This window comes from Saccharothrix lopnurensis, assembly GCF_042658445.1.
Classification (GTDB): domain Bacteria; phylum Actinomycetota; class Actinomycetes; order Mycobacteriales; family Pseudonocardiaceae; genus Actinosynnema; species Actinosynnema lopnurensis.
This window is the reverse complement of sequence record NZ_JBHSQO010000060.1, coordinates 1-49,148: the sequence shown is the minus strand read 5'-3', so window position 1 is coordinate 49,148 and position 49,148 is coordinate 1. Positions and strand designations below refer to the sequence as shown.

Sequence of the window (49,148 nt, the reverse complement as noted above, 5' to 3'; positions counted from 1 at the left end):
TGTCGTCCACGGGGGCGGTGAACCGGCTGCTGGCCGCGGTGGGGCTGGGCGTGGGCTGGGGCGTGGGCTGGGGCTGAGGCGTGTGGGGCTGGGGCGCGGACGTGGTGCGGGCGGCGTCGACGGGCAGCGCGCGCGTGGCGTCGGCCGGGAGCGCCCGGGTCGCGTCGGCGGGGACGACCTGCGTGGCGTCGGCGGGGCGGTTCTGCTCGGCCTGGCGGTTCTGCTCACCCGACAGGGCGCGCGTCACGTCCACCGCCGGCTGCATCACCTGCGTGGCCTCGACCCCCTGGCCACCGGCCTTGGCGGTGGCCTGACCGTTGGCCGGGCCGTTGGCCTGACCGTTGGCCTTGCCGTTGGGCCGCGGTCCGGCCGGCGCGGCGCCGTTGGCCGGCGGTCCGGGCGGCGTGACGTTCCGGACGGTCGCGTTGGCGTCGGAGCCGGCTCCCGCCTCGGTGTCCGGCTCCTCCTGCGGCCACTCGGCCTGGGGCCACCCGGCCTCCTGGACGGACGACGCGGCGATCTGCGTCGTGCGCTCCGAAGCGGTGCCCGACGGGCGGACCGGCTCCATCGCCTTGGTCCGCTCAGCGTCGTACTCCGGTCGCTGGTTCTCCGGCACCGCTCCCCCTCTTGCCTCTCCGCAAGGTCCTGGGACTGCTTACCCGACCGCCGTCACGCGACGATCACGTTCGGGCAGTTCACAGGTAAAGCCCGGTTCCCTGGTCCGTCCGCTCGGTGGCGGTGGCGTGGACGTCCCGCTCCCTCATCACGAGGTAGGTCTGCCCCTGCACCTCGACCTCGAACTGCTCCTCCGGGTTGAACAGCACGCGGTCGCCGACCTTGACGTGCCGCACGTTGGTGCCGACCCCCATCACATCGCCCCAGGCCAGGCGCTTGGCCATCTGGGCGGTCGCCGGGATCACGATGCCACCGCTGCTGCGGCGTTCGCCGTCCTCCGGCGAGATCCGCACCATCACGCGGTCGTGCAGCATCTGGATCTCGAGCTTGACATCGGCCACCCGCAGAGTCTAGATGGCCTCGTCGAGGCCACCCATCATGAGGGGTAGGCGGTCCGATCCGTCCTTTTCGACCCGGATCGGCACGCCCCAGTCCTGGCGGGCCAGCCTGCACACCGGGTGCTCGACCGCCGGGTCGTCGGTGCAGCTCGCGGCCTGCGCGACGACGTGCAGCACGCCCTCGGTGAAGCCCTCGGCCACGCGCAGCTCGCGCACCAGGTCCGTGCCGACGCCCGCGCCGCCCGCCAGCAGGCCGGGCGGGGAGCTGGTGACCTCCAGGCGGGTGGACGGGCCGTACCGGTCGTCCAGCTTCTGGCCGGTGGGCGGGGTGAACACGACGGCCAGCTCCAGGACCCCGGGACCGACCACGGACGGCGGGCGGCGGACCTCGTGGGCGTCGCCGGTGACGCTGAGCCGGGCGCCGGGGGCGACCGGGCGCTCCAGGCGGTGGGCGGCGGAGGCCACCACGACCAGCTCGCCGTCGACCAGGACCGCGTCGGACGGCTCGGCGATGTCGGTGGCCAGGGTGGACACCTCGCCGGTGGCCGGGTCGTAGCGGCGGAGGGCGCCGTTGTAGGTGTCGGCGACGACGACCTGGCCGTTCGGCAGGGCGGTCACGCCCAGCGGGTGCTGGAGCAGGGCCTGCTCGGCGTCGCCGTCGCGGTGGCCGAAGGCGAACAGGCCCTTGCCCACGGCGGTGTGCACGGTGCGGTCGGCGTCCAGCCAGCGCAGGGCGGAGGTCTCCGAGTCGACCAGCCACAGCCGGTCGCCGGCCGCGGCCAGGCCCGAGGTCTGGGCGAAGAACGCCTCCGCCGCGGGCCCGTCGTGCAGGCCCTCGACGGTGGTGCCGGCGAGGCGTTCGAGGCGGCCCTCCAGCGGCGTGAACAGCCCGAGCGTGTGGTTCCCGGCCAGTGCCACGACCACGCCGCCGGCAGGTTCCCACCAGGCCACGTCCCACGGGCTGGTCAGCGCGATCCCGTCGGCGGGGCCGTCGGTCGCGCCGTCGCGCCACTGCTCGCCCGTGCCGGCGACGGTGGTGACCTCGCCGGTGTCGAGGTCCAGGCCGCGCAGCAGGTGGTTGACCGTGTCCGCGACGACGACGTGGTAGCCGACCCGCTCGGCGACCCCGGCGGGCAGCAGCGCGAGGCCGGCGGGCTCGGAGAAGGTGGGGTCCGGCCCGTCGCGGCGGCCGCGCTCGCCCGTGCCGAAGCGGCGCAGGACGGTCTCGCCGTCGGCGTCCAGCTCGACCAGGCGGTGGTGGGCGGAGTCGCTGACCAGCAGGGTGCCGCGCGGGGTGAGCAGGGCCTTGGCCGGGAAGCGCAGCTCGGTCGCGGCGGGCGGCGGCGCGACGTACGGGCCGCCGCCGCGGTGGAGGGTGCCCCTGGCCTCGTGCTCGGCGACGACCTCGGAGACGACCTGGCGCAGCGCGTCGAGGTGGCCCTCGCCGGCCGCGACGTGGACGACGTAGCCCTCCGGGTCGACCAGGACGAGGGTCGGCCACGCCTTCACCGCGTAGTTCTGCCAGGTGGTGAGCTCGGGGTCGTTGAGCACGGGGTGCTCGACGGCGTACCGCTCGACGGCCGCGGCGACGGCGGCGCGCTCGGCCTCGTGGACGAACTTGGGCGAGTGCACGCCGATCGTCACCAGGACGTCGGGGAACTCGGCCTCCAGCGGGCGCAGCTCGTCCAGCACGTGCAGGCAGTTGATGCAGCAGAAGGTCCAGAAGTCGAGCAGCACGAGCTTGCCGCGCAGGTCGGCGAGCTTGAGTTCGCGGTCACCCGTGTTGAACCACTCGCGCCCGACGAGCTCGGGGGCGCGGACACGGGCACGGCGGCGTGGAGCGGTCGTCACGTCCGGAGTCAACACGACGTCGAGGCCGGTCTGTTCCGGCGTCCACGATGCGGGCAGCGGTTCGAGCGCGGCTCGTTTTTGAGGATCGGGGCGAGGTCCTGCGGCGTCACGGCATCGACGCGAGGCGAGCGGGGGAGCCGGTGGCACGGGAATCCGCCCGCGCGGGGAGCGGAACGCGGGATCACCGGACCGAGCGGGGACCCAGCACCTCCGCGCCCAGCGCCGTCACCCGCTCGCGCAACGCGCGGTCCGCGGTGACGACCGCGCAGGGGCGGTCGGCGCCCTCGGCGCGGACCACCGCCACGATCTCGTCGTCGCCCGACCCGGCGGCGGCGACCACCCGGACCCCGGGGACCGACTCGACGCCGCGGGCCCTGCCCTCGACCACGAGGACGATCTCCAGCGGGCCGGGGAAGGTCGGGAGGCCCGGGTCGACCACGCCCAGGAGGTTGTCCCTCACCCGGGTGGTGGCGCCGGCTCGGTCGCGCCACCAGCCGTCGGGGACGGAGCCGACGACGTTGGCCGCGTCGACGACCAGGAGCGGGAGCCTCACCGGTTCATGCTCTCAGCAAACGCTCAAGAAACTGTCGTACCCCGGTGGCACGATGGAGTTGTCCATGGGGGACAAGCAGAACAACCAGGGGGAAGCAGTGACGATCAGGCGTGCCCGCAGAACGGATGACACCTGGAACGGCTCGGCCACGGCCGAGTAGCCGGGACACGGGAAACCCCGCGGTGCTGCCAGGTCGGGGGTCCGACAGCACCGCGGGGTCATCAGGAACATCGGGACACGATCGTGGACTGTTACATCCGCTATCGGGTGTGACGGAGATCACTTTTCTGATGTGGCGAAGCCCTGCCGCGCGGGAGGTGCGGCAGGGCTTCGTCGTTCCCCCTCCACCGGCGCGCGAGCGGCGGGGCGTGTGCCCGGTGTCGATCGGGCGGCCGTCGCGCGGGCCGGTGGAGGCGTCGGGGCCCGACCTCAGCGGAGGCCGGTCACCTGGGACTGGGCGATCGCCATCAGCTCGTGGCGCATCGACGGGGTCGGCGCCATGTCGATCGCTCGGGCGACAGCCTTGCGGTTGCGAGCCTCGACACGACGAGCGCGGAGCTTCGCAGTGAAGTTCATCGGGGGTTCATCCCTCTCAGACATCTCTTGGTGGTGTGCCTCAAGTATGCACCCTTCAGGGGTGGAAGCGCACCCGATTTTCCGGTGAGGTACCGCACATACCGATGAATCACCGGCCGCAACCGCATAGATGCCGACGATTCGCGCGGAAGACACCTCCTGTACCGGATGCGCCTTCGGCTGCCGGCGGGCGCTCCGACTGCCTGGGACGGGGACGGACGAGGGCGCAGCGGGTCCGCCCCCGCACGCCGTCGGCGCGCCCAGGACAAACCGCTGTGGGCGCGTCCGAAGGCGGAACCGGTCAACAGGTGATCGAGCCGCGCGGCCCCGTCGAACGTCATCGGCGGTAGCGTGGCCCCGTGGCCGAAGTGGTGACCAAGGGCGTCGGCAGGGTCGAGCGGACCGCCGACCGCGCAGAGGTGCAGGTGGGCTTCGAGACGACGGGCTCGACCCGCGACGAGGCGGTGAACGCGCTGACCGCGCGGATCACCGGCGTGGAGGCGGCGCTGACCGGACCGGGCGTCGAGGTCCGCTCGCGGCAGCTCCACGTGCACGACAACTGGGACGGCAAGCGGCGGTCCGGCAGCCGCGCCACGCAGAACTACGTGGTGCGCGTCGACGACCTCGCCCGGCTCGACGACCTGCTGGCCGCGCTGGTGACCGCCGAGCCGAGCTGGCTGGGCGGCCCGAACTGGCAGCTCGCCGACGACTCGGAGGCCGTCCGCGAGGCGCAGCGCGAGGCCGTGGTGGACGCGCGCCGCCGGGCCGAGGGCTACGTCCAGGCCCTGGGCGCGCGGCTGGGTCCGCTGCACCGGCTCGCCGACGGCGACGCCGAGACGTGGGCGGGCGACTCGTCGCGCGTGATGGCCGCCTACGGCGGTGGCTCGCCCGGCGCCGCGCCGGAGGTGGGGCGGCTCAACCTGGAGGCGCAGCAGATCACCGTCACGATCCGCTGCACCGCCACCTGGTCGCTGCTGGACTGACCTCCCGGGCCCGCTAGCTGCTGGAACCCGGCCGCGCCAGCTCCACCACCACGGACCGGTTGCGCGCGGCCGCGTCGGGGACCAGGTCGCCCGAGGAGTCCAGGTCCACGGCCAGCGGCGCGCCGAACCCGGCCCCGACGACCTCGGTCAGCGCCGACCGGCTCACGCCGAGGTCCACCAGCTCCGCCGCCACGCGCTCGCCGCGGCGCCGGGTCAGGTCGAGCGCGGCCTCGGCCGAGTCCGCGGTGGCCGTGCGGACGATGACCCGCCCGGTGGTGCGGCCGTCGAACCTGTCGGCCACCTCCCGCAGCACCTCGCGGGCCCCCGGCGCCAGCTCGACGCCGCCCGCCTCGAACAGCACCGAGCTGGGGATGCTCACCAGCGCGTCCTGGTGCTGCACCTCCCCGATGTCCACGGTCGGCACCTCGACCCGGGTGACCGGCCCGCCCGGCGGCACCGGGTCCGGGTCGTGGGTGCAGCTCGCCGCGCCGAACCGCTCGCAGATGCCCAGCCACAGCCGCACCAGCGCCGCCTGCGCGCCCGGCGGCAGCGGTCGCTGCGCGCCGTTGACCTGGCCGAGGCCGGAGAACACGACCTCCTTGTCCGCGAGGTCGGGCAGCGCGTCGTCCGGCACCGCGTCGACCAGCGCGGTCACGTCGAGGTCCAGGCCGAGCCTGGTCAGGTCGAGCGGGTCGGTGGTCTGGAGCCCGCTGCTGTGCAGCACGAGCAGGGCCGGGCCCTCGGCGGAGGCCATGTCGGCGAGCACGGACAGCGGGTCCAGCGCGGAGCCGGAGCCGTCGATCCGGGCGAGCTGCCCGTTGAGCCGGGCAACCCGGCCGGCCGGGTCGAGTCCGTCGTCCGAGTCGGCCGAGACGACCTCGTCGGAGTGGGCGCCGCCCGCCGCCTCGCCGTCGCGGTAGACGACGAGGCGCGTCCGACCGTCCTCGAACGCCGTGGTCAGCCGCTCGGCCACGGTCCTGGTCAGCTCGACGCGGGGCTCGTTGGCCGAGGCGGTCACCCCGATGCGCACGGTGGTGGTGTCGCCGGAGTCCCCGCCGCAGGCAGCACAGGTCGCCGCCACGAGCACGACCGCGGCGAAGAGCCGTGAGTGGTCCATGACTGTCCAGCGACGGCGGAATGCTCAGTGTTACCTGCATCACTCTATTGGCGTAACGTTCAGGTTAGCGCTCCACGATCGCCGTAACGCCCTGACCACCCGCCGCACAGATCGAGATGAGTCCGCGACCGCTGCCGCGCTCGGCCAGGAGCTTCGCCAGCGTGGCCACGATCCGCCCGCCGGTCGCCGCGAACGGGTGCCCGGCGGCCAGCGACGAGCCGGTGACGTTGAGCTTCGACCGGTCGATCGCGCCCAGCGGCGCGTCCAGGCCCAGTTTCCCCTTGCAGAAGTCCGCGTCCTCCCACGCCTTGAGCGTGGCCAGCACCTGGGACGCGAACGCCTCGTGGACCTCGTAGAAGTCGAAGTCCTGGAGGGTGAGCCCGGCGCGGTCGAGCATCCTCGGCACCGCGTACGCGGGGGCCATGAGCAGGCCCTCGCCGCCGTGCACGTAGTCCACGGCGGCGGTTTCGCTGAACGTCAGGTAGGCGAGCACGGGCAGCCGCCGGGCCTCGGCCCACCCCTCGGAGGCCAGCAGGACCGCGGACGCGCCGTCGGTGAGCGGCGTGGAGTTGCCCGCGGTCATGGTGGCGCCCTCGCCGCGGCCGAACACCGGCTTGAGCCGGGCCAGCTCCTCCGCGCTGGAGCCCGGCCGCAGGTTCTGGTCGCGGGTCAGCCCCTGGAAGGGGGTCACCAGGTCGTCGAAGAAGCCCCGGTCGTAGGCGGCGGCGAGGTTGCGGTGGCTGGCCGCGGCCAGCTCGTCCTGCTCCTCCCGGGTGATCCCCCATTCGCGCGCGGTGACGGCGGCGTGCTCGCCCATGGACAGGCCGGTGCGCGGCTCGCCGTTGCGCGGGACCTCGGGCACGACGTGCCGGGGGCGCAGCTTGAGCGCGGCCCGGAGGCGGGCGCCCGCGGTGCGCGCCCGGTTGAACTCCAGCAGCACGGCGCGCAGGTCCTCGTTCACCGCGATCGGCGCGTCGCTGGTGGTGTCGACGCCGCCGGCGATGCCGACCTCGATCTGCCCCAGGGCGATCTTGTCGGCCACCGCGATCACCGCCTGGAGGCCGGTGCCGCACGCCTGCTGCACGTCGTGCGCGGGCGTCTCGGCGGCCAGCCCGCTGCCCAGCACGGCCTCGCGGACCAGGTTGAAGTCGCGGCTGTGCTTGAGCACCGCGCCCGCGACGACTTCGCCGAGCCGCTCGCCCCGCAGCCCGAAGCGGCTGACCAGGCCGTCGAGCACGGCGGTGAGCATGTCCTGGTTGGACGCCGCGGCGTAGGGGCCGTTGGAGCGGGCGAAGGGGGTGCGGTTGCCGCCGAGGATCGCTACGCGCGCCATGTCGTCCTCCGGGGGTGTGGGCGGGTGCTGCCCGGATCTTACCTACTGATCAGTAGACTTACCAACGAGTAGGGGGTGGAATGTCCGCATGGATCGGTACCAGTCGTTCGCCAACTCCGGGTTCGGGCGGTTCGTCGTGGGCAGGCTGGGCCTGCCCCACCCGCACCCGCTGCGCCGCCACGTCCCCGGCCAACCCCCGCTCGACGGCCCCGTGCTGCTCGGCGGCGGCGGGCGGCTCGTGGAACCCGTCCGCTCGGCGCTGGGGTCGATGGGCGCGCGGGTGGTGGAGGCGGGGCCGGAGGCCGGCTCGGGCTCGGGCGCGGGCCGGTACGCCGCGCTCGTGTTCGACGCGTCCGGCATCGACTCGGTCGAGCGGCTGCGCGAGCTGCACGGGTTCTTCCACCCGGTGATCAGGTCGCTCGGCCCGTCCGGGCGCGTGGTCGTCCTGGGCACGTCGCCCGAGCAGGCGGTGTCGCGGATCGCGCAGCGCGCCCTGGAGGGGTTCACCCGGTCGGTCGGCAAGGAGCTCAAGCGCGGCGGCACGGCGCAGCTGGTGCACGTCGCGCCCGGCGCCGAGGACGCGATCGAGTCGACCCTGCGGTTCCTGCTGTCCGGGCGGTCGGCGTACGTGTCCGGCCAGGTGATCCGGGTCGACCCGGCCGAGGTCGAGGCCCCGGCGGACTGGGACAGGCCGCTGGCGGGCAAGGTCGCGCTGGTCACCGGCGCGGCGCGCGGCATCGGCGCGGCGATCACCGAGGTGCTGGGGCGCGACGGGGCGCACGTGGTGTGCCTGGACGTGCCCGCGCAGGGCGAGGAGCTGTCGGGGGTGGCCAACCGGGTCGGCGGGACGGCGCTCCAGCTCGACGTCACCGCGGCCGACGCGCCGGGGCGGCTGGTCGAGCACCTCGTGCGGCGGCACGGCGGCGTGGACGTCGTGGTGCACAACGCGGGCATCACCCGGGACCGGACGCTCGGCCGGATGGACGCGGACCGGTGGGACGCGGTGGTCGCGGTGAACCTCGCCGCGCCGGTGCGGGTGACCGAGGCGCTGCTGGCCGCGGACGCCCTGCGGGCCAACGGCCGGATCATCGGCGTGTCGTCCATCGCGGGCATCGCGGGCAACGTCGGCCAGACCAACTACGCCACCACCAAGGCGGGTGTGATCGGCCTGGTCGGCGCCCTGTCCGCCGAGGTCGCGGGCCGCGCCACGGTCAACGCGGTGGCACCCGGGTTCATCGAGACGAGGATGACCGCCGCGGTGCCGCTGGTGATCCGCGAGGCCGGGCGGCGCATGAACAGCGTGTCGCAGGGCGGGCTGCCGGTCGACGTGGCCGAGGCGATCGCGTGGTTCGCGCACCCCGCGTCGGCCGGCGTGAACGGCAACGTCCTGCGGGTCTGCGGGCAGAGCCTGCTGGGCGCGTGATGGCGAACCTGACGTGGCTGTACGCGAAGGCGGCGCTGACCGGGTTCACCCGGCGCGGCTCCGAGCTGCCCGGGACCTCGCCGGCCGCCGAGGTGGTCGTGGACCCCGGGCGCCTGGCCCGCTACGGCCGGGTGTGCGGGTTCGGCGTGCGCGACGAGCTGCCGATCACCTACCCGCACGTGCTCGGGTTCCCGCTCCAGGTCGCGCTGATGACCGGGCCCGGGTTCCCGTTCCCGCTGCCCGGCCTGGTGCACGTCGCCAACCGGATCACCCGGACCCGGCCGCTGCTGGTGGGCGAGCCGCTGTCGCTGCGCGTGGAGGCGGTGGACCTGCGGCCGCACGAGCGCGGGCGGCAGTTCGACGTGGTGACCACGGCCGCCGTGGACGGTGAGGAGGTGTGGGTCGACGTGTCGACCTACCTGCGGCGGGACGGGGGCGTCGGCGGCGGGTCCGGGGGTGAGCGAGGCGACGGGCATGGCGACGGCGGGCGAGGCGACGACGAGCGGGGCGGCGGGCGAGGCGACGGCGGGCAGGCCGGCGGCGGCCGGGCCGGCGGCGAGCGGGCCGGGGCGCCGGAGCCCACCGCGGTGTGGCGGGTGCCGGCCGACACCGGGCGGCGCTACGCCGAGGTGTCGGGCGACCGCAACCCCATCCACCTGCACGCGCTCACCGCGAGGGCGTTCGGCTTCCCCCGGGCCATCGCGCACGGGATGTGGTCGAAGGCCCGGTGCGTGGCGGCGTTCGAGGGCCGGCTGCCGGACGCGTGCGAGGTGGACGTGCGGTTCAAGGCCCCGCTCGCCCTGCCCGGCCGGGTGGGCTTCTCGACCACGCCGACCGGGAGCGGTTGGCGGTTCGCGCTGTGGTCGCGCAAGCCGCACCTGGAGGGCCTGATCAGCGGCTGACGTTGGCGACCAGGGTGCGCAGCAGGTCGCGGAGCAGGGCGGTCCGCTCGGGGTCGAGGTCCATGGCCGCGCCCATCGCGGGCGGCACGTCCTTGGCGCGTTCCCGCAGCTCCTCGCCCTGCGCGGTGAGCACGACGCGCACCGAGCGCTCGTCCTCGGCGCGGCGTTCGCGCCGCACCAGGCCGTTGGCCTCCAGCCGCTTGAGCAGGGGCGAGAGCGTGCCGTAGTCGAGCTGGAGCGCGGTCCCGAGGTCCTTGACCGGGGCCGAGCCGCGCTCCCACAGCACCAGCAGCACCAGGTACTGCGGGTAGGTCAGGCCCAGCTCGTCCAGCAGCGGGCGGTACCGCGCGGTGACCGCCCGCGAGGCGGCGTAGAGCGCGAAGCAGAGCTGGTCGTCCAGCTCCAGGCTGAAGTCCCGCACGACGTTCCTCCTCCGGGTGCCCCTTGTGAGGGAGCCCACGGTACACCAGCACCCACTTAGATTGTGCACGATCTAATTGCGAGCTATGGTTTTGACCATCAGCCCGCAACGAGGGAGAAGGAGCCCGAGATGACCTTCCTGGAGCCCGCCGCCGCCGCGTTCGCCGCCGCGACCGCCAACCCGCCGTACCTGTTCGACCTGGGCCCGGTCGACGGCCGCAAGGCCGTGGACGAGGTGCAGTCGGGCGAGGTGGCCAAGCCCGAGGTCGACGAGGAGCGGGTGATCGTCGGCGGGGTACCCGTCCGGATCGTGCGCCCGCTCGGCGCCACCGGCACGCTGCCCGTGGTCCTCTACGTCCACGGCGCCGGCTGGGTGTTCGGCAACGCCCACACCCACGACCGCCTGGTCCGCGAACTGGCCGTCGGCACCGGCGCGGCCGTGGTGTTCCCCGACTACAGCCTCTCCCCGGAGGCCAGGTACCCGACCGCGATCGAGGAGAGCTACGCCGTGGCGCGGTGGATCACCACCGAGGGCGCCGCGAAGGGCCTCGACGCCTCGCGCCTCGCGGTGGCGGGCGACTCGGTCGGCGGGAACATGTCGATCGCGCTGACCCTGCTGGCCAAGGAGCGCGGCGACGTGCGCTTCGTGCGGCAGGTGCTGTTCTACCCGGTGACCGACGCGGCCTTCGACACGCCGTCGTACCACGAGTTCGCCGAGGGCTACTTCCTGCGCCGCGACGCGATGCAGTGGTTCTGGGACCAGTACACGACCTCGGCGGAGGAGCGGGCCGCGATCACCGCCTCGCCGCTGCGGGCGTCCGTGGACCAGCTGCGCGACCTGCCGCCGGCGCTGGTGATCACCGCCGAGGCCGACGTGCTGCGTGACGAGGGCGAGGCGTACGCCGCCAAGCTGCGCGAGGCGGGCGTGCCGGTCACCGCGGTCCGCTACCAGGGCGTGATCCACGACTTCGTGATGCTCAACGCGCTGCGCGAGACCCACGCCGCCGGTGCCGCCATCGCCCAGGCCGTCGCGGTGCTGAAGGACGCCCTGGCCTGACCGGCCCGGTCTGGCCGGCCCGGTCTAGCCGGCCGTCGTCCGCCGCGACGGCGGGTGCCACACGTCGCCCGCCACCAGGTCCCCGAAGCCCATCCAGACCAGGTTCATGAGCCGGGCGGCGACGACGCCGGCCGGCTCCTCGGGGTTGTCGAGCCACCAGTCCGCCAGCGACTCGCCCGCCCCCACCAGTGCCGCGGCCAGCGACTCGGCCTCCTTGTCGCCGGCCCGCGGCACGTTCGCGAAGTCGGCGGAGTGCACCAGCAGCGCGGCCACCAGGCTGATCGCCCGGCCGCGCATGTCGGCCAGCTCCCGGGCGAACGGCCCGCCCTGCGAGGACGCCTGCCGGTGCAGGACCTGCCAGCCGGCCCGGTTCTCGCCGACGAAGCCGAAGAACGCGCGCAGCCCGCTCCACAGCTGCACGTCCGGCGGGGACTCGGCCTCGACGCCGTGGGCGATGGCCTCCATCATGCGGGTGGCCTCGCGGCGGATGCACGTGGCGAACAGCTCTTCCTTCGAGCCCAGGTACGCGTACAGCATGGGCTTGGAGATGCCCGCGACCTCGGAGATCTCGTCCATGGACGCGGCGTGGAAACCCAGGCGCGAGAAGACGTCCACGGCCGCGTCCATGATCTGCCGTTCGCGCACCGCGCGGGGCAGCCTCTTCGCCCGGCCGGCGCGTACCGGTTGCTCAGCGTGCATCACACCCCCTGAAGACTGCGGCAAGGTTACTCCGAAGTGCTTGCCCCCCTACCTACTGGCCAGTAGGCTTACCGCTTAGTAGGTAGCGGAGGTGCCACTCATGACCATCGACCTCTCCACCGAGGCGATCGCCAAGCTCAGCCCGCGGGAGCTGATCTCGACGCTCCAGCAGGTCGACCCGGACGACCCGGCGCTCCGGGACGTCGACATCGACGTCATCGCGCGCGCCATCGACCCCCAGAAGCTCGGCCGCGACGAGTTCGCCGACCTGCTGGACGCGCTCGGCGCGCTGGCCGACGGCGGCGCCGCCCTGGACCTGGCGCGGATGGACCCGCAGAACTTCGCCCGCATCATCTCCCGCGCGTCCAAGGACCAGGTCGAGGCGGTCACGTCCCGTCCCGGCCTGCGCACGCGCGTGCTCGACGAGGTGTTCCGGCGGATGGAGGCCCACTTCCGCGGCGACCGGGCCGGCGCGACGCGGGCCGTGGTGCACTTCCACCTCACCGGCGGGTCGTCCGAGGACCTGTACGAGGTGATCATCGAGAACGCCGCGTGCGTGATCAACAAGTCCGCGACCCGTGACCCCAGGGCCTCGGTGACGTTGGGACCGGTGGAGTTCCTGAAGCTCGCGACCGGCAACGCGTCGGCCCCGGTGCTGTTCATGACCGGCAAGCTGAAGGTCAAGGGCGACCTGGGCTTCGCGGCCGGTTTCATGAGCTTGTTCAACATCCCGAAGGCGTGAGGGGACATGGGCGGTTTTTCGCTTGAGCTGAACGAGGACCAGGTCGACCTGCGCGACTGGGTGCACGGTTTCGCCAAGGACGTGATCCGACCGGCGGCCTCCGAGTGGGACGAGCGCGAGGAGACGCCGTGGCCGGTGATCCAGGAGGCCGCCAAGATCGGCCTGTACGGGTTCGAGTCGCTGGCCACGTGGTTCGCCGACCCGATCGGGCTGTCGCTGCCGATCGCCACCGAGGAGCTGTTCTGGGGTGACGCCGGGATCGCGCTGGCGCTGATGGGCACGGGGCTGGCCGCGGCGGGCATCTTCGCGTCCGGCGAGCCCGAGCAGCTGGCCGAGTGGGTGCCCGAGTGCTTCGGCACGGAGGACGAGCCGAAGCTGGCCGCGTTCTGCGCGTCCGAGCCGCAGGCGGGCTCCGACGTGGCGGGCTACCGGACGCGGGCGGTGTACGACGAGGCTTCCGACGAGTGGGTGCTCAACGGCCAGAAGGCGTGGGCCACCAACGGCGGCATCGCCAACGTCCACGTGGTGACGGCCGTGGTCGACCCGGCGCTGGGCGCGCGGGGGCAGGCCGGTTTCGTCGTCCCGCCCGGCACGCCGGGGCTGTCCTCGCCGGGCAAGATCAAGAAGCACGGGATGCGCGCGTCGCACACGGCGGACGTGTTCCTCGACGACGTGCGCGTGCCGGGTCGCTGCCTGCTGGGCGGCAGGGAGCGGCTGGAGGCGCGGCTGGCCCGGGCCCGCGAGGGTCAGCGGGCCGGTGGCCAGGCGGCGATGGCGACGTTCGAGACCACGCGTCCCACGGTGGGTGCCATGGCGGTGGGCGTGGCGCGGGCGGCCTACGAGTACGCGCTGGAGTACGCGAAGGACCGCGAGGCGTTCGGGCGGAAGATCATCGAGAACCAGTCGATCGCGTTCGACCTGGCGAACATGAGGATGGAGATCGACGCCGCGCGGCTGCTCGTGTGGCGGGCCGCGTGGATGGGCCGCAACAACGTGCCGTTCACGGCGGGTGAGGGGTCGATGTCCAAGCTGAAGGCCGGTGAGGTCTCGGTGTGGGTCACGGAGCGGGCGATCCAGGTGCTGGGTGGGGCCGGGTACACGCGGGAGCACCCGGTGGAGCGGATGCACCGGGACGCGAAGATCTTCACCATCTTCGAGGGGACCAGCGAAATCCAGCGTTTGGTCATTTCACGGGCCATCTCGGGGATGACGATTCGGTAGTCGACCACCCCAGGCCGTGGTCGGGCCGGCTGGGAGCGGGACGGGGTCTTCGGGACGCGGAAGACCCCGTCCACCGCTTTCCGGACGGTTACCGCACCGCCTCCGCCAACCAGGCCCGTTCGGCGGCCGTGTCCGGGACCGCGGGCCAGCCGTTGACCCTGGCGATCAGCGCCCAGTACCGCTCGGCCCTCGGGTCGCCGAACTCCTCCAGCCGCCGCGCCAACTCCGGGCCCACCGGGACGTCCAGGGCGGTCGACCACCTCTCGTCGACCCGCCGCACCACGGCGGCGGCCTCGGGAGAGCCCGGGGAGACACCCGCGGTCATCGCCTCGCGTGCCTGGGACATCGCGTACCGGAACGCCTCCTGCTGCTCCGGCGCCGGGGCGGACAGGTCGGCGCCCTCCGCCCTCAGCTCCTGGTGGCGCACCGACATGCGGCGGATCGACGCCCGGAAGTCCGGGTCGCGCACCAGGTTCGCCAGCTCGATCCACGCCTCCAGCTGCTCGGGCGCGGGGTCGTCGGGCAGCTCGACCCGGACGGACCTCATGCCCTGCTCGAAGCCCGGTTCCAGGTCCAGCCCGCCGAACACCTCCTCGAAGAAGTCGTCCAGGACCGCCTGCCTCTCCTGCTCCGACAGCCGCGCCAACTCGTGCACCATCTCCACCTCCCCGTTCCGCGCCACGACCCGCAGCACGGCCCGGCGCAGCCGGAGCGTGCGCATCTGCGCGTCGATGGCTTCCGCGTGCGTCCGGGCCACCTCGGCCACGGACACCTCGCTCGCCAGCACCCGTCGCGCGGTGGGCAGGTCCACGCCCAGGTCGCGCAGGGTCCTCACGAGCTTGAGCCGCGCCAGCCCGTCGACGTCGTAGGTGCGGAAGCCGCCGACCGTCCGCCCCGCCACGGGGACGAGGCCGGAGTCGGAGTAGAACCGGATCGTCCGCGTGGACAGGCCGGTCATCCGCGCCAGGTCGCCGATCGAGTAGTGCGTCACGGGGACCACCCTGAACTCTCCAGTCGCTGGAACTTCAACCCGATTGACGCGATGGTCCGGCACGATGACGTGTCGTGCCGGCAACCGCGCGGGAACTGTTCGACGCCTACTGGCCTGCCGCGGCGGCTCTCCTCGGTCTGCTCGCCCTGTGGCGGCTCACGAACCGCAGGGAGCCCTCGCACCACCAAGGGCCGGTGTGGCGGTCGGTTGTGGCGTGGTTCGCGATCGCGCTGGTGATCGCGGCCGGCACGGGTGCCGGGTTGCTGTGGGTCTTCGGGTGGCCCGCGCTGCCGAGGGGCGTCTCGTTCACCGCCACCGAGGTGCTGGACCTGCTCAAGATCGCGTTGGCGGTGGTCGCGGGTTTCGGTGGTGTCGTTGCGCTCGCGGTGAACTACCGCAGGCAGCGGGTCACCGAGGCCGCACACGTGTTGACGCTCGACCAGGAGCAGCGCGAGCGCACCAAGCTGTTCAACGAGCGCTTCAGCGCCACCTCGGCGCAGCTCGGGCACGAGCAGGCCGCGGTTCGGGTGGCGGGCGTGTACGCGATGGCGGGCTTGGCCGACGACTGGGTCGCGCAGCGGCAGACCTGCTTGGACGTCCTGTGCTCCTACCTGCGCCTGCCCCGCGACGACGAGGAGCAGGAGGGCGAGGTGCCGCGGGGCAAGGGTGAGCGTGAAGTCGTCGCCGCCATCTTCCGGGTGCTGCGGGCCCGGCTGGGCAACCCGCACACCCCTGGACCGTGGTCGGACCTGGACTTCGACTTCACCGGGATCGAGTTCAGGGAGGCCGACTTCAGCGAGATCACCTTCCAGGGCAGGGTGGTCTTCGACGGCGCGGTGTTCACCGGCCCCCACACGTCCTTCGAGCGCACGGTCTTCCGCAACACCACGCTCAGCTGCCACGGCACCGTCTTCACCTCCGCCGAGGTCAGCTTCCGCGACGTCCTGCTGGACCAGGCCACCGTGGAGTTCGTGGGCGCGGAGTTCACCAAGACCTCGGTCGACTTCACCGGCAGCGAGATCCGGGGCCGGACGGTCTACTTCTTCCGCACCGCGCTGACCGGAGCGAAGATCACCTTCCGCTCCGGTGAGGTGGCGGGCGCCACGGTCCGCTTCGAGCGCAGCATGGTGACCGACAGCGAGCTGGACTTCTCCGACCTCCGCCCGGACATGGCGCGCAAGAGGTCGTTCGGCTTCCTCGTCGTGGACGGCACCGCGGTGACCCGTTCGCGGATCGACCTGCGTGGCATCTTCGTCTACGAGACCAACGCCTGGTTCCTGGACAGCACGTTCACCGAGGTGGTGGTGCTGGCGGACGAGTCCGTGGACCGCCCGTGGCTGAGGGCCAGGCGGGTGAAGTTGGTGGGCACGACGCTGCCGGCCGTCGCCGGAGCCGCCGCGTCGGGCGGCTCCGGCGACGCGCCTCAGTAGGTCAGCGCCACGCCGGGGTCGGCGAGGAGCGCGCCGACGTCCGCGAGGAACCGCGAGCCCTGCTGGCCGTCGACCACGCGGTGGTCGAAGCTGAGCGCCAGCTGGCACACCTTGCGCGGCACGACCTGGCCGTCCACCACCCACGGCATGTCGCGGATGGCGCCGAAGGCCAGGATCGCCACCTCGCCCGGGTTGATGATCGGCGTGCCGGTGTCGACGCCGAAGACGCCGACGTTGGTGATGGTGATGGTGCCGCCCACCATGTCGGCGGGCGTGGTCCTGCCCTCGCGGGCGGTCGTGGCGAGGTCCTCCAGGGACACCGCCAGCTCGCGCAGCGACATGCCGTCGGCGTCGCGGACCTTCGGCACCACCAGGCCGCGCGGGGTGGCGGCGGCGATGCCGAGGTGGACGTAGTCCTTGTAGACGATCTCCTGCGCCGCCCCGTCCCACGTCGCGTTGACGTCGGGGGTGCGGCGCACGGCCAGGACCACGGCTTTCGCCGCGAACGCCAGCGGTGTGAGCTTGACGTCCCGGAACTCCGGCGCGTTCTTCAGGCGCGCCCGCAGCTCCATCATCGGCGTCACGTCGACGGTCAGGAACTCCGTGACGTGCGGTGCGGTGAACGCGCTGTCCACCATCGCCTGGGCCGTGGCCCGGCGGACGCCCTTGATCGGCACGCGGCGTTCCCGCGAGCCGGCGGGGGCGAGGACGGGTACGGCTTCGGGGGTCGGGGCGGTGGCCTGCTCGACGTCCTCCCTGGTGATCACGCCGCCCGGACCCGAGCCCGACAGCGCGTACAGGTCCACGCCCAGGTCCTTCGCCAGCTTCCGCACCGGCGGCTTGGCCAGCGGCACGTAGCCGCCGCGAGCCGGAGCGGAGGAGGGGGTGAGGGCCGGGGCGGGGGCCGGGGAAGGCGCCGGGGCGGGAACGGCCGGGGTCCGGACGACCGGGGCGGGCGCGGCCGGCGGTGCGGCGACCGGCGGCGGCGCGACCGGCGGCGCGACAACCGGCGACGCGGCGACCGGTGCGGGCGGGGCCACGGCGGTGCCGCCCTTGCGCGGGCGGCGCTTGGCCGCCCCCGACTTGGGCCCGTAACCCACCAGGTTGGCGACCCGGCCGTCCGCCGCCTCCTCGCCGATCCTGCCGTTCGACCCGGCCGGTGCGGCGGCGGGCGCGGCGGCGCCCGTCGGGTCCAGGTCGATGGTGATGATCGGTGAGCCGACCTCGACCGTCTGGCCCACCTCGGCCAGCAGCTCGGTCACCACGCCGTCCCACGGGCACGGCAGCTCGACGGCGGCCTTGGCGGTCTCGATCTCGCAGATGACCTGGTTGACCTTGACCGCCTCACCCGGCCGCACGTGCCAGGTGAGGATCTCGGCCTCGGTCAGCCCCTCGGCCGTGTCGGGCAGGGGGAACTGCTTGAACTGCGGCACAGCGATCCCCTTACCAGGCCAGCGAGCGGTCGACGGCGTGCAGGACCCGGTCGAGGTCCGGGAGGAACTCCTCCTCCAGCTTCGACGGCGGGTAGGGGGTGTCGAACCCGGTCACCCGCAGCACGGGGGCCTGGAGCGAGTAGAAGCACTCCTGCTGCACCCTGGCCGCCAGCTCCGAGGACAGGGACGCCTCGCTGGGCGCCTCGGACACCACGACCAGCCGGCCGGTGCGCCGCACCGACTCGTACACCGGCGCCAGGTCCAGCGGGGACAGCGTGCGCAGGTCGACGACCTCCAGCGACCTGCCCTCCTCCGCGGCCGCCGCGGCGGCGTCGAGAGAGGTGCGCACCATCGGGCCGTAGGCCACCAGGGTCACGTCGGTGCCGGTGCGCAGGGTGCGGGAGGTGAACAGCGGGGCGGGCTCGGCGGTGGTGTCGACCTGGCCCTTCTCGTAGTAGCGCCGCTTGGGCTCGAAGAAGATCACCGGGTCGTCGCAGTCGACGGCCTGCTGGATCATCCAGTACGCGTCGGCCGGGTTCGAGCACGCCACGACCTTCAGGCCGGCGGTGTGCGCGAAGTACGACTCGGGCGACTCGGAGTGGTGCTCGACCGCGCCGATGCCGCCGCCGAACGGGATGCGGATGACCATGGGCAGCTTGACGCGGCCCTGGGTGCGGTAGTGCAGCTTGGCGACCTGGCTGACGATCTGGTCGAAGCCGGGGAAGACGAAGCCGTCGAACTGGATCTCGCACACCGGCCGGTAGCCGCGGATGGCCAGGCCGACCGCGGTGCCGATGATGCCCGACTCGGCCAGCGGCGTGTCCAGCACGCGCTGCTCGCCGAAGTCCTTCTGGAGCCCGTCGGTGATGCGGAAGACGCCGCCGAGCTTGCCGACGTCCTCACCCATCACGATGACCTTGGGGTCGGCCTCCATCGACGCGCGCAGGCCGTTGTTCAGGGCCTTGGCGATGGTCAGCGTCTGCACCGCGGCGGGCGCGCCGGTGTCGGCGGCGCGGCGGTCCATGGTCGGAGCGGCCATCAGTGGTCACCTCCCGCGAACCCGGCGTGGTAGGCCAGGAACTCGTCGCGCTGCGCGTCGAGGACGGGGTTGCCCTCGGCGTAGACCTCGCTGAAGATCCGCCCGGCCGGTGGGTCGGGCAGGGAGACGCAGTAGTCGCGCAGTTCGACCGCGACCTCGTCGGCCTCGCGCTCGATCGACTCGAAGAACGCCTGGTCGGCCCACTGCTGCTTGACCAGGTGCACCTTGACCCGCTCGATCGGGTCCTTGAGCTTCCACAGCTCCAGCTCGTCGGACAGCCGGTAGCGGGAGGGGTCGTCGGAGGTGGTGTGGGCGTCCATCCGGTAGGTGAACGCCTCGATCAGCACGGGGCCGTTGCCCTGGCGGCACTCCTCCAGCGCCCAGCGGGTGACCGCGAGGGTGGCCAGCACGTCGTTGCCGTCGACCCGGATGCCGGGGAAGCCGTAGCCGCGGGCCCGCTGGTAGAGCGGGAGGCGGGACTGGCGCTCGGTCGGCTCGGAGATGGCCCACTGGTTGTTCTGGCAGAAGAACACCAGCGGCGCGTCGTAGACCGCGGCCCACACGAAGCCCTCGTGCACGTCGCCCTGGCTGGTGGCGCCGTCGCCGAAGTAGCAGATGGTGGCCTCGCCGTCGGAATCGCCGACGGCGCCGTCGAACTTCTGGCCCATGGCGTAGCCGGCGGCGTTGAGGACCTGGTTGCCGATCACGATGGTGTAAGGGTGGAAGCGGTGCTCCATCGGGTCCCACGTGCCGTGGTCGGTGCCCCGGAAGATGCCGAGCAGGTCGGTCGGCTTGATGCCGCGGCACCAGGCCACGCCGTGCTCGCGGTAGCTGGGGAACGCCATGTCGGACGGGCGCATCGCGCGGCCCGAGCCGATCTGCGCGGCCTCCTGCCCGAGCAGGGGGACCCAGATGCCGAGCTGGCCCTTGCGCTGGAGCGCGTTGGCCTCGCGGTCGACGCGGCGGACCAGCACCATGTCCCGGTACAGGCCGCGCAGCTCCTCGGCCGTCACGTCGATGTCGAAGTCCGGGTGCTCGACCCGCTCGCCCTCCGGCGTGAGCAGCTGCACCAGGTCGGCGCCGCCCTCGTCTGTCGCTCGCAAGCCGGCGATCACCTGTTCCGGGGTCGGTGTCGCACCGGTGGCGGGCGGGACGTCCGGCCCGGGGTGCGTCCATTCTTCGGGGGACGACATGCGCCTTGTCTCCTCGTCTACGAGGCCGCCCGGGTCGCTTGTGGCAACCGTGCGCGGCGGCACCGCCAGTCGCCGTCGCCCCCTGGGTGTCGAGGGTCGGGCAACCGTCGGCGCTGACGGTGTTCTCATCCACATCCTGACATGGCCTCACCCGGGTTGGTGAGCCCCGTCCCAGTTCGTTACGGGATGCCCAAGCTCCTGACGTGCGGTAACGATAGGAAGGCCAATCTTCGGCCGTCCGAGCAGCACGTCCGGTCAACGGACAGCGTTGTCCTGGTTACCGTTCGTTAACCAGGACGGGGCACCACCGCGGGACCGGGTCCGCGCGGGGAACACCCATGTCCGACCCCGATGGACGGGTGGACTACCGACCATCGGGGGCACGGGGTGTTTCCACCAACCGAAACGGCGGTCGGGCGTGACAGGATCGGGTGGTGGACCGTTCAGCGTTGACCCGTACCGTGCGCGAGCTCTGGGAGGGCGACATCCTCCCCAGCCTGTCCGACCTGGTCGCCGTACCCGCGATCTCCCCGGCCTTCGACCCCGCGTGGGAGTCTCACGGCCACCTGGCCGCCGCGATCGAGCACGTGCGCGCCTGGCTCGCCGACCGCGAGCTGCCCGGCGCGACCATCGAGGTCGTCCGGCTGGCCGGGCGCACCCCGCTGCTGCTGGTGGACGTGCCCGGCACCGCCGACCCGGCCGGGATGTCGACCGGCACCGACACCGACACCGTGCTGATGTACGGGCACCTGGACAAGCAGCCGCCGGTGGGCGGCTGGTCCGAGGGGCTCGGGCCGTGGACGCCGGTGGTGCGCGAGGGCCGCCTCTACGGGCGCGGCGCGGCCGACGACGGCTACTCGGGCTACGCCGCCGTCGCGGCGATCGAGGGCGTGCGGCGCTCGGGCGGCTCGCACGCGCGCTGCGTGGTGCTGCTGGAGACCGGCGAGGAGTCCGGCAGCCCGGACCTGCCCGCCTACCTGGACCACCTGCGGCCCCGGCTGGGCCAGGTCTCGCTGGTGGTGTGCCTGGACTCGGGCGGCAACGACTACGACCGCATGTGGCTGACCACCTCGCTGCGCGGGTTGGCGCAGGTCACGATGACCGTGCGGGTGCTGGAGAGCGGCCTGCACTCGGGCATGTCGAGCGGCATCGTGCCGTCGTCGTTCCGCATCGCCCGGCAGCTGCTGGACCGGCTGGAGGACTCCGCCACCGGCGAGGTGCTGGTGCGCGAGACGCACGTGGACGTCCCCGCGAACCGGGTGGCCGAGGTGCGCGAGGCGGTGGCCAGTGCGCCCGGGATGCTGGTGGAGCCGGTGCCGTGGGCGGGCGGGACGCGCCCGGTGACCGATGACGAGGTCGAGCTGGCGCTGAACGCCGGGTGGCGGCCGACGCTGTCGGTGACCGGCGCGGCGGGCCTGCCCCAGCCGGACGACGCGGGCAACGTGCTGCGGCCGTTCACCACGCTGGTGCTGAGCTTCCGCCTGCCGCCGACGGCCGACTCGGGCGCGGCGCTGCGAGCGGTCGAGCGGGCGCTGACCACCGACGTGCCCTACGGGGCGACCGTCGAGCTGTCGCGCGTGGAGCACGCGGACGGCTGGAACGCCCCGGAGCTCGCGCCGTGGCTGCGCGGGACGCTGGACGTGGTCGGCGAGGAGGTGTTCGACGCGCCCTGGCGGACCGTCTCGCTGGGCGGGTCGATCCCGTTCATGGGGCTGCTGCAGGAGGCGTACCCGGAGGCGCAGTTCCTGGTCACGGGCGCGGTGGGGCCGGACTCGAACTGCCACGTGCCCGACGAGTGGCTGCACCTGGCGCACGCGACGCGGATCACCGAGGCCGTGTCGGTGGTGCTGGACGCGCACGCCAAGCGCTAGGGCGTCGGCGCCCCGGAGCCCCCTGGAACGCGGGGGACCTAGAGCTTCTGGAGGCGGTCGAGCTCCGCGGTGAGGTCGCCGCGGAGCTCGTCGTGCCGCGGGCCGAGCGCGGTGGCCGGGTCCGTCCAGACCTCCGGCGGGTAGAGGTGGACGGGGTCGTCCACGCGTTCGGCGGGCTCCCAGCCGTAGCGGGCGCGGACGTGGGCGTGCAGGTGCGGGACGGCGTTGCCGAGGATCTCGACGTCGACCCGGCGGAACCCCGGGTCGCGCCGCCCGCACACCACCTCGACGGCCTCGGCCAGCAGGTCGACGTCCGCGAGGAACCGCAGGCGGCGGGGCCGGGGCAGGTCGGTGAGCCGGCCGACGCGCGGGTCGTCGGCGAGCAGCACGCAGTAACCGGGGAGGAACTGGGCGTCCCCGACCACGGCGAAGCCGGCTTCGAGGCGGGCGAGGACGGTGGGGTTGTCCCCGCGCAGCGCCGAACCGATCCGGTCCCGCCGCCAGGTCGTGCCCTGCTGGGTCATGCGCCCCATCTTCGGGTGGGAGCGGCCACGAGATCGAGACCCGCGGCCGGATTCGCGGCCGGAGCAGCGCCCGACCTGCGGTGGAGCGCGCACTGCGCCCCGGATGGCCCAGCGCCGAGCCGGCCAACACGGAGAGTGATGAAAACGGTGTTCGCAACACCTTTCACGGCAATGACCTAACTCACCGGTAACCGCTTTACTGAACCGATGCCGCACACTGGCCCAGTGAACGAGCTCAACCGGCAGGCGGAGCGGGCACGACTGGCGGGGTCCGACTCCCCCACCGCTCCCTGGCGCTTCTGGGGCCCCTACCTCGCAGGACGTCAGTGGGGCACGGTCCGGGAGGACTACTCGGCGGGCGGTGACGCCTGGCGGTCCTTCCCGTTCGACCACGCCCGCTCCCGCGCCTACCGCTGGGGCGAGGACGGCATCGCGGGCATCTGCGACGTGCACGGGTTCCTCAACCTGGCGGTCGCGCTCTGGAACGGCCGGGACCCGATCCTCAAGGAGCGGTACTTCGGCCTGACCAACAACGAGGGCAACCACGGCGAGGACGCCAAGGAGCACTGGTGGGTGACCGACGGCACGCCCACGCACTCCTGGATGCGGGTCGTCTACCGCTACCCGCAGGGTGAGTTCCCCTACGCCGAGCTGCGCGAGAGCGCCCGGCTGGCCAGCCGCACCGACCGCGAGCCCGAGCTGTCCGACACCGGCGCGCTCGACGAGAACCGGTTCTTCGACGTCGCGGTCACCTACGCGAAGGCGGGCCCGACCGACATCTGCGTCGAGCTGACCGCCACCAACCACGGCCCGGACCCGGCCCCGCTGCACCTGCTGCCGCAGTTCTGGTTCCGCAACACCTGGGCGTGGGGCCGGGACGACCGCAAGCCCTCCCTGGTCGCGCGCACCACCGACGGCTGGCGCCGGATCACCGCCGAGCACGGCGCGCTGGGCCGCTACACGCTGCACGTCGAGGGCACGCCGACGCTGCTGGTCACGGACAACGAGACCAACGAGGTGGAGCTGTTCGGCAAGCAGGCCAACCCCACCCGCTACACCAAGGACGGCATCGACCGGTACGTGGTGGGCCGCGACAGCCGGGCGTGCCAGGTGATCGGCCCGGACGAGGCGGGCGAGCCGGGCACCAAGGTGGCCGCCTGGTACTCGTTCGACCCGGTCGAGCCCGGTGAGTCGGTGACCGTGCGGCTGCGGCTGGTCCAGGACGACGGCCACCTCGACGCGTTCGGCCCGAGCTTCCAGGACACGCTCGACCAGCGCGAGCAGGAGGCCGACGAGTTCCACCGCACCGACCTCGACCCCAAGCGGGCCGCGGTGGTGCGGCGCGCGCTCGCGGGCCTGATGTGGACCAAGCAGCACTACCGCTTCCGCGCCGCCGAGTGGCTGGCCGGCGACCCGGCGCAGCCCGCCGCGCCCCAGTCCCGGCGCAACCCGCACGCCCGCAACGCCCACTGGCGGCACTTCGACGTGGCCGACGTGATCTCCATGCCGGACGAGTGGGAGTACCCCTGGTTCGCGGCCTGGGACCTCGCGTTCCACACCGTGCCGCTGGCCCGGGTCGACCCGGCGTTCGCCAAGGAGCAGCTGCTCCTGCTGTGCCGGGAGTGGCTGATGCACCCGAACGGGCAGCTGCCCGCCTACGAGTGGGAGTTCGGCGACGTCAACCCGCCGGTGCACGCGTGGGCGGCGCTCCAGGTGTACCGGTCCGAGGGGGTCGGGGACCGCAGGTTCCTGGCCAAGGTCTTCCACAAGCTGCTGCTGAACTTCTCCTGGTGGGTCAACCGCAAGGACGCCGACGGCAGCTACCTGTTCGAGGGCGGCTTCCTCGGCATGGACAACATCGGCCCGGTGAACCGGTCGGAGCCGATGCTCGGCCAGTGGCGGCTGGAGCAGTCCGACGCCACGTCGTGGATGGCGGCCTACAGCCTGCACCTGATGCAGATGGCCCTGGAGCTGGCGCGGCACGACGAGTCGTACGAGGACGTGGCCACGAAGTTCGTGGAGCACTTCATGAGCATCGCCGAGGCGTCCACCCAGTTCGGTTCGGGCCGCCGCGGGCTCTGGGACGAGACGGACGGCTTCTGCTACGACGTGGTGTCGCGGCGGCTGCCGGACGGCGCGGTGGAGTCCAAGCCGGTGCGGGTGCGGTCGATGGTGGGGCTGATCCCGGTGCTGGCGTGCGCGGTGCTGGAGCCGTGGGTGTTCGAGGAGCTGCCGGGGTTCGTGCGCCGCCTGGAGCACTGCCTGGCGCGGCGCCCCGAACTCCGCCAGTTCGTCACCCGCCACGACGGCCGGGCGCTGCTGAGCCTGCTGGACGAGCGCAAGCTGCGGCGCGTGCTGACCCGGATGTTCGACGAGGGCGAGTTCCTGTCGCCGCACGGCATCCGCAGCCTGTCCGCGGCGCACCGCGAGGGCCTGGAGGTCCAGGTCGCCGACCAGGACCACCGGATCGGCTACGAGCCGGGCGAGTCGCGCACGCCGATGTTCGGCGGCAACTCGAACTGGCGCGGCCCGGTGTGGTTCCCGACGAACGCGCTGCTCGTGGAGGCCCTGCGCACGGTCGAGGAGTTCCACGGCGGGAGGTTCCACGTGGAACTTCCCACCCGCTCGACCCGCTTCGTCACCGCCGGTCGGGCGGCGGACGAGCTGGTCAGCCGCCTGGTGTCGCTGTTCCTGCCCGACCACGACGGCCGCCGCCCGGCGGACGGCAAGCGGATCGAGTCGACCGACTCACCGCTGTGGCGGGACCACGTCACCTTCAGCGAGTACTTCGACGGCGACACGGGCGAGGGACTGGGCGCGACCCACCAAACGGGGTGGACCGCGCTGGTCGCCTCGCTGCTGACGGACAGTCGCCAAACCGGTGCGGCGGGTGCGCCAATTGTGTGACTTAACCCAAACGGCCGCATATTTTGCGGCCCTTCGCCACCTGTGACACAGGAAAGCCGGTAACCGAAGCTCTGTAACACGTACGTGCTGTCCCCGGTGTCACCCAAGTGGCAGTATGCCGAACACTCTACCGACACAGTTACGAGGAGTGACGCCGTGGCCCGTCGTACCCGGCACGCCGCGCTTGCCCTGTTCCCCGTGCTCGCCCTCGCGGCGACGATGACGGCGTGCGCCACCAGAGTGGACACCGGCTCGCAGGGGGACGGCTCGACCATCGACCTGGTCCAGGACGGCAAGCTGATCACCTGCACCCACCTGTCCTACAAGCCGTTCCAGTACACCGAGGGCGACAAGACCGTCGGCTTCGACGTGGACCTGGTCGACCTGGTGGCCAAGGACCTGGGCGTCACGCAGGAGATCTTCGACACGCCGTTCGACAACATCACCTCGGGCTCGGTGTTCAGCACCAGCGACTGCGACCTCGCCGCCGCCGGCATGACCATCAACGAGGACCGCAAGAAGGCGATCGACTTCTCCGACCCGTACTTCGACGCCAGCCAGGTGCTGCTGGTCAAGAAGGACTCCGGCATCGCGGACCTGGCGGCCCTCAAGGGCAAGCGCCTGGGCGTCCAGCAGGACACCACGGGCGAGGAGTACGGGCGGGCCAACGCCGAGGCCAACGGCTACGAGGTCGTCGAGTACGAGGACCTGCCGCTGCTGACGACCGCGGTGCGGACCGGCGCGGTGGACGCGGCGATCAACGACAACGGCGTGATGCTCGACTACGCCAAGGAGTTCCCGGACACCGAGGTGACCGCCGAGTTCGCCACCGACGAGCAGTACGGCATCGGCATGAAGAAGGGCAACACCGCCCTCCAGACCAAGGTCAACGACGTGCTGAAGAAGGCCGAGGAGAGCGGCGAGTACGACCGCATCTACGAGAAGTGGTTCGGCAAGAAGCCGGAGTCGAAGTAACCGGCTGACCCCGGGGCCGGTGCCGTCGGGCACCGGCCCCTCTCGTTGTCCCCGCTTCCCGGAGGAGATCCCTCATGGCCATGTCCAAGCGGCGGAGGTCGACGCTCTCCCGCCGCGCGCAGTACGTCCTGTTGCTCGTGGTGGCGCTCCTGCTGGCGTTCATCGCCGACTGGGGCGAGCTGCGCCGGTCGTTCTTCGACGTCGACACCGCCCGGGAGATGTTCCCGGGCATCCTGACGGTGGCGTTCAAGAACACGCTGCTCTACACGGCGTTCGGCTTCGCCATCGCCCTGGCGCTGGGCCTGGTGCTGGCCCTGATGAAGCTGTCCTCGGTGGCGCCCTACCGCTGGCTCGCCACCATCTACATCGAGTTCTTCCGCGGGGTGCCCGCGCTGCTGGTGTTCATCGCGATCGACACCGCGGTGCCGCTGGCGTTCGGCATCGCCTTCGACACCGCGTCCAAGGCGGGCGTGGCGCTGGGCCTCGCGGGCGGCGCCTACATCGCCGAGACGATCCGCGCGGGCATCCAGGCCGTGCCCAAGGGGCAGATCGAGGCGGCCAGGTCGCTCGGCATGTCCCCGTTCCGGACCACGGTCACCGTGGTGATCCCGCAGGCGTTCCGCATCGTCCTGCCGCCGCTGACCAACGAGCTGATCCTGCTCACCAAGGACTCCTCGCTGATCAGCGTGGTGGGTCTGACCAGGGCCGAGTACGAGCTGACGAAGTTCGGCCGCGAGACGCTGAGCCAGAACCCGACGCTGACGCCCATCCTGGTCGCGGGCCTGTGCTACCTGATCATCACCCTGCCGCTGGGCCACCTGTCGCGGCGCCTGGAGCGCCGCACGGGCGGCAAGAAGATCAAGACACCCGCATCGACGGAGGTGTGAGGAAGTGAGCTCCGAGATCGCGGTGGAGATCACCGGGCTGAAGAAGTCCTTCGGCCCGCTGGAGGTGCTCAAGGGCATCGACGTGCGGGTCGAGCGCGGTGAGGTGGTGTGCGTCATCGGGCCGTCCGGCTCGGGCAAGTCCACCCTGCTGCGCTGCGTGAACCTGCTGGAGGAGCCCACCGCGGGCAAGATCGTGGTGGACGGGGTCGAGCTGACCGACCCGGACGCGGACATCGACGCCGCCCGCACCCGCATCGGCATGGTGTTCCAGGGCTTCAACCTGTTCTCGCACCTCAGCGTGCTGAACAACCTGACCGTGGCGCAGCGCAAGGTGCTCAAGCGGGACGCCAAGCAGGCCGAGGAGATCGCGCTGCGCAACCTCGCGCGCGTCGGGCTGTCGGAGAAGGTCAACGCCATGCCGGCGCAGCTGTCCGGCGGCCAGCAGCAGCGCGTGGCGATCGCGCGGGCGCTGTCGATGGACCCGGACGTGATGCTGTTCGACGAGCCGACCTCGGCGCTCGACCCCGAACTGGTCGGCGACGTGCTCGGCGTGATGCGGCAGCTCGCGGACGAGGGCATGACCATGCTCGTGGTGACGCACGAGATGCAGTTCGCCCGCGAGGTGGCCGACCGGGTGCTGTTCATGGACGGCGGGTACCTGGTCGAGGAGGGCCCGGCCGAGCAGGTCATCGGGGCGCCGCGGCACGAGCGGACCCAATCGTTCCTGGCCCGCGTGCTCAACCCGACCCACCAGGGACCGACCGCTCCCTGACCTTGCGCGGGCACCCGCGCAACCCCCATTGTCGATCACATGGGCGAGGGGGCGCGGCTGGACGTGTTCGACCCCGACCCGCCGCGCTCCTCCCGCCTGTCGGCGGCCGAGGTGCTGCGCGGGGTCGGGGAGCAGGAGGGTGCGTGGCGGCTGCCGCGCCGGCGGGCGGGGATGCCGCCGGTGGTGCGGGTGGCCGACCGGTACCTGACCGGGCAGCTGGACCTGCGGGCGGTGGAGTTCCCGTACCTGCTGGAGTTCGTGCGGTGCCGGTTCGAGGCCCCGCCGGACCTGCGGCAGGGCAAGCTCGCGGGCATCGGGTTCGAGGGCTGTTGGCTGCCCGGCCTGATGGGGCGCAACCTGTCCTGCGCGAACGAGGTCTCGCTGGCCGGCAGCACCGTCGAGGGCCTGGTGGACCTGGTGGACGCGGACGTCGCCGGGTCGCTGTCGCTGCGGGACGCGGTGCTGCGCGCGGCGGGCGGCGCCGCGCCGGACGGCATCGCGTTCCACGCCGACCGGCTGAAGCTCGCGGGCGGGCTGCTGGCGCAGCGCGTGCGGGTCTCGGGCGAGCTGCGCCTGGCGGGCGGGCGCGTCGGCGGGTACTGCAACCTCAGCGGCGGGGAGCTGGACAACCCGCTGGGGCACTCCGTCAACGGCACCGGGCTGCACGTGGGCGGGAACCTGCTGATGGCCGACTGCCGGTTCCGCGGCACCGTGCTGCTCGCGGGCGCCCGGGTGTCCTCGGCGCTGACGCTGCGCGGGGCGGTGGCGACCGACGGCCGGGCCGACGACGACGCGCTCGACCCGCACTCCGACCCCAACGCCACCCTGGTGTTCGACCGCCTCGCCGTGGACGGTGACGTGCAGCTCGACCGGGGGTTCAGCAGCACGGGGACGGTGCGGATGGTCAACGCCGCGCTCGGCGGCACGCTGTCGCTGTCCGGCGGGGTGTTCGACGCGGGCGGCCCGGAGGCGGACGACCCGACCGGCTACGGGCGGGCGCTGCGGACCGACGTCGCCGAACCCACCGGGTACGGGCGCGCGCTGCACCTGGACGGCGCGCAGGTCGGCGGGGACATCATCGGGCGGCAGGCGCGGGTGCGCGGCCAGCTGCGGATGGTGGACCTCCAGGCCAAGGGCAGCCTGGTCCTGGACGGGTCCACCCTGGACAACCCCCGGGCCGACGCGGTGCTGGGCAACCGGTCGCGCGTCGGCAGCAACCTGAACGCGCGCCAGGTCGAGGTCACCGGCGGGCTGGAGCTGCGCGGCGTCCACGTCGGCGCCAACCTCGACCTGCGCGGCAGCCGCCTCACCCGGCCCGGCCGGTACCGGCACCAGCCCGCCGGGAAGCCGTCCCTGGACGTCGGCGGGGCGGTGATCGGGCGCGACCTGATCTGCGCGCGCGGCGAGAAGGAGTTCGTGGCCCACGGCGGGGTGCGGGCGCGGCGGGCGCAGGTCGGGCGGATGGCGACGTTCGCCGGGGCGGTGCTCGGCGACAAGCTCGACGCGCACGCGCTGAACGTGCTGGGGATGCAGGTGCAGGAGCTGGTGGTCACGCCGATCACCCCGCCGCGCGGCGACGTGACGCTGCGGCAGGTGCGCTGCACGTCGCTGGACGACAACGAGAACTTCTGGGGCGCGACCGGGCGGATCGACCTGGAGGAGTTCCGGTACGACTCGCTGCGGCGCCCCATCGACCTGCGCGACGACCAGGAGGTGGCCCGGCGGCTGCGGTGGCTGAGCCAGGCCATGCGGCGCACGTACCGGCCGGGGCCCTACGACCAGTTCGCGGAGATGCTGAGGGCGAGCGGCAACGACGAGCACGCGTCGGCGGTGCTGGTGGAGAAGCAGCGGCTGAGGTACCGGGCGGTGGCCGAGGGTCGCGGCTGGCGGCGGCCGCTCGTGCTGGTGTGGAGCTGGGCGCAGCGGGCGATGGTGGGGTACGGGTACCGGCCGGCGCGGGCGGTCGGGTGGCTGGTGGTGGCGTGGCTGCTGGGCAGCGCGTGGTTCGCGGCGGGGCCGCCGCTGGACGAGATCAACGAGCAGGACCACCTGCCGTGGAACCCGTGGCTGTTCACCATCGACCTGGTGGTGCCGATCGTGGACTTCGGGAACAAGAACCGGTGGCAGACGCCGGGGGCGTCGCAGTGGATCGCGTCGGGGCTGATCGTGCTCGGGTGGGTGCTGGCGACCACGGTGGCGGCCGGCCTGACGCGGGTGCTGAAGCGGTGAGCCGGGATCGGGTGGGCGTCGGGCGTCCGCCGGGGGCGGGCGCGGCGTGACCTAGGCTGATCCGCGTGACGGACCTGGTGCTGGCCCTGGACGTCGGCGGCACCAAGATCGCCGGCGCGCTCGTCGACCGGAGCGGCGCGGTGCTGCGCGCGGCGCGCGTGGGCACCCCGCGCGCGAGCGCCGAGCGGACGTGGGCCGCCGTGGTGGACGTGGTCGAGCAGGTGCTGCGCGGCGAGGGCGTGGCGGGCGTCGGCATCGCCTGCGCGGGGCCGGTGGACGCGGCGGCCGGGACGGTCGGGCCGATCAACGTCCCGGCGTGGCGCGGCTTCCCGCTGCGCGACCGCGTCGCCGACCTGCTGCCCGGCGTGCCGGTGGAGCTGGCGGGCGACGGGCCGTGCATGGCGCTGGGCGAGCACTGGCTCGGCGCGGGCCGGGGCAGCCGGTTCATGGTCGGGCTGGTGGTGAGCACCGGGGTCGGCGGCGGGCTGGTGCTGGACGGGCGGGTGTTCGGCGGGCGCACCGGGAACGCCGGGCACCTCGGGCACGTGGTGGTCGAGCCGGGCGGCGAGCCCTGCGCGTGCGGTGGGCGCGGGTGCGCGGAGACGGTCGCCGGCGGGCCCCGGGTGGTGGACTGGGCGCGGCGGCAGGGCTGGTTGGCGCCCGACGACGCGGACGCGGCGCTGCTCGCGGCGGCGGCCGGGGCCGGTGAGGAGATCCCCCGGGCCGCGTTCGAGCGGGCCGGGCGGGCGGTGGGGCTGGCGATCGCGGCCACGGCCGCGGTGGTGGACCTCGACCTGGCGGTGGTCGGCGGCGGGGTGGCGCGGGCCGGGGAGCTGCTGCTCGACCCGGTCCGGCGCACCGTCGCCGAGCACTGTGGACTGTCCTACCTGGACGGGTTCCGGGTGGAGCGGGCCGAGCTGGACGAGCGGGCCGGGCTGGTCGGGGCGGCCGCGCTCGTCCTGGGGGCCTGAAAACGCGCCCGACCCCGGCGCGGGAGCGCCGGGGTCGGGAGGCGGGACCGGGGACCGGGGGTCGGGGGTCGGGACCGGGATCGGACCGGGGACCGGACCCGGACCAGGCCGGCGATCGGACCCGGGACCGGGTCAGTGCGCGGCCACGGGCTTCACGCGGTCGCTGTCCTCGTCCACGTGGTAGTCCTCGCCGGCGGTCTCGTCCGTGCCGTTGAACAGCCGGGCCTTCCGCGCGATCAGCGTGACCACGACGGCGACCAGCAGGTTCGCCACGACCGCCACCGCGCCGACGTAGATCTGCACCGTCGACCCGCCGAACGGGTGCCAGCCGAACAGCGACAGCTTGCCCAGCGGCAGCGCCGACCCGGCGAAGTGCGCCTTGCCTACCGCCGGGTTGCCGATGTTGTAGAGCAGCCACATGCCGTAGCCCATGCCGGCGACCCAGCCGGCGATGAGGCCCCACAGGTGGAACCACCGCGTGTACAGCGCGATCGCCACCGCGGGCAGCGTCTGGAGGATCATCACGCCGCCGATGAGCTGGAGGTCGATGGAGAACTGCGGGTCGATGAACACGATGAACGCGACCGCGCCGAACTTCACCACCAGCGACGCCAGCTTGGCCTGCTTGGCCTCCTGCGCGGGCGTCGCGTCCTTCTTCAGGTACTCCTTGTAGATGTTGCGCGTCCACAGGTTCGCCGCCGCGATGGACATGATCGCGGCGGGCACCAGGGCGCCGATGGCGATCGCCGCGAAGGCGACGCCCGCGAACCAGTCCGGGAACTCCATGTCGAACAGCACCGGCACGATGGTGTTCGTGTCGGGGCGGCCGGTGGCCTGGTTGGTGATGGGCTTGACGCCGGCGCTGATCGCGACGAAGCCGAGCAGCGCGAGCAGGCCCAGCAGCAGCGAGTACGCGGGCAGCGCGACCATGTTCCGCTTGATCACGTTGCGCCCGCGCGAGGCCAGGATGCCGGTCAGCGAGTGCGGGTAGAGGAACAGCGCCAGCGCCGAGCCCAGCGCGAGGGTCGCGTACTGGAGCTGGTTGTTGGCGTTGAGCAGGACGCCGTCGCTCGGGTTGGGCGACGCGTCGAACTTGGCCTGCGCGCTGTCGACGATCGCGCCCCACCCGCCGAACTTGCCGGGCAGGTAGATCACCGCGACCAGGATGACGATGTAGATCAGGGTGTCCTTGACGAACGCGATCAGCGCGGGTGCCCGGAGCCCGGACTGGTAGGTGTAGAGCGCGAGGATCACGAACGCGATGAACAGCGGCAGGTGGCCGAGGAGGCCGGAGCCGTTGAGGCCCATCGTGCGCAGCACGGCCTCCAGGCCGACGAGCTGGAGCGCGATGTAGGGCATGGTCGCGACGATGCCGGTGATCGCGATGATCAGCGCCAGCCAGTGCGAGCCGTACCGGCCGCGGACGAAGTCGGCGGGCGTCACGTAGCCGTGCACGCGGGACACCGACCACATGCGCACCAGCGGCAGGAACACGATCGGGTACAGCACGACCGTGTAAGGCAGGGCGAAGAAGCCCGTGGCGCCGGCGCCGAAGACCAGCGCGGGCACGGCCACGAACGTGTAAGCGGTGTAGAGGTCACCGCCCACCAGGAACCAGGTGATCCAGGAACCGAACTTCCGCCCGCCGAGGCCCCACTCGTCGAGGTGGTCCAGCGTGCTGCCGGCCTGCCACCTCGCCGCGACGAAACCGAGCACGGTGACCAACAGGAACAGGGCGGTGAAGACCGCCAACTCGACCCACTGCACCTCTACTTCGCCCCCTCGTCCAGGTCGTCCACGCCGAGCAGGTCGGGCTTGCCCTCGACCACCGGTTCGTCCTTGGTCTTCAGGTAGACCAGGCCGACGCAGAGGACACCGACCGGGACCCAGGCGAACTGGTACCAGTAGAAGAACGGCAACCCCAGCAGCCGCGGCTCGTCGGAGTTGAACCACGGTGTGACGAGCATGAGCAGCGGGATGAGCAGCAGCAGGTTCCAGTTGCTCCAGCGGAGGCTGGATTTTCGAGCAGACGGCATGTGCGCCCTCCGTACGGCCCTGGTGACACGGTGTCGCGCGATGCTAGGCCGGGAGGGGGAGCGCAGTCACCATGTCGAGTGGGTTACCTACGGGTGACGTAGCTGGATCGTGACCATGCCCCCGTCAGCTGTCGCGCAATCCGGTCGCCAGGTGCTCCTCGGCGCGGTCGAGGTAACGGAGCATGGCCCGTTCCGCCTCCGGGACTTGACCGGCGTCGAGGTGCGCCAGCATCTCCTCGTTGAGGGTCAGGTAGTCCTCGTAGAACACGCGCGAGTCGCCCATGACCACGAACGCGAGGCGCAGCTCGGCCAGCAGCCGGCGCATCTCCTCGTCGAGGCGGGAGCTGCCGGCGAGGGCGGTGACGGCCTGGTGGAACCGGACGTTCGCGGTGCCGACGCCGGACCAGTCGTCGCGCTCGCGCCGGCCGACGCCCAGGGCGACGGAGTCGCGGACGGCCTGCCGGGCGGCCTCGGGGGCGCGGTCCCAGTGGCGGACGGCGCCGGTCTCGATGACGCGGCGGGCGGCGTAGAGGTCGCGGATGTCGGCCACCTCGGGGACGCGCACGAACACGCCCCTGCTGTACTCGTGCACGAGCAGGCGCTCGTGGGTGAGCAGGCGGAACGCCTCGCGCAGCGTGTTGCGGGAGACCCGGAGGGCCTCGCCGAGCGCCTTCTCGTTGAGCTGCCTGCCGGGCTTGATGTGGCCGGCGAGGACGCTGTCGCGCAGCTTGTCCGCGACCCGCTCGGCGGTGGTGGACCGGTCGAGGTCGGCGCGTTCCTTGGCCAGGTTGCTGAGCCAGTCGTCGGACTCGACGGTCGTCATGGCGGTCGAGTCTACTCGTTGAACAACTCCCTCCTCGGACGAATCACATGAAGTATTGCGGGATTGTTGAACAATTCTCACCTTGGTGGAGCGACGAGAGCGGTGGGTCTCGCGCGGGCCGTGCGCGAGGCGCCGACCGGGGTCGGGGTGCCGCTGGAGCCGTTCGCGGGCGGGGTGGACCGGGTGAGCGCGTAACCGGTCGGTCGTGACCGGCCGGGCGCCCGAACCCCGGGTGCCGCCGAACCCCGGGTGCCGCCGAACCCGGGGTGCCGCCGAACCCGGGGTGCCCGAATTTCCAGGGCTGATCGGGGGTTCCTCCCCGCGCCGCCGGTCGAGAGCATCGAGGGGGTGATCAGAGAACTCCGCACCGCGCTCCCGCTGGCCCTCGGCCTCTCCCTGCTCGCCGCGGTCCTCGCGCCCACCGCCCACGCGCAGTCCGCCCCGTGCCTCGACCCGAACGCGCCCACCACGGTGGAGGAGCAGCGCCTGGACGACCGGCTCACCCCCGAGGGCCCCGCGGTCGGCCCCGAGCTGACCCGGCTCGGCGGCTTCGACGACGACGTCGCCCTCTTCACCACCCGGCTCTGCGCGACCACCACCCGCGCCGCCGCGCGGCAGCTCGCCGACGGCGCCGGCACGAACCTGTGGCGGGCCGCCGTGCAGCGGGCCCGGACGCCGCAGACCTGGGACGCCTACGACGACCGGCCCCTGTACTGGGCCCGCCTCCAGGCCACCCGGGCGCTCCGGCAGTGGCAGCCGCCCTTCACCCTCACCACCACCGAGCGCGCCGAGCTGGTCGACCGGTTCGACCGGGCGTCGCGCGGCATCACCGACGCCCGGTTCGGCGCCGGGGTCCGGCGGGTCGCGGTGACCGGGTTCGACCCGTTCCAGCTGTTCGGCACGTCCGTGCGGCGCAGCAACCCGTCCGGCGCGGCGGCGCTCCGGCTGGACGGCCTGGTCGTGGACACCCCGCGGGGCCGGGTGGTGCTCCAGGCCGCCGTGCTGCCGGTGCTCTGGGGGTCGTTCGACCAGGGGATCGTGGAGCGGTTCTTCGGCACCGCGGCGGACCAGGCGCCGCACGCGTTCGTGACGGTCAGCCAGGGACGGCCCGGCCGGTTCGACGTGGAGCGGTGGGCCGCCCGCTGGCGCGGCGGGTTCCAGGACAACAACGACGTCGGCGAGTTCGGCCCGGTGCCGGACGCCGCCGGGTGGCCGCAGCCCGCGCACGAGTTCATCGAGACGACGCTGCCGGTCGACCGGCTCGTCAACGCGGGCACCGCGCCGTACCCGGTGCTGTTCAACCGCTCGTTCTGCGAGTGGCGGCCCGGTTCCCCGCCCGGCACGGGTCCGGTGGACTGCCGCGAGGACGAGCCGACGCCGGGCGCGGCGGCGGCGTCGGGCGGTGGCGGCGACTACCTGTCCAACGAGTCGGTGTACCGGGCGAACCGGCTGCGCCTCGGCCTCGGCGCGACCACCGTCGCGGGCGGTCACCTGCACACGCCCGAGCTGGGGCAGCCGGTCGACCCGACCGCGCTGACCGACGCGGCGTTCGAGCGGGAGCGCCGGGCCATCGCCGATCAGGTGGTCGCCCTGGTGTCAGTAACCTGACCGGGTGAGGAGACGGCGGGCGGCGGTCGTGGCGGTGGCCGTGCTGTCGCTCGCCGCCTGCACCGCCCGGGTCGGGGGCACGCCGGACGCCGAGGTGGTCCGCCCCTCGCTCACCCCCTCGCCGCGGGAGCTGCCGCGGGCGGGCGGGTGCACCGACACCGGCGTGGAGGTGCTCGACTGCGCCGCGCCGCACGAGGCCGAGGTCACCGAGGTCGGGCAGCTGCCGGAGCTGGGCACGGCCTACCCGGAGGAGCGCGACCTGCGCCGCGCCGCCGTCCCGGCGTGCCGGACCGCGCTGACGGCCTACGTCGGCAGCGCCGACCACGACGCCACCCGGCTCCAGGCGCGGGCGTTCTGGCCGAGCCGCGACGGCTGGGCGCGCGGCGACCGCTGGCTGGTGTGCGCGGTGGTCGAGGTCGCGCCGGACGGCACGCGGGTGCGGCGCACCGGCACCGTCCGGGGCGTCCTGGCGGCGGCCGGCTTCAGCACCCTCCAGCTGTGCGCGACCGGCTCGCCGGGCGTGGACGAGGACGCCGGGCTCACCGGCTGCGACCAGGCGCACCGCGCCGAGGCCGTGCCCGGGGTGCTGGCCGTCGGCGGCCCCCGGGACCCCGCGCCGTCACTCGACCAGGTCAGGCAGAAGGCGGCCGACCACTGCTCACGGGCCGTGACCGCCTACGTGGGCGCGCCGCGCGACGACGTGTTCGCCTCGTGGCGCTCGTTCGGCAGCCTCGCCTGGTCCGAGGGCTACACCTCGGTCATCTGCTTCGCCGAGGCGACGCGCCCGTTCACCGGTCGCCTGTGGGGCCTCGGGCGCAACCCCCTGCCCACCTGACCGGGCCGGCCGAGTTGTCCACAGGCCGGGTTGTGCACACCACCCACAGGCTGTGCACAGCTCTGTCCACAACCTGTGGACAACTATCGCCGGCGAAACGCGGCCGCGACGAGCAGGACCCCCGCGAAGATCGACGCTCCGCTGTCGAAGACGCCCCTGAGCACCGGCAAAAGGGTGACGAGCCCGAGTTCGTACACCACCGAACAGGTGATTGCGGTGATCCCCGCGGTCAGGGGAGCGGCTGGGGACAGCTTCCCCGCGCACACCAGACCCACCAGCAGACCCGCGAGCCCCAGCGCCACCAGACCGCGCGCCCGCACCTCGTCCAGCTGGTCCATCCCGTAGCCCCACGCGAACGCCGCGAACCCCGCGGCCACCGCCCCGAGCAGAGCCCCACCGAGGTGCCACCCCAGCACTACCCGCTCCCGCCCCGGTTCAACCGGGTAGTAGCGCACGATGCCCGGATCGGGTCCGGGGCGTGCCTCTCGCGGCCCGTCGAAGTGCAGGCCGCCGAGGAAGTCCTCCCGCTGCGTCACCCTTCCTTGGTACGCCAGCGCCTCCCCGAACGAGCCGGAAATCACCCGCGGTGACGAAAAAAGGGACCCGGTGGGCGCCGTTGGCCACCGGGTCCCTTGAACCGCGGGAACGTTCGCCGCGGTGGTTCGGGGGAGGATCAGCCGAGCCGGAGCTTCAGCGCCTCCAGCTCGTCGCGCAGCGAGGTCGGCACCTTCTCACCGATCTTGGCGAACCACTCCTCGATCATCGGGATCTCGGCCCGCCACTCGTCGGCGTCGAACTCCAGCGCCGCCTCGACGTCGCCGGGCGCCGCGTCCAGGCCCGCCAGGTCGAGCGCCTCGGCCGTCGGCACGTGGCCGATCGGCGTCTCCACGGCGGCGGCCCTGCCCTCGATCCGCTCGACGGCCCACTTCAGCACGCGCGAGTTCTCGCCGAAGCCCGGCCACAGGAACCGCTTGTCCTCACCGCGGCGGAACCAGTTGACGTAGAAGATCTTCGGCAGCTTGTCCGCGTCGGCCGACTTGCCGGTGTCGATCCAGTGCTGGAAGTAGTCGCCCGCGTGGTAGCCGATGAACGGCAGCATCGCCATCGGGTCGCGGCGCACCACGCCGACCTTGCCGGCGGCCGCCGCGGTCGTCTCGCTGGACAGCGTGGCGCCCATGAACACGCCGTGCTGCCAGTCGCGGGACTCGGTGATCAGCGGGATCGTGGTGGCGCGCCGGCCGCCGAAGAAGATCGCCGAGATCGGCACGCCCTTCGGGTCGTCCCACTCGGGGGCCTTGATGTCGCACTGCTCGATCGGCGTGCAGTAGCGCGAGTTCGGGTGCGAGGACAGCTCCTCGCCGCCCGGCGTCCAGTCCTGCTTCTTCCACGAGGTCAGGTGCGCGGGCGGCTCGCCCATGCCCTCCCACCACACGTCGCCGTCGTCGGTCAGCGCGACGTTGGTGAACAGCGAGTTCCCCTTCTCGATGGTGCGCATCGCGTTGGGGTTGGTGTGGTAGTCGGTGCCGGGCGCGACGCCGAAGAAGCCGTTCTCCGGGTTCACCGCGTACAGCCGGCCGTCCTCGCCGAACCGCATCCAGGCGATGTCGTCGCCCAGGGTCTCGACCTTCCAGCCGGGGATGGTCGGCTCCAGCATGGCCAGGTTGGTCTTGCCGCAGGCGCTGGGGAACGCGGCCGCGACGTAGTAGGTCTTCCGCTCCGGCGAGGTGAGCTTGAGGATCAGCATGTGCTCGGCCAGCCAGCCCTCGTCGCGCGCCATCACCGAGGCGATGCGCAGCGAGTAGCACTTCTTGCCCAGCAGCGCGTTGCCGCCGTAGCCCGAGCCGTAGGACCAGATCATCCGCTCTTCGGGGAACTGGGTGATGTACTTCGTCTCGTTGCACGGCCACGGCACGTCGTCCTGGCCCGGCTCCAGCGGCGCGCCGATCGAGTGCAGCGCCTGCACGAAGTCGGCGTCGTGGCCAAATCGGTTCAGCGCCTTCGTGCCCATGCGGGTCATGATGTGCATCGAGACGACGACGTACTCGGAGTCGGTGATCTCCACGCCCAGCATCGGCTTCTCCGCGTCGAGCGGGCCCATGCAGAACGGGATCACGTACATCGTGCGACCGCGCATCGAGCCCCGGTAGAGCTCGGTCATGACCCCCTTCATCTCGGCGGGGTCCATCCAGTTGTTCGTCGGGCCCGCGTCCTGCGGGTCCACCGAGCAGATGAACGTGCGCTCCTCGACGCGGGCCACGTCGGTCGGGTCGCTGGCCGCCCAGAAGGAGTTGGGCTTCTTCTTCAGCGGGACGAAGGTGCCCGCGTCCACGAGCTCGGCAGTGAGGCGGTCCCACTCGTCCTGGGAACCGTCCGCCCACACGACCTGGTCGGGGCAGGTGAGCTCGGCGACCTCGTGCACCCAGGACAGCAGGCGCGGGTGGTCGGTGGGTGCCTGGTCGAGACCGGGAATGGTCACTGCCGTCATCTCGTCTCGTCTCCTAGCCGATCGCCAGCCCACGGTGGACGTCGATGTCCGGGTGGGACGTCCTCGGGAATGGCTCCGCCCGCCCGGTGGAGGGCGTGCCGTTTAAGGGATAGACGGAGGTTAGCCGGGTTAATCACCGGTAACGCACATCTGACCTGTCGGCTGGCTCACAAAACCGATCCTGTAATCGATTCAGCACCCGATCACCTTAAAAAGCTCATGTGACCTGGGCTTTAGTTGACGTAATGCAAGGGCGCGGTGGTGCGTCGATCGACACAGGGCCGAGGTGACGACCAGGTTACGCCTGGTACCGCTCCCGGTTCAGGTACGCGAATTTTCCTCGATGTCGACTTGACGAAATGCCCGGATTTCTCGACCGTTCCAGAAATGTGGGCGGGGACGGTTCCGGGGCGGTGCGGCGGGTGTTCGATCAAGTCGGCTCCGACCTGGGGTGACGGGTCGTCGCGCGCACGCCGAGAACCCCCTGCGCGCGGCCGGACGAGGGCTGCGGGCAGGGGGTTCGGTGACGCGCGCTACCGGGCTCGGGGAGTCGGGCTCCGCCGCCGCCGGGCCGTGGTGGGGACCGCGGTGCGGCCGCCGCTCAGTTCGGGCTGATCCACTGCCCGGTCACGGAGTCGATGCGCACCACGCCCGACACCGTCACCCGTCCGTCCCCGCCCCACAACCCGTCGCTGTCGGGCGAGTACTTGCCGTCCTCGCCGATGCGGCCGTGCTCGACCTCGGTCCACTCGTCCTCACCGGTGTGCCGCGTGACGGTGACCTCGCCGTCCCGGGTGATCTCGGTGGCCAGGTCCGCCCGGCCGTCACCGTCGGAGTCGGTGAACAGCCAGGTGTCACCCTCCTCGTCGGTGACCACGGCGGTGTCGGCGCGGCCGTCGCCGTCGGTGTCCTCGGTGGCCGGGCCGATGTCCTGGTCCGCGCCGTCCACCACGTCCACCACGATCGACCGGCCGTCGTTGGTGTTGGTGCGCTGGTCGCGGTCGTCGGCCGGGTCCACGGCCACCCAGTCGCCGGAGTCCTCGTCGAACTCGGCCTGGGCGGTGACCTCGCCCTCGGCGTCGAAGCTGGTCATCAGGTCGGCTTCGCCGTCGCCGTCGGTGTCGGTGAACGCCAGGTGGCCACCCTCGTCGGTCTCGACCACGGCGCTCTCCTCGACCCCGTCCTGGTCGAGGTCGTAGTTGGCCTCGGCGGTGTACTCCTCGTCGCCGACCGTGACCTTCAGCTCGCCGTCGGTCGTGCCCGTCTCGTCGATGTACACCGTGTCCACCCTCCCGTTCGCGTGTGCCCGGTACGACTCACGTTATGCCGGTTCGGTTCCGCCCGGAAGCTCCCGGCGCGCAGCGCGGGCACCCGGTCACGCGCGGTCGCGCACCGCACCGTCACGCGCGGTCGCGCACCGCCCTGATCCGCGCCAGCAGCTCGTCGACCTTGGCGCGCCCCGCGGTCAGCTCGGCCAGCCGCCTGGTCACCGCCTGCAACGCCCGGGTCCGCTCGCCCGCGCTCATCCGCAGCGCCCTGTCGACCTCGCGCAGCTCGGCCTCGATCGCGTCGACCCGCCGGCCCAGCGCGTCGTCCAGCGCCAGCGACAGCTGCTGCTCCGCCTCGATCAGCTGCTCGGCCACCAGCTGGTCCACGGTGGACCGCGCGTCGGCGATGGCGTCGGACAGCCACTGCTTGAGGTGCTGCTTGTCGGCCGAGTGCTTGCGCGTGCGCGCCATCCACCAGCCCGCGCCCAGGCCCAGCACGATCGTCACCGGCAGCACCACCGGGTTCAGCGCCGCCACGCCCAGTCCGGCCAGCGGCAGCGTCGCCAGCCTGCCCGCGCCCAGCCCGCCGGACACGCCCATGAACACCAGCAGCTTGTCCTCGGCGGTCGGCACGCGCTTCTCCGGCGGGCGCAGCACCACGGGCGGGGTCGCGCCGCGCGCGAACTGGCCCCGGATCACGGCCAGCTCCTCGGGCGAGAACAGGTCCGCCAGCGCCGCGTCCGCCACCCGCGCCAGCCGCGCGCCCAGCCCCGCGCTGATCCGCCCGGACACCAGCTGGAGCGCCGCGTCCACCTGCTGCGGCAGCAGCGCCAGCCGCTCCCGCGAGGCCGAGTCGATGGCCGTGCGGAACCACGTCTGCACGTCCCGGACCTGCCGGCTCACCTCGTGCGCGCCCTCCACGCGGGCCCGCTGCACCTCGCCGCGCAACCGCACCTGCCAGCTGCGCGTGGACGAGCGGCGCTGCGAGTTCAGCTCGTCGCGCCGGGCGCGCAGCGCCTCCGCCTCCTCCTCGCCGGAGGACAGGGCCCGCTTGTCGGCCTCGGTGCGGGCGACCAGCTCGTCCAGCACGGTGGCCAGCGCGCGCAGCCCGTTGGCCTCGCCGAGCATCGCCGCCCGCCCGACCACCAGCTCCTGCAACGCCTCCTGCAACGCGCCGACGCCCGAGCGCTCCCGCAGCATCGCCGCCGCGTCCGGGTTCGGCGCGTTCGCGGCCAGCTCGAACACCCGCGAGGACACCGGGTGGAACCGCGCGTCGCGGAACCTCGGGGCGTGCTCGGCCAGCAGCGCCCGGTCCGCCTCCAGCACCTGCTGCCAGCCCCGGTACTGGTCGACCTTGGCCAGCGCGAACACCACGGTCTCCACGCGCTCCCCGAGCGCGCGCAGGAAGTCCAGCTCGCCCCGGGTGAACGGGGCCGAGGCGTCGACCACGAAGAGCAGCGCGGTCGCGTCGGCGGCGGCCTCGGCGGCCAGCTCGCCGTGCGCGGCGTCCAGGCCGCCGACGCCGGGGGTGTCGACCACGGACAGCCGCTCCAGCAGCGGGATCGGGGCCTCCACCTCGACGTACCGGGGCGGCAGCATCCCCTCGGGCAGGTCGTGCGCGGCGGACGCCCAGCGCGGCAGCTCGGCCCGGTCGAACGGCACCGGCGACATCGACCCGGCGTAGCAGGCGCGCGCCGCCCACTCCGGGCCGTGCCGGAACACCAGGTACGCCGCGGTCGCCACCTCCGCGTCGACCGGGGACAGGCCCGGCGTCGCCAGCAGGGCGTTGACCAGGGAGCTCTTGCCGCGGTTGGTCTCGCCGACGACCACCACCGAGGCGGGCCCGCCGCGGCGGGTCTCCACGAACGACGCGGCGGCGGGGTCCAGCGAGCGGACCAGGGTCGTCAGCTTCTCCCTGGTCTGCCGGACGGTCTGCGGGAGGCCGGTCATCGGGTCGTGTACACGGTGACGACGGGCGCGCGCAGCGTGCGACCCCGGTCGACGAAGCCGACCACCTCGGTCTCCGCGACCACGCCGGCCAGCGACGCGTCGTCCGTGGGCAGGGTGCCGCCCGCCTCGTGCCGCGCGGGGTCGAAGCGCTCGCCGTCGGGGCGCAGCGCCGTCACGCCGATCCCGGCCAGGCCCTCCTCGATCCGCTCGACGATGCCGGAGCTGCGGGCCCGGTCCAGCGCGTACAGGCAGAGCTGCACCAACGCGCGCCGCTCGGCCAACGCCTGGTCCAGCAGCTCATCGGCGATGGTGCTGTTCACACCGGCTTCGGACGCCGCCGCCCCCGGTTCCGTTCCGCCGCCCGGTACCGATCCCGTCACCGCCGCCCCCGCAGTTGTTGCCAGATCAGGAAGTACGCCCGGTGCACCACGTGCGCCACGCGGCTCTGCGCGGGCGTGGCGCCGAACGAGGCGAAGGACCGCCACCAGCCGGCCCGCTCCAGCGCGTGCGCGATCAGCTCCCGCGGCGGCCGGCCGGGCAGGCCCAGCTGCTCGGCCACGTCCGGGGAGCTGCCGAACCGCAGCACCTCCTCCAGCAGGTCGTCGGGCATCGCCACGGCGCCGGAGGACACCAGCGTCAACGCCTCCAGCAGCCGCAGCTGGTGCGCCTCGGGCTTGGCCAGCAGCACCTCGATGGCGTTGTGCACGCGCTGCCGCTCGTTCGGGTCGCCGGACGCGGCGGCCAGCGCGGTCACCGACGCCAGCGCGGCGGCGGCCTTGATGCCGTCGGCGCGCGAGCGGAACACCGCGTTCAGCTTGGCGCGCACCCCGTCCAGGCCGGAGGCGTCGAGCAGCCGGCGCCGCAGCGCGCCCGCGGTGATGCCCGGCTCCGCGTCCAGGACCTCCAGGGCCTTGCGGACGCCGTAGAGGTCCAGCTTCTCCAGCAGGCGGGTGCGGACGCCGACCGGGACGGCGCACTCCCAGGAGGTGAACAGGTCCGCCGAGATCAGCATGGTCTCGCGGGTGGCGGCGTCCAGCCCGGCGAGCCCGCGCAGCGCGTCCGCGTCGGCCGAGGTGAAGCCGCCGGTCTCGGTGGACTCGGCGACCAGGCCGATCACCGGCAGCACGTCCGCGACCCGGGGCTTGAGGGTGAGCGCCTGGCGCTCGGCGAGCAGCACGGCCGCCCGCCACGTGTCGCCGGCCGAGCCCGACACGGTCTCCGCGGCGATCGTGTCGGCCTTGTTGAGCACGGCGATCGCGTTCACCGGGCCCGCCTCGCGGCCCGCGGTGGCGGCGGTGAACGCGGCCAGCGCCTGCTGGTCGTCGGCGCGCACGCCCTGCGTGACCACGTACAGCACGGCCTCCGCGCCCGCGACCGCGTTGCGCGACACCGGGTCGAGCTCGCCGCCGAGCAGCGCCTCGGTCCGGGCCACCGAGGCGGCGTCCAGGGAGCCCAGGCCGGGGGTGTCGATCACGGTGAGGTCCCGCAGTACCGCGTTGGTCAGGTACGCCTCCACGTGCGAGACGCGGTCGACGTCCACGCCCAGGTCGCGCGGGATCGACCCGTCCGGCCCGAACGGCAGCACCTGCTTGCGGCCGTCGGTGAACACCACCTCGACGCGGTCCACGGTGCCGTACTGGAAGCGGGTGACCAGGCGCGTGCACTCGCCCACGTCGGTCGGCGCGACCCGGCGGCCGATGAGCGCGTTGACCAGCGTCGACTTGCCCGACTTGATCCGGCCGGCCACCGCGACCTGGAGCGGGGCCGACAGCCGGCGCAGCACCTCGCCGAAGCCGGCGGCCGTGGCCGGTGAGACCTGCGGTCGCAACCCGGCGCACAGGTTCGCCACGGCCGCCGAGAGCGGTCCGGCGAGCGGCTGGGCCTGGGTCGTCACGCCCGAATCGTGCCACGCGCGGGTGAAGTCCAGTTTGTGCGCGGCGGTTCGGGGGTATTTCCGCCAGCGACGAGGGAGGTCACGTCATGGAACAGGGTTACGCTGCGTTCCTGCTGCTCGGCGTGGTGCTGGTGCTCATCGACGGCCAGCTCATCTACCGCAGCGGCAAGGGTTACATGAACCGCGCGTACGGCGACCCGGAGGCGGCCAGGTCGATGACCCGCCTCGCGACCGTGCTCTTTCACCTGGTGGTGCTGGGCCTGCTGGCGCTGGTGTCGATGATCACGGTGAGCACCGGCGACCCGGTCAAGGACGTCGTGGCGAGGCTGGGCATCATGCTGCTGGTGCTCGCGGCGGTGCACGCGGTGACCATGGTCATCCTGGGCCGCATCCGCGACCGGCAGATCCAGCAGCAGCTCGCGGACGAGATGGCCGAGGACCACCGGCAGTTCGAACAGCAGCAGCAGCAGCAGCAGCGCGTGCCGGCGCAGACCCGGGTGGAGCCGCTGGCCCACCCGACCACCACCTCGCCGGCGGCCACCGCGCCGACGGCGCCCCCCGCGGCGCCGCAGCCGCGGGTGGAGCAGCCCTCGCCGACCGCCGAGCAGCAGGTCGACCCGACGCAGGTCAGGACGATCCGCTAGGGGTGGTCGCCACCCGGTCGGGAACTCCGACCGGAGGACTAGTCCGGGTCAACCCGTGGCGCGACGCGCGACGGGGCCCCGGCTGCCTAACCTGGTCGCGTGCGGCGGCTGAGCCTGTGGATGCGAGCGCACCCGGCGTTCGGGGACTCCCTGATCGCCGGGTTGCTGTTCGTCATGGACCTGGGCACCATGGTCGCCGCCTCGGACTTCATGTCGCCGGGCACGATGCTCCTGGTCGGCCTGCTCATGGTGGTGCCGGTCGTGTTCCGCCGGCGGCACCCGCTGGGGTCGGCCTACGTCATCCTGGCCGGCGGCGCGCTCCAGCTGGTCACCCACGGCGACCTGGACACCGGCGTGCCGGTGCGGGCCTCGGACTTCGCGCTGGCCGTGGCGCTCTACACGGTCGTGGCCTACGCGGGGCGGCGGCAGGGCCTGCTGTACGCGGTCTGGTTGGCGCTCGGTTCGCTCATCTGGGCGTTCTGGCGGGTCAACGCGGGCCCCGAGGTCGTGTTCGTGCTGTTCGTCGTCGCGGTCGTGTTCGGGTTCAGCTGGGCGCTGGGCGAGTTCGTCGGCGCGCGGCGGGCCTACCACTCGGAGCTGGAGCAGCGGCTGCGGCTGCTGGAGACCGAACGCGACCAGCAGGCCCGGATCGCGGTCGGCGAGGAGCGGTCCCGGATCGCCCGCGAGCTGCACGACGTGGTGGCGCACGCGGTGAGCGTGATGGTGGTGCAGGCCGACGGCGCGGGCTACGCGATCCGCGGCAACCCCGAGCTGGCCGAGGCGGCGGTGCGGACCATCGCCGACACCGGGCGGCAGGCGCTGACCGAGCTGCGGCGGCTGCTGGGCGTGCTGCGGTCGGAGGACGGGTCGGGCACGCAGTGGGTGCCGCAGCCGGGCGCGAACGACCTGGAGGAGCTGGCCGAGAACTGCCGGGCGGCCGGGCTGCCGGTGCGCCTGGAGGTCGCGGACGACCTGGGCGCGCTGCCCGCGGGCCTCGGGCTGGGCCTGTACCGGATCGTGCAGGAGGCGCTGACCAACACGCTCAAGCACGCCGGGTCCGGCGCGTCGGCGGTGGTCCGCGTGACCCGGACGGGCGACCAGCTGGCCGTGGAGGTGGCCGACGACGGGTTCGGCACGCCCCACGACCTGGTCGCGGTGTCCGGGGGGAACGGTCTGATCGGGATGCGCGAGCGCGCCGGCGTGCTGGGCGGCACGCTGGACGCGGGCCCCAACCCCGGCGGCGGGTGGCGGGTCCGGGCCGTGCTCCCCCTGGCGCCGTCATAGGGTGGTCCGGTGATCCGGGTACTGCTCGTCGACGACCAGGAGCTCATGCGGATGGGCTTCCGGATGGTGCTCGGCGCCCAAGACGACATCGAGGTGGTGGGCGAGGCGGGCGACGGCCTGGACGCCGTGCACCTCGCGGCCTCGCTCCAGCCCGACGTGGTGCTGATGGACGTCCGGATGCCCGTGCTCGACGGGGTCGAGGCGACCAAGCGGATCGTGGAGGCGGGCACCGCGAAGGTGCTCGTGATGACCACGTTCGACCTGGACGAGTACGCGCTGTCGGCGCTGCGCAACGGGGCGTCCGGGTTCCTGCTCAAGGACACCCCGCCGGGTGACCTGCTGTCGGCGCTGCGCGCGGTGGCCAGCGGGGACGCGGTGGTCTCGCCGTCGGTGACCAAGCGGCTGCTGAGCCGGTTCCTCGGCGAGGGCGGTGGCGAGCTGCGGGACGCGTCGGTGCTGGAGGCGCTGACCGAGCGCGAGCGCGAGGTGCTGGTGCTGATCGCCAAGGGCCTGTCGAACACCGAGATCGCGCGGAAGCTGTTCCTGTCCGAGGCGACGGTGAAGACGCACGTGGGGCGCATCCTGGCGAAGCTGGAGCTGCGGGACCGCGTGCAGGCCGTGGTGCTGGCGTACGAGACGGGGCTGGTCCGGCCCGGCGACGTGTGAGGCCGCCGGGCCGGGCACCCGGTCAGCGGTACTTCGCGGCGTCCACCGAGGTCGGGTCGACGCCCGCCTTGAAGACCTCCTCGTACCAGCGGCCCCAGTCCGGCCGCGAGCCGTCCAGGTCGGTGAAGCCGTACTCGCGCATGAGGGTCCACGACGCGAGCGCCCTGCCGTTGTGGCGGTGCCGGTCCGGGTCGGCCGCGAGCGCGGCGATGCCGCGGCCCACGTAGCGCGGCGACTCCGCCATCGCGTAGTGCGGGTCCTGGGCGATCGCGTCGCGCCAGTTCTCCTCGGTGACGCCGAAGTGCTCCAGCATCTGCTCCGACCGCAGGAAGCCCGGCGTGACCGCGACCGACGTGCAGCCGTGCGGCTCCAGCTCCTTGGCCATCACGGTGCCGAAGCGGCGGATCGCCACCTTCACCGAGTCGTAGGCCAGGGACCCCGGGTAGAACTCGTCGCTGTCGCCGTCGGTGACCTCGACCAGCAGGCCGCCCGGCCGGCGGACCAGCAGCGGCAGCAGGCGGTGCAGGGTGACCAGGTGGGCCTGCACGCTGTTGCGCCACAGCCGCAGCTGCTTGTCCAGGTCCTGCTCCCAGAACACGCGGAACTCGGTGTCCGCCTCACCGCCCCACACGTCGTCCACCAGGACGTCCAGCCGCCCGTCGCCCTCGGCCTCGACCCGGGCGCGGAACGCGTCCACGTCCTCGGGCACGGTGAAGTCGCAGCGCACCGCGATGCCGCGCCCGCCGGCCGCCGTGACCAGCTCGGCCGTCTCCTCGATCGTCTCGTCGCGATCGATCGGCGACCTGCGCTCCCGCGTCGACCGGCCGCCGACGAACACCGTCGCGCCCGCCGCGCCCAGCTCGACCGCGATCGCCCGGCCCGCGCCGCGCGTCGCCCCCGTCACCGCGGCGACCTTCCCTTTCAGCTCCACTGCCGTCATCTCCCCTTCCACGCGTCCAGCACCGCGTCCACGTCTTCCCGCAGCCGGTCCGCCAGCGCGCCGCGCGGCCGGACCGACCAGTCCATCGACACCCCGTAGAGCAGGCCCGTGAGCACCCTGGCGGCGCGTTCCGGGGACGGCGCGCGCGGCAGGTCGACCCGGCGGGTCAGCTCCAGCACGGTCCGCCCGGTCGCCTCGTACAGGTCGGCGAGCAGCGCCCGCAGCTCCGGGTCGATCAGGTCCACCCCGAGCTGCGCCAGGTGGTTCTGCGCCTCGTTCGGGTCGCTCATGCCCTCGAACCAGGTCAGCAGCGCGGCGCGCAGGCCCTCGACCGGGTCCGGCACGTCGGCCGCGGCGCGCATCCGGGCCACCTGCTCGGCGCTGGTGCGCCGGGTCAGCGCCTGGAGCAGGCCGCTCTTGGAGCCGAAGCGCTGCGCCACCGTGCCCACCGAGACCTCGGCCGCCGCGGCGACGTCGGCGAGCGTGAAGCCGGGTCCCCGGCGGCCGATGACCTGCGCGGTCGCGGCGAGCAGGCGCTCGTCCGTGATCGTCCTGGGTCGGGGCACGGGGTTATTGAACCATGGTTCAATAATGGCTCGCGCCTAGGGTGTGGCGATGACCTGGAGACCCCGCCTCATCGCCCTGGACATCGACGGCACGATCACCCCGGTGGGGCGCGAGGACGTGGCCCCCGCGGTGCGCGCGGCGATCCGGCGGGCCGTCGACCACGGCGCCCACGTGGTGCTCTCCACCGGCCGCAGCCTCGTCGGCGCCCGGCCCGTGGCCGAGGACCTGGGCCTGGTCGGCACGGCGATCTGCTCGAACGGCGCGGTGTGGTGGGACGCGGCGGCGCGGGCGGTGGTGCGGAAGTTGGCGTTCGACCCGGGGCCGTCGGTGGAGCGGTTGCGGGCGCTGCTGCCGGGCGCGGTGTTCGCGGCCGAGCTCACCGGGGTGGGGAACCTGTCGTTCGGGCGGTTCCCGGACGGCGACCTGTGGGGCGAGGTGCGGGAGGTCCCGTTCGCGGAGCTGGTGGCCGAGCCGACGTCGCGGCTGGTCGTGCGGTGGGTGGGGCGGACGCCGGAGGAGCTGCGGCTGCGGCTGGTGGACGTGGAGCTGCCGGGGGTGACCAGCTCGGTGGACCACACCGAGCCGTGGCTGACGCTGACGCCGCCCGGGGTGACCAAGGGCGCGGCGCTGGAGGAGCTGCGGGCCGCGCTGGGGGTGCCGGCCGCGGACACCCTGGCCATCGGGGACGGCGACAACGACGTGGCGATGCTGCGGTGGGCGGCCCACGGCGTGGCGATGGGGCAGGCGCCGGTGGCCGTGCGGGAGGCGGCGGACGCGGTGACGACGACCGTGCTGGAGGACGGCGCGGCGGCGGTGCTGGACCGGTACTTCGCGGCTTGAGCGGGTCCCGGGGGCGGACCACGGGGGCGAACTACGGGGGCGGACCCTTGCCGAACCCCGGCCGGCCCTACCGACCCCCGGCTGCCCTGCCGACCCCCGGCTGCCCTGCCGACCCCCGGCTGCCCTGCCGACCCCCGCCTGCCCTGCCGACCCCCGCCTGCCCTGCCGACCCCCGCCTGCCCTGCCGACCCCCGCC

General features: G+C 73.1%; 44 protein-coding genes and 1 pseudogene. 20 read left to right on the top strand and 25 right to left on the bottom strand.

Annotated features, from left to right (window positions below; genetic code table 11):
- From ACFP3R_RS34040 to ACFP3R_RS34020, 5 genes and pseudogenes are all read right to left on the bottom strand, one after another.
- Positions 1–616: pseudogene (locus ACFP3R_RS34040) on the bottom strand (hypothetical protein); the annotation flags it as partial.
- Between the two features lie 79 nt (positions 617–695).
- The gene (locus ACFP3R_RS34035) at positions 696–1,016 is read right to left on the bottom strand and encodes a GroES family chaperonin (protein WP_380642446.1); all 321 of its coding nucleotides are present in this window, start codon (positions 1,014–1,016) and stop codon (positions 696–698) included.
- A gap of 9 nt (positions 1,017–1,025) precedes the next feature.
- Positions 1,026–2,864, bottom strand: a complete 1,839-nt coding sequence (locus tag ACFP3R_RS34030) for an NHL domain-containing thioredoxin family protein (protein ID WP_380642444.1) — start codon at positions 2,862–2,864, stop codon at positions 1,026–1,028.
- Positions 2,865–3,045: 181 nt separating this feature from the next.
- Positions 3,046–3,417, bottom strand: coding sequence for a PIN domain-containing protein (locus ACFP3R_RS34025; protein ID WP_380642442.1), 372 nt, complete (start codon positions 3,415–3,417; stop codon positions 3,046–3,048).
- Positions 3,418–3,846: 429 nt separating this feature from the next.
- The gene (locus tag ACFP3R_RS34020; protein WP_380642440.1) at positions 3,847–3,993 is read right to left on the bottom strand and encodes a hypothetical protein; all 147 of its coding nucleotides are present in this window, start codon (positions 3,991–3,993) and stop codon (positions 3,847–3,849) included.
- A 359-nt stretch (positions 3,994–4,352) separates the two neighbouring features.
- Between ACFP3R_RS34020 and ACFP3R_RS34015 the strand changes: the two genes are divergently transcribed.
- Positions 4,353–4,976, top strand: coding sequence for an SIMPL domain-containing protein (locus tag ACFP3R_RS34015; RefSeq protein WP_380642438.1), 624 nt, complete (start codon positions 4,353–4,355; stop codon positions 4,974–4,976).
- A gap of 13 nt (positions 4,977–4,989) precedes the next feature.
- On the opposite strand, the gene ACFP3R_RS34010 is transcribed toward ACFP3R_RS34015, so the two are convergent.
- A complete protein-coding gene (locus ACFP3R_RS34010; protein ID WP_380642436.1) occupies positions 4,990–6,093 on the bottom strand; it encodes an OmpA family protein in 1,104 nt (367 codons plus the stop codon).
- Between the two features lie 64 nt (positions 6,094–6,157).
- Entirely contained in the window at positions 6,158–7,426 is a 1,269-nt protein-coding gene (locus ACFP3R_RS34005; protein WP_380642434.1) for an acetyl-CoA C-acetyltransferase, read from the bottom strand.
- An 88-nt stretch (positions 7,427–7,514) separates the two neighbouring features.
- On the opposite strand from ACFP3R_RS34005, the gene ACFP3R_RS34000 reads away from it, so the two are divergent.
- The gene (locus tag ACFP3R_RS34000; protein WP_380642432.1) at positions 7,515–8,849 is read left to right on the top strand and encodes a 3-oxoacyl-ACP reductase; all 1,335 of its coding nucleotides are present in this window, start codon (positions 7,515–7,517) and stop codon (positions 8,847–8,849) included.
- Positions 8,849–9,751, top strand: coding sequence for a MaoC family dehydratase (locus ACFP3R_RS33995; RefSeq protein ID WP_380642452.1), 903 nt, complete (start codon positions 8,849–8,851; stop codon positions 9,749–9,751). The genes ACFP3R_RS34000 and ACFP3R_RS33995 overlap by 1 nt, the downstream gene beginning before the upstream one ends.
- On the opposite strand, the gene ACFP3R_RS33990 is transcribed toward ACFP3R_RS33995, so the two are convergent.
- Complete coding sequence (locus tag ACFP3R_RS33990; protein WP_380642430.1) at positions 9,741–10,172, bottom strand: MarR family winged helix-turn-helix transcriptional regulator; 432 nt, start codon at positions 10,170–10,172, stop codon at positions 9,741–9,743. The genes ACFP3R_RS33995 and ACFP3R_RS33990 overlap by 11 nt on opposite strands.
- Before the next feature lie 129 nt (positions 10,173–10,301).
- Here ACFP3R_RS33990 and ACFP3R_RS33985 point away from each other — a divergent pair, with 129 nt between their 5' ends.
- A complete protein-coding gene (locus tag ACFP3R_RS33985) occupies positions 10,302–11,228 on the top strand; it encodes an alpha/beta hydrolase (RefSeq protein ID WP_380642428.1) in 927 nt (308 codons plus the stop codon).
- 24 nt (positions 11,229–11,252) lie between these two features.
- Here the strand turns inward: ACFP3R_RS33985 and ACFP3R_RS33980 are convergent, their stop codons facing one another.
- A complete protein-coding gene (locus tag ACFP3R_RS33980) occupies positions 11,253–11,927 on the bottom strand; it encodes a TetR/AcrR family transcriptional regulator (protein ID WP_380642426.1) in 675 nt (224 codons plus the stop codon).
- Between the two features lie 100 nt (positions 11,928–12,027).
- Between ACFP3R_RS33980 and ACFP3R_RS33975 the strand changes: the two genes are divergently transcribed.
- Positions 12,028–12,669 carry an SCP2 sterol-binding domain-containing protein gene (locus tag ACFP3R_RS33975; protein WP_380642424.1) on the top strand — a complete coding sequence of 214 codons (642 nt, stop codon included), beginning with the start codon at positions 12,028–12,030 and terminating at the stop codon, positions 12,667–12,669.
- Positions 12,670–12,675: 6 nt separating this feature from the next.
- Positions 12,676–13,890, top strand: a complete 1,215-nt coding sequence (locus ACFP3R_RS33970; RefSeq protein ID WP_380642422.1) for an acyl-CoA dehydrogenase family protein — start codon at positions 12,676–12,678, stop codon at positions 13,888–13,890.
- Between the two features lie 88 nt (positions 13,891–13,978).
- Here ACFP3R_RS33970 and ACFP3R_RS33965 read toward each other — a convergent pair whose 3' ends face one another.
- Complete coding sequence (locus ACFP3R_RS33965) at positions 13,979–14,881, bottom strand: helix-turn-helix domain-containing protein (RefSeq protein WP_380642420.1); 903 nt, start codon at positions 14,879–14,881, stop codon at positions 13,979–13,981.
- A 74-nt stretch (positions 14,882–14,955) separates the two neighbouring features.
- Between ACFP3R_RS33965 and ACFP3R_RS33960 the strand changes: the two genes are divergently transcribed.
- The gene (locus tag ACFP3R_RS33960) at positions 14,956–16,311 is read left to right on the top strand and encodes a hypothetical protein (protein ID WP_380642418.1); all 1,356 of its coding nucleotides are present in this window, start codon (positions 14,956–14,958) and stop codon (positions 16,309–16,311) included.
- Here ACFP3R_RS33960 and ACFP3R_RS33955 read toward each other — a convergent pair.
- Genes ACFP3R_RS33955 through pdhA form a run of 3 tightly spaced genes read right to left on the bottom strand, consistent with a single transcriptional unit; the run spans position 16,305 to position 19,976 of the window.
- Positions 16,305–17,744, bottom strand: a complete 1,440-nt coding sequence (locus tag ACFP3R_RS33955) for a dihydrolipoamide acetyltransferase family protein (protein ID WP_380642416.1) — start codon at positions 17,742–17,744, stop codon at positions 16,305–16,307. The genes ACFP3R_RS33960 and ACFP3R_RS33955 overlap by 7 nt on opposite strands.
- A 10-nt stretch (positions 17,745–17,754) precedes the next feature.
- Complete coding sequence (locus ACFP3R_RS33950; protein WP_380642414.1) at positions 17,755–18,783, bottom strand: alpha-ketoacid dehydrogenase subunit beta; 1,029 nt, start codon at positions 18,781–18,783, stop codon at positions 17,755–17,757.
- Complete coding sequence (pdhA, locus tag ACFP3R_RS33945) at positions 18,783–19,976, bottom strand: pyruvate dehydrogenase (acetyl-transferring) E1 component subunit alpha (RefSeq protein ID WP_380642412.1); 1,194 nt, start codon at positions 19,974–19,976, stop codon at positions 18,783–18,785. Before pdhA ends, ACFP3R_RS33950 begins: the two co-directional genes overlap by 1 nt.
- Before the next feature lie 434 nt (positions 19,977–20,410).
- Between pdhA and ACFP3R_RS33940 the strand changes: the two genes are divergently transcribed.
- Positions 20,411–21,847: a M20/M25/M40 family metallo-hydrolase gene (locus tag ACFP3R_RS33940; protein ID WP_380642410.1), complete on the top strand. Its 1,437-nt coding sequence runs from the start codon at positions 20,411–20,413 to the stop codon at positions 21,845–21,847.
- 38 nt (positions 21,848–21,885) lie between these two features.
- On the opposite strand, the gene ACFP3R_RS33935 is transcribed toward ACFP3R_RS33940, so the two are convergent.
- The gene (locus tag ACFP3R_RS33935; protein ID WP_380642408.1) at positions 21,886–22,371 is read right to left on the bottom strand and encodes an HIT family protein; all 486 of its coding nucleotides are present in this window, start codon (positions 22,369–22,371) and stop codon (positions 21,886–21,888) included.
- A 225-nt stretch (positions 22,372–22,596) separates the two neighbouring features.
- Here ACFP3R_RS33935 and ACFP3R_RS33930 point away from each other — a divergent pair, with 225 nt between their 5' ends.
- The 6 genes from ACFP3R_RS33930 to ACFP3R_RS33905 all read left to right on the top strand — a co-directional run bounded on the left by ACFP3R_RS33930 (position 22,597) and on the right by ACFP3R_RS33905 (position 31,112).
- Positions 22,597–25,278 (top strand): MGH1-like glycoside hydrolase domain-containing protein, encoded by a 2,682-nt coding sequence (locus ACFP3R_RS33930; RefSeq protein WP_380642406.1) that lies wholly within the window; start codon positions 22,597–22,599, stop codon positions 25,276–25,278.
- A gap of 156 nt (positions 25,279–25,434) precedes the next feature.
- Entirely contained in the window at positions 25,435–26,253 is an 819-nt protein-coding gene (locus tag ACFP3R_RS33925; protein WP_380642404.1) for a transporter substrate-binding domain-containing protein, read from the top strand.
- A 74-nt stretch (positions 26,254–26,327) separates the two neighbouring features.
- The gene (locus ACFP3R_RS33920) at positions 26,328–27,140 is read left to right on the top strand and encodes an amino acid ABC transporter permease (protein ID WP_380642402.1); all 813 of its coding nucleotides are present in this window, start codon (positions 26,328–26,330) and stop codon (positions 27,138–27,140) included.
- A 4-nt stretch (positions 27,141–27,144) separates the two neighbouring features.
- Positions 27,145–27,912, top strand: a complete 768-nt coding sequence (locus ACFP3R_RS33915; RefSeq protein ID WP_380642400.1) for an amino acid ABC transporter ATP-binding protein — start codon at positions 27,145–27,147, stop codon at positions 27,910–27,912.
- A 39-nt stretch (positions 27,913–27,951) separates the two neighbouring features.
- Positions 27,952–30,141: a translocation/assembly module TamB domain-containing protein gene (locus ACFP3R_RS33910; protein ID WP_380642398.1), complete on the top strand. Its 2,190-nt coding sequence runs from the start codon at positions 27,952–27,954 to the stop codon at positions 30,139–30,141.
- Positions 30,142–30,206: 65 nt separating this feature from the next.
- Entirely contained in the window at positions 30,207–31,112 is a 906-nt protein-coding gene (locus ACFP3R_RS33905; protein WP_380642396.1) for an ROK family protein, read from the top strand.
- A 132-nt stretch (positions 31,113–31,244) separates the two neighbouring features.
- Here the strand turns inward: ACFP3R_RS33905 and mctP are convergent, their stop codons facing one another.
- The 3 genes from mctP to ACFP3R_RS33890 all read right to left on the bottom strand — a co-directional run bounded on the left by mctP (position 31,245) and on the right by ACFP3R_RS33890 (position 33,971).
- Positions 31,245–32,879: a monocarboxylate uptake permease MctP gene (gene mctP, locus ACFP3R_RS33900; protein WP_380642394.1), complete on the bottom strand. Its 1,635-nt coding sequence runs from the start codon at positions 32,877–32,879 to the stop codon at positions 31,245–31,247.
- Positions 32,880–32,881: 2 nt separating this feature from the next.
- Positions 32,882–33,148 carry a DUF3311 domain-containing protein gene (locus ACFP3R_RS33895; protein ID WP_380642392.1) on the bottom strand — a complete coding sequence of 89 codons (267 nt, stop codon included), beginning with the start codon at positions 33,146–33,148 and terminating at the stop codon, positions 32,882–32,884.
- A gap of 124 nt (positions 33,149–33,272) precedes the next feature.
- A complete protein-coding gene (locus tag ACFP3R_RS33890) occupies positions 33,273–33,971 on the bottom strand; it encodes a GntR family transcriptional regulator (protein WP_380642390.1) in 699 nt (232 codons plus the stop codon).
- A 348-nt stretch (positions 33,972–34,319) separates the two neighbouring features.
- On the opposite strand from ACFP3R_RS33890, the gene ACFP3R_RS33885 reads away from it, so the two are divergent.
- Together ACFP3R_RS33885 and ACFP3R_RS33880 are read left to right on the top strand one after the other, a co-directional pair.
- Complete coding sequence (locus ACFP3R_RS33885; protein ID WP_380642388.1) at positions 34,320–35,579, top strand: hypothetical protein; 1,260 nt, start codon at positions 34,320–34,322, stop codon at positions 35,577–35,579.
- A 4-nt stretch (positions 35,580–35,583) separates the two neighbouring features.
- Complete coding sequence (locus ACFP3R_RS33880; RefSeq protein ID WP_380642386.1) at positions 35,584–36,414, top strand: septum formation family protein; 831 nt, start codon at positions 35,584–35,586, stop codon at positions 36,412–36,414.
- Positions 36,415–36,497: 83 nt separating this feature from the next.
- Here ACFP3R_RS33880 and ACFP3R_RS33875 read toward each other — a convergent pair whose 3' ends face one another.
- From ACFP3R_RS33875 to ACFP3R_RS33850, 6 genes are all read right to left on the bottom strand, one after another.
- A complete protein-coding gene (locus ACFP3R_RS33875; protein WP_380642384.1) occupies positions 36,498–36,950 on the bottom strand; it encodes a hypothetical protein in 453 nt (150 codons plus the stop codon).
- Between the two features lie 137 nt (positions 36,951–37,087).
- Positions 37,088–38,899: a phosphoenolpyruvate carboxykinase (GTP) gene (locus ACFP3R_RS33870; RefSeq protein WP_380642382.1), complete on the bottom strand. Its 1,812-nt coding sequence runs from the start codon at positions 38,897–38,899 to the stop codon at positions 37,088–37,090.
- 601 nt (positions 38,900–39,500) lie between these two features.
- Positions 39,501–40,178, bottom strand: coding sequence for a hypothetical protein (locus ACFP3R_RS33865; protein WP_380642381.1), 678 nt, complete (start codon positions 40,176–40,178; stop codon positions 39,501–39,503).
- Positions 40,179–40,299: 121 nt separating this feature from the next.
- On the bottom strand, positions 40,300–42,117 hold the full coding sequence (locus tag ACFP3R_RS33860; protein ID WP_380642379.1) for a dynamin family protein: 1,818 nt from the start codon (positions 42,115–42,117) through the stop codon (positions 40,300–40,302).
- Positions 42,114–42,437 (bottom strand): nucleotide exchange factor GrpE, encoded by a 324-nt coding sequence (gene grpE, locus ACFP3R_RS33855; protein WP_465270004.1) that lies wholly within the window; start codon positions 42,435–42,437, stop codon positions 42,114–42,116. Before grpE ends, ACFP3R_RS33860 begins: the two co-directional genes overlap by 4 nt.
- A gap of 56 nt (positions 42,438–42,493) precedes the next feature.
- The gene (locus ACFP3R_RS33850; protein ID WP_380642377.1) at positions 42,494–44,011 is read right to left on the bottom strand and encodes a dynamin family protein; all 1,518 of its coding nucleotides are present in this window, start codon (positions 44,009–44,011) and stop codon (positions 42,494–42,496) included.
- A gap of 86 nt (positions 44,012–44,097) precedes the next feature.
- Between ACFP3R_RS33850 and ACFP3R_RS33845 the strand changes: the two genes are divergently transcribed.
- The 3 genes from ACFP3R_RS33845 (at position 44,098) to ACFP3R_RS33835 (ending at position 46,605) form a co-directional block, all read left to right on the top strand.
- Entirely contained in the window at positions 44,098–44,655 is a 558-nt protein-coding gene (locus tag ACFP3R_RS33845; protein WP_380642375.1) for a hypothetical protein, read from the top strand.
- Between the two features lie 120 nt (positions 44,656–44,775).
- A complete protein-coding gene (locus tag ACFP3R_RS33840) occupies positions 44,776–45,939 on the top strand; it encodes a sensor histidine kinase (RefSeq protein WP_380642448.1) in 1,164 nt (387 codons plus the stop codon).
- Between the two features lie 9 nt (positions 45,940–45,948).
- Complete coding sequence (locus tag ACFP3R_RS33835; protein WP_380642373.1) at positions 45,949–46,605, top strand: response regulator; 657 nt, start codon at positions 45,949–45,951, stop codon at positions 46,603–46,605.
- 22 nt (positions 46,606–46,627) lie between these two features.
- Here the strand turns inward: ACFP3R_RS33835 and ACFP3R_RS33830 are convergent, their stop codons facing one another.
- Both ACFP3R_RS33830 and ACFP3R_RS33825 read right to left on the bottom strand, forming a co-directional pair.
- Positions 46,628–47,545, bottom strand: coding sequence for an SDR family oxidoreductase (locus ACFP3R_RS33830; protein WP_380642371.1), 918 nt, complete (start codon positions 47,543–47,545; stop codon positions 46,628–46,630).
- Complete coding sequence (locus tag ACFP3R_RS33825) at positions 47,542–48,111, bottom strand: TetR/AcrR family transcriptional regulator (RefSeq protein WP_380642369.1); 570 nt, start codon at positions 48,109–48,111, stop codon at positions 47,542–47,544. The genes ACFP3R_RS33830 and ACFP3R_RS33825 overlap by 4 nt, the downstream gene beginning before the upstream one ends.
- A gap of 49 nt (positions 48,112–48,160) precedes the next feature.
- Here ACFP3R_RS33825 and ACFP3R_RS33820 point away from each other — a divergent pair, with 49 nt between their 5' ends.
- Entirely contained in the window at positions 48,161–48,952 is a 792-nt protein-coding gene (locus tag ACFP3R_RS33820) for an HAD family hydrolase (RefSeq protein ID WP_380642367.1), read from the top strand.
- Positions 48,953–49,148 lie beyond the last annotated feature (196 nt).

What these genes read in the sequence shown, in the direction of transcription:
- ACFP3R_RS34020 (WP_380642440.1), bottom strand. Translation starts at nt 3,993, where the DNA reads ATGAACTTCACTGCGAAGCTCCGCGCTCGTCGTGTCGAGGCTCGCAAC.
- ACFP3R_RS34010 (WP_380642436.1), bottom strand. Translation starts at nt 6,093, where the DNA reads ATGGACCACTCACGGCTCTTCGCCGCGGTCGTGCTCGTGGCGGCGACC.
- ACFP3R_RS34005 (WP_380642434.1), bottom strand. Translation starts at nt 7,426, where the DNA reads ATGGCGCGCGTAGCGATCCTCGGCGGCAACCGCACCCCCTTCGCCCGC.
- ACFP3R_RS34000 (WP_380642432.1), top strand. Translation starts at nt 7,515, where the DNA reads ATGGATCGGTACCAGTCGTTCGCCAACTCCGGGTTCGGGCGGTTCGTC.
- ACFP3R_RS33995 (WP_380642452.1), top strand. Translation starts at nt 8,849, where the DNA reads ATGGCGAACCTGACGTGGCTGTACGCGAAGGCGGCGCTGACCGGGTTC.
- ACFP3R_RS33985 (WP_380642428.1), top strand. Translation starts at nt 10,302, where the DNA reads ATGACCTTCCTGGAGCCCGCCGCCGCCGCGTTCGCCGCCGCGACCGCC.
- ACFP3R_RS33980 (WP_380642426.1), bottom strand. Translation starts at nt 11,927, where the DNA reads ATGCACGCTGAGCAACCGGTACGCGCCGGCCGGGCGAAGAGGCTGCCC.
- ACFP3R_RS33975 (WP_380642424.1), top strand. Translation starts at nt 12,028, where the DNA reads ATGACCATCGACCTCTCCACCGAGGCGATCGCCAAGCTCAGCCCGCGG.
- ACFP3R_RS33970 (WP_380642422.1), top strand. Translation starts at nt 12,676, where the DNA reads ATGGGCGGTTTTTCGCTTGAGCTGAACGAGGACCAGGTCGACCTGCGC.
- ACFP3R_RS33950 (WP_380642414.1), bottom strand. Translation starts at nt 18,783, where the DNA reads ATGGCCGCTCCGACCATGGACCGCCGCGCCGCCGACACCGGCGCGCCC.
- pdhA (WP_380642412.1), bottom strand. Translation starts at nt 19,976, where the DNA reads ATGTCGTCCCCCGAAGAATGGACGCACCCCGGGCCGGACGTCCCGCCC.
- ACFP3R_RS33935 (WP_380642408.1), bottom strand. Translation starts at nt 22,371, where the DNA reads ATGACCCAGCAGGGCACGACCTGGCGGCGGGACCGGATCGGTTCGGCG.
- ACFP3R_RS33920 (WP_380642402.1), top strand. Translation starts at nt 26,328, where the DNA reads ATGGCCATGTCCAAGCGGCGGAGGTCGACGCTCTCCCGCCGCGCGCAG.
- ACFP3R_RS33910 (WP_380642398.1), top strand. Translation starts at nt 27,952, where the DNA reads ATGGGCGAGGGGGCGCGGCTGGACGTGTTCGACCCCGACCCGCCGCGC.
- ACFP3R_RS33895 (WP_380642392.1), bottom strand. Translation starts at nt 33,148, where the DNA reads ATGCCGTCTGCTCGAAAATCCAGCCTCCGCTGGAGCAACTGGAACCTG.
- ACFP3R_RS33890 (WP_380642390.1), bottom strand. Translation starts at nt 33,971, where the DNA reads ATGACGACCGTCGAGTCCGACGACTGGCTCAGCAACCTGGCCAAGGAA.
- ACFP3R_RS33870 (WP_380642382.1), bottom strand. Translation starts at nt 38,899, where the DNA reads ATGACGGCAGTGACCATTCCCGGTCTCGACCAGGCACCCACCGACCAC.
- ACFP3R_RS33860 (WP_380642379.1), bottom strand. Translation starts at nt 42,117, where the DNA reads ATGACCGGCCTCCCGCAGACCGTCCGGCAGACCAGGGAGAAGCTGACG.
- ACFP3R_RS33845 (WP_380642375.1), top strand. Translation starts at nt 44,098, where the DNA reads ATGGAACAGGGTTACGCTGCGTTCCTGCTGCTCGGCGTGGTGCTGGTG.
- ACFP3R_RS33840 (WP_380642448.1), top strand. Translation starts at nt 44,776, where the DNA reads ATGCGAGCGCACCCGGCGTTCGGGGACTCCCTGATCGCCGGGTTGCTG.
- ACFP3R_RS33830 (WP_380642371.1), bottom strand. Translation starts at nt 47,545, where the DNA reads ATGACGGCAGTGGAGCTGAAAGGGAAGGTCGCCGCGGTGACGGGGGCG.
- ACFP3R_RS33820 (WP_380642367.1), top strand. Translation starts at nt 48,161, where the DNA reads ATGACCTGGAGACCCCGCCTCATCGCCCTGGACATCGACGGCACGATC.